60 protein-coding genes and 1 riboswitch (1 of these 61 only partly in view) are annotated in these 56,130 nt (G+C 47.2%); of the genes, 26 read left to right on the top strand and 34 right to left on the bottom strand.

What is annotated here, in order from left to right:
* Window positions 1-124: 124 nt before the first annotated feature.
* Window positions 125-775 (bottom strand): hypothetical protein, encoded by a 651-nt coding sequence (locus tag ACFO5U_RS15965; RefSeq protein WP_377280075.1) that lies wholly within the window; start codon window positions 773-775, stop codon window positions 125-127.
* A gap of 429 nt (window positions 776-1,204) precedes the next feature.
* Between ACFO5U_RS15965 and ACFO5U_RS15960 the strand changes: the two genes are divergently transcribed.
* Window positions 1,205-1,393 (top strand): hypothetical protein, encoded by a 189-nt coding sequence (locus ACFO5U_RS15960; protein WP_377280074.1) that lies wholly within the window; start codon window positions 1,205-1,207, stop codon window positions 1,391-1,393.
* Window positions 1,394-1,687: 294 nt separating this feature from the next.
* Here ACFO5U_RS15960 and ACFO5U_RS15955 read toward each other — a convergent pair whose 3' ends face one another.
* A complete protein-coding gene (locus ACFO5U_RS15955) occupies window positions 1,688-2,110 on the bottom strand; it encodes a hypothetical protein (protein ID WP_377280073.1) in 423 nt (140 codons plus the stop codon).
* A gap of 322 nt (window positions 2,111-2,432) precedes the next feature.
* Here ACFO5U_RS15955 and ACFO5U_RS15950 point away from each other — a divergent pair, with 322 nt between their 5' ends.
* Together ACFO5U_RS15950 and ACFO5U_RS15945 are read left to right on the top strand one after the other, a co-directional pair.
* The gene (locus tag ACFO5U_RS15950) at window positions 2,433-3,290 is read left to right on the top strand and encodes a GNAT family N-acetyltransferase (RefSeq protein ID WP_377280072.1); all 858 of its coding nucleotides are present in this window, start codon (window positions 2,433-2,435) and stop codon (window positions 3,288-3,290) included.
* A gap of 163 nt (window positions 3,291-3,453) precedes the next feature.
* Window positions 3,454-5,268, top strand: a complete 1,815-nt coding sequence (locus tag ACFO5U_RS15945) for an LTA synthase family protein (RefSeq protein ID WP_377280071.1) — start codon at window positions 3,454-3,456, stop codon at window positions 5,266-5,268.
* Between the two features lie 34 nt (window positions 5,269-5,302).
* Here the strand turns inward: ACFO5U_RS15945 and ACFO5U_RS15940 are convergent, their stop codons facing one another.
* Window positions 5,303-6,103: an SDR family NAD(P)-dependent oxidoreductase gene (locus tag ACFO5U_RS15940; protein ID WP_377280070.1), complete on the bottom strand. Its 801-nt coding sequence runs from the start codon at window positions 6,101-6,103 to the stop codon at window positions 5,303-5,305.
* A 208-nt stretch (window positions 6,104-6,311) separates the two neighbouring features.
* Here ACFO5U_RS15940 and ACFO5U_RS15935 point away from each other — a divergent pair, with 208 nt between their 5' ends.
* Both ACFO5U_RS15935 and ACFO5U_RS15930 read left to right on the top strand, forming a co-directional pair.
* Window positions 6,312-6,893: an MEDS domain-containing protein gene (locus ACFO5U_RS15935; protein WP_377280069.1), complete on the top strand. Its 582-nt coding sequence runs from the start codon at window positions 6,312-6,314 to the stop codon at window positions 6,891-6,893.
* 129 nt (window positions 6,894-7,022) lie between these two features.
* Window positions 7,023-8,045 (top strand): STAS domain-containing protein, encoded by a 1,023-nt coding sequence (locus ACFO5U_RS15930; RefSeq protein WP_377280068.1) that lies wholly within the window; start codon window positions 7,023-7,025, stop codon window positions 8,043-8,045.
* A gap of 26 nt (window positions 8,046-8,071) precedes the next feature.
* Here the strand turns inward: ACFO5U_RS15930 and ACFO5U_RS15925 are convergent, their stop codons facing one another.
* A complete protein-coding gene (locus tag ACFO5U_RS15925; RefSeq protein WP_377280067.1) occupies window positions 8,072-8,482 on the bottom strand; it encodes a DUF3784 domain-containing protein in 411 nt (136 codons plus the stop codon).
* Between the two features lie 427 nt (window positions 8,483-8,909).
* Window positions 8,910-9,644, bottom strand: a complete 735-nt coding sequence (locus ACFO5U_RS15920; RefSeq protein WP_377280066.1) for a phosphatase PAP2 family protein — start codon at window positions 9,642-9,644, stop codon at window positions 8,910-8,912.
* A gap of 269 nt (window positions 9,645-9,913) precedes the next feature.
* Between ACFO5U_RS15920 and msrB the strand changes: the two genes are divergently transcribed.
* Complete coding sequence (gene msrB, locus ACFO5U_RS15915) at window positions 9,914-11,014, top strand: peptide-methionine (R)-S-oxide reductase MsrB (protein WP_377280065.1); 1,101 nt, start codon at window positions 9,914-9,916, stop codon at window positions 11,012-11,014.
* 69 nt (window positions 11,015-11,083) lie between these two features.
* Here msrB and ACFO5U_RS15910 read toward each other — a convergent pair whose 3' ends face one another.
* The 4 genes from ACFO5U_RS15910 to ilvA all read right to left on the bottom strand — a co-directional run bounded on the left by ACFO5U_RS15910 (window position 11,084) and on the right by ilvA (window position 13,805).
* Window positions 11,084-11,317: a hypothetical protein gene (locus tag ACFO5U_RS15910; protein WP_377280064.1), complete on the bottom strand. Its 234-nt coding sequence runs from the start codon at window positions 11,315-11,317 to the stop codon at window positions 11,084-11,086.
* Window positions 11,318-11,475: 158 nt separating this feature from the next.
* The gene (locus tag ACFO5U_RS15905) at window positions 11,476-11,688 is read right to left on the bottom strand and encodes a hypothetical protein (RefSeq protein ID WP_377280063.1); all 213 of its coding nucleotides are present in this window, start codon (window positions 11,686-11,688) and stop codon (window positions 11,476-11,478) included.
* 35 nt (window positions 11,689-11,723) lie between these two features.
* Window positions 11,724-11,936, bottom strand: coding sequence for a hypothetical protein (locus tag ACFO5U_RS15900; protein ID WP_377280062.1), 213 nt, complete (start codon window positions 11,934-11,936; stop codon window positions 11,724-11,726).
* Between the two features lie 582 nt (window positions 11,937-12,518).
* A complete protein-coding gene (gene ilvA, locus ACFO5U_RS15895; protein ID WP_377280061.1) occupies window positions 12,519-13,805 on the bottom strand; it encodes a threonine ammonia-lyase IlvA in 1,287 nt (428 codons plus the stop codon).
* A 251-nt stretch (window positions 13,806-14,056) separates the two neighbouring features.
* Here ilvA and ACFO5U_RS15890 point away from each other — a divergent pair, with 251 nt between their 5' ends.
* The 3 genes from ACFO5U_RS15890 (at window position 14,057) to ACFO5U_RS15880 (ending at window position 17,151) form a co-directional block, all read left to right on the top strand.
* On the top strand, window positions 14,057-14,959 hold the full coding sequence (locus ACFO5U_RS15890; protein ID WP_377280154.1) for an oxidoreductase: 903 nt from the start codon (window positions 14,057-14,059) through the stop codon (window positions 14,957-14,959).
* A 111-nt stretch (window positions 14,960-15,070) separates the two neighbouring features.
* On the top strand, window positions 15,071-15,958 hold the full coding sequence (locus ACFO5U_RS15885; protein WP_377280060.1) for a fructose bisphosphate aldolase: 888 nt from the start codon (window positions 15,071-15,073) through the stop codon (window positions 15,956-15,958).
* A 1,022-nt stretch (window positions 15,959-16,980) separates the two neighbouring features.
* Entirely contained in the window at window positions 16,981-17,151 is a 171-nt protein-coding gene (locus ACFO5U_RS15880; RefSeq protein ID WP_377280059.1) for a hypothetical protein, read from the top strand.
* 47 nt (window positions 17,152-17,198) lie between these two features.
* Here ACFO5U_RS15880 and ACFO5U_RS15875 read toward each other — a convergent pair whose 3' ends face one another.
* Together ACFO5U_RS15875 and ACFO5U_RS15870 are read right to left on the bottom strand one after the other, a co-directional pair.
* Entirely contained in the window at window positions 17,199-17,684 is a 486-nt protein-coding gene (locus ACFO5U_RS15875; RefSeq protein ID WP_377280058.1) for a YehS family protein, read from the bottom strand.
* 85 nt (window positions 17,685-17,769) lie between these two features.
* The gene (locus tag ACFO5U_RS15870) at window positions 17,770-19,323 is read right to left on the bottom strand and encodes a class I adenylate-forming enzyme family protein (protein ID WP_377280057.1); all 1,554 of its coding nucleotides are present in this window, start codon (window positions 19,321-19,323) and stop codon (window positions 17,770-17,772) included.
* 497 nt (window positions 19,324-19,820) lie between these two features.
* On the opposite strand from ACFO5U_RS15870, the gene ACFO5U_RS15865 reads away from it, so the two are divergent.
* Window positions 19,821-20,294: a BsuPI-related putative proteinase inhibitor gene (locus tag ACFO5U_RS15865; RefSeq protein ID WP_377280056.1), complete on the top strand. Its 474-nt coding sequence runs from the start codon at window positions 19,821-19,823 to the stop codon at window positions 20,292-20,294.
* A gap of 47 nt (window positions 20,295-20,341) precedes the next feature.
* Here ACFO5U_RS15865 and ACFO5U_RS15860 read toward each other — a convergent pair whose 3' ends face one another.
* Window positions 20,342-20,869 (bottom strand): YcxB family protein, encoded by a 528-nt coding sequence (locus ACFO5U_RS15860; RefSeq protein WP_377280055.1) that lies wholly within the window; start codon window positions 20,867-20,869, stop codon window positions 20,342-20,344.
* A 139-nt stretch (window positions 20,870-21,008) separates the two neighbouring features.
* On the opposite strand from ACFO5U_RS15860, the gene mug reads away from it, so the two are divergent.
* From mug to ACFO5U_RS15845, 3 genes are all read left to right on the top strand, one after another.
* Window positions 21,009-21,515, top strand: coding sequence for a G/U mismatch-specific DNA glycosylase (gene mug, locus ACFO5U_RS15855; RefSeq protein WP_377280153.1), 507 nt, complete (start codon window positions 21,009-21,011; stop codon window positions 21,513-21,515).
* A 33-nt stretch (window positions 21,516-21,548) separates the two neighbouring features.
* Entirely contained in the window at window positions 21,549-21,983 is a 435-nt protein-coding gene (locus ACFO5U_RS15850) for a hypothetical protein (protein WP_377280054.1), read from the top strand.
* Window positions 21,984-22,191: 208 nt separating this feature from the next.
* Entirely contained in the window at window positions 22,192-22,941 is a 750-nt protein-coding gene (locus ACFO5U_RS15845) for an SDR family NAD(P)-dependent oxidoreductase (RefSeq protein WP_377280053.1), read from the top strand.
* 383 nt (window positions 22,942-23,324) lie between these two features.
* On the opposite strand, the gene ACFO5U_RS15840 is transcribed toward ACFO5U_RS15845, so the two are convergent.
* Together ACFO5U_RS15840 and ACFO5U_RS15835 are read right to left on the bottom strand one after the other, a co-directional pair.
* Window positions 23,325-24,089, bottom strand: a complete 765-nt coding sequence (locus ACFO5U_RS15840; protein WP_377280052.1) for an SDR family NAD(P)-dependent oxidoreductase — start codon at window positions 24,087-24,089, stop codon at window positions 23,325-23,327.
* Window positions 24,090-24,117: 28 nt separating this feature from the next.
* Entirely contained in the window at window positions 24,118-25,683 is a 1,566-nt protein-coding gene (locus ACFO5U_RS15835) for an AMP-binding protein (protein WP_377280051.1), read from the bottom strand.
* Between the two features lie 160 nt (window positions 25,684-25,843).
* Here ACFO5U_RS15835 and ACFO5U_RS15830 point away from each other — a divergent pair, with 160 nt between their 5' ends.
* On the top strand, window positions 25,844-26,449 hold the full coding sequence (locus ACFO5U_RS15830; RefSeq protein WP_377280050.1) for a TetR/AcrR family transcriptional regulator: 606 nt from the start codon (window positions 25,844-25,846) through the stop codon (window positions 26,447-26,449).
* Window positions 26,450-26,518: 69 nt separating this feature from the next.
* Here ACFO5U_RS15830 and ACFO5U_RS15825 read toward each other — a convergent pair whose 3' ends face one another.
* From ACFO5U_RS15825 to ACFO5U_RS15800, 6 genes are all read right to left on the bottom strand, one after another.
* Entirely contained in the window at window positions 26,519-27,418 is a 900-nt protein-coding gene (locus ACFO5U_RS15825; protein WP_377280049.1) for an alpha/beta fold hydrolase, read from the bottom strand.
* Window positions 27,419-27,539: 121 nt separating this feature from the next.
* Window positions 27,540-28,520, bottom strand: a complete 981-nt coding sequence (locus ACFO5U_RS15820) for an SPFH domain-containing protein (protein WP_377280152.1) — start codon at window positions 28,518-28,520, stop codon at window positions 27,540-27,542.
* Window positions 28,521-28,545: 25 nt separating this feature from the next.
* Window positions 28,546-29,328 (bottom strand): TPM domain-containing protein, encoded by a 783-nt coding sequence (locus ACFO5U_RS15815; RefSeq protein ID WP_377280048.1) that lies wholly within the window; start codon window positions 29,326-29,328, stop codon window positions 28,546-28,548.
* Window positions 29,322-30,350 carry a TFIIB-type zinc ribbon-containing protein gene (locus ACFO5U_RS15810; protein WP_377280047.1) on the bottom strand — a complete coding sequence of 343 codons (1,029 nt, stop codon included), beginning with the start codon at window positions 30,348-30,350 and terminating at the stop codon, window positions 29,322-29,324. Before ACFO5U_RS15810 ends, ACFO5U_RS15815 begins: the two co-directional genes overlap by 7 nt.
* Window positions 30,351-30,398: 48 nt before the next feature.
* Entirely contained in the window at window positions 30,399-31,115 is a 717-nt protein-coding gene (locus tag ACFO5U_RS15805; RefSeq protein WP_377280046.1) for a PspA/IM30 family protein, read from the bottom strand.
* A gap of 222 nt (window positions 31,116-31,337) precedes the next feature.
* Window positions 31,338-32,756, bottom strand: coding sequence for a YfcC family protein (locus ACFO5U_RS15800; protein ID WP_377280045.1), 1,419 nt, complete (start codon window positions 32,754-32,756; stop codon window positions 31,338-31,340).
* 243 nt (window positions 32,757-32,999) lie between these two features.
* On the opposite strand from ACFO5U_RS15800, the gene ACFO5U_RS15795 reads away from it, so the two are divergent.
* The gene (locus tag ACFO5U_RS15795) at window positions 33,000-33,821 is read left to right on the top strand and encodes an alpha/beta fold hydrolase (protein ID WP_377280044.1); all 822 of its coding nucleotides are present in this window, start codon (window positions 33,000-33,002) and stop codon (window positions 33,819-33,821) included.
* 46 nt (window positions 33,822-33,867) lie between these two features.
* Here the strand turns inward: ACFO5U_RS15795 and ACFO5U_RS15790 are convergent, their stop codons facing one another.
* The gene (locus tag ACFO5U_RS15790; protein WP_377280043.1) at window positions 33,868-34,464 is read right to left on the bottom strand and encodes a TetR/AcrR family transcriptional regulator; all 597 of its coding nucleotides are present in this window, start codon (window positions 34,462-34,464) and stop codon (window positions 33,868-33,870) included.
* Between the two features lie 159 nt (window positions 34,465-34,623).
* On the opposite strand from ACFO5U_RS15790, the gene ACFO5U_RS15785 reads away from it, so the two are divergent.
* On the top strand, window positions 34,624-35,406 hold the full coding sequence (locus tag ACFO5U_RS15785; protein WP_377280042.1) for an SDR family oxidoreductase: 783 nt from the start codon (window positions 34,624-34,626) through the stop codon (window positions 35,404-35,406).
* Window positions 35,407-35,556: 150 nt separating this feature from the next.
* Window positions 35,557-36,276: a 3-ketoacyl-ACP reductase gene (locus tag ACFO5U_RS15780; protein WP_377280041.1), complete on the top strand. Its 720-nt coding sequence runs from the start codon at window positions 35,557-35,559 to the stop codon at window positions 36,274-36,276.
* Window positions 36,277-36,322: 46 nt separating this feature from the next.
* On the opposite strand, the gene ACFO5U_RS15775 is transcribed toward ACFO5U_RS15780, so the two are convergent.
* Both ACFO5U_RS15775 and ACFO5U_RS15770 read right to left on the bottom strand, forming a co-directional pair.
* On the bottom strand, window positions 36,323-36,547 hold the full coding sequence (locus tag ACFO5U_RS15775) for a hypothetical protein (protein ID WP_377280040.1): 225 nt from the start codon (window positions 36,545-36,547) through the stop codon (window positions 36,323-36,325).
* 93 nt (window positions 36,548-36,640) lie between these two features.
* A complete protein-coding gene (locus ACFO5U_RS15770; protein ID WP_377280039.1) occupies window positions 36,641-36,829 on the bottom strand; it encodes a hypothetical protein in 189 nt (62 codons plus the stop codon).
* A gap of 225 nt (window positions 36,830-37,054) precedes the next feature.
* Between ACFO5U_RS15770 and ACFO5U_RS15765 the strand changes: the two genes are divergently transcribed.
* Window positions 37,055-37,339 carry a hypothetical protein gene (locus ACFO5U_RS15765; protein WP_377280038.1) on the top strand — a complete coding sequence of 95 codons (285 nt, stop codon included), beginning with the start codon at window positions 37,055-37,057 and terminating at the stop codon, window positions 37,337-37,339.
* 349 nt (window positions 37,340-37,688) lie between these two features.
* Here the strand turns inward: ACFO5U_RS15765 and ACFO5U_RS15760 are convergent, their stop codons facing one another.
* A complete protein-coding gene (locus ACFO5U_RS15760) occupies window positions 37,689-39,038 on the bottom strand; it encodes a PQQ-dependent sugar dehydrogenase (protein WP_377280037.1) in 1,350 nt (449 codons plus the stop codon).
* A 645-nt stretch (window positions 39,039-39,683) separates the two neighbouring features.
* Between ACFO5U_RS15760 and ACFO5U_RS15755 the strand changes: the two genes are divergently transcribed.
* Both ACFO5U_RS15755 and ACFO5U_RS15750 read left to right on the top strand, forming a co-directional pair.
* Window positions 39,684-40,154, top strand: coding sequence for a hypothetical protein (locus ACFO5U_RS15755; RefSeq protein WP_377280036.1), 471 nt, complete (start codon window positions 39,684-39,686; stop codon window positions 40,152-40,154).
* A gap of 401 nt (window positions 40,155-40,555) precedes the next feature.
* Window positions 40,556-41,317 carry an alpha/beta fold hydrolase gene (locus ACFO5U_RS15750; protein ID WP_377280035.1) on the top strand — a complete coding sequence of 254 codons (762 nt, stop codon included), beginning with the start codon at window positions 40,556-40,558 and terminating at the stop codon, window positions 41,315-41,317.
* 63 nt (window positions 41,318-41,380) lie between these two features.
* On the opposite strand, the gene ACFO5U_RS15745 is transcribed toward ACFO5U_RS15750, so the two are convergent.
* Window positions 41,381-41,878 carry a ferritin gene (locus tag ACFO5U_RS15745; protein ID WP_121300527.1) on the bottom strand — a complete coding sequence of 166 codons (498 nt, stop codon included), beginning with the start codon at window positions 41,876-41,878 and terminating at the stop codon, window positions 41,381-41,383.
* Between the two features lie 355 nt (window positions 41,879-42,233).
* Window positions 42,234-42,413, top strand: a riboswitch (cobalamin riboswitch).
* Between the two features lie 168 nt (window positions 42,414-42,581).
* Between ACFO5U_RS15745 and ACFO5U_RS15740 the strand changes: the two genes are divergently transcribed.
* Both ACFO5U_RS15740 and ACFO5U_RS15735 read left to right on the top strand, forming a co-directional pair.
* Complete coding sequence (locus tag ACFO5U_RS15740; protein WP_377280034.1) at window positions 42,582-43,124, top strand: hypothetical protein; 543 nt, start codon at window positions 42,582-42,584, stop codon at window positions 43,122-43,124.
* A complete protein-coding gene (locus tag ACFO5U_RS15735) occupies window positions 43,121-44,080 on the top strand; it encodes an ABC transporter substrate-binding protein (RefSeq protein ID WP_377280033.1) in 960 nt (319 codons plus the stop codon). Before ACFO5U_RS15740 ends, ACFO5U_RS15735 begins: the two co-directional genes overlap by 4 nt.
* A 105-nt stretch (window positions 44,081-44,185) precedes the next feature.
* On the opposite strand, the gene ACFO5U_RS15730 is transcribed toward ACFO5U_RS15735, so the two are convergent.
* From ACFO5U_RS15730 to ACFO5U_RS15720, 3 genes are read right to left on the bottom strand one after another with little or no spacing between them, the layout of a single operon-like run.
* Window positions 44,186-44,635, bottom strand: coding sequence for a biotin/lipoyl-containing protein (locus ACFO5U_RS15730; RefSeq protein ID WP_377280032.1), 450 nt, complete (start codon window positions 44,633-44,635; stop codon window positions 44,186-44,188).
* A 14-nt stretch (window positions 44,636-44,649) separates the two neighbouring features.
* Window positions 44,650-45,672, bottom strand: coding sequence for an alpha-ketoacid dehydrogenase subunit beta (locus tag ACFO5U_RS15725; protein WP_377280031.1), 1,023 nt, complete (start codon window positions 45,670-45,672; stop codon window positions 44,650-44,652).
* A gap of 23 nt (window positions 45,673-45,695) precedes the next feature.
* Window positions 45,696-46,703: a thiamine pyrophosphate-dependent dehydrogenase E1 component subunit alpha gene (locus ACFO5U_RS15720; RefSeq protein WP_377280151.1), complete on the bottom strand. Its 1,008-nt coding sequence runs from the start codon at window positions 46,701-46,703 to the stop codon at window positions 45,696-45,698.
* 379 nt (window positions 46,704-47,082) lie between these two features.
* On the opposite strand from ACFO5U_RS15720, the gene ACFO5U_RS15715 reads away from it, so the two are divergent.
* The 3 genes from ACFO5U_RS15715 to ACFO5U_RS15705 all read left to right on the top strand — a co-directional run bounded on the left by ACFO5U_RS15715 (window position 47,083) and on the right by ACFO5U_RS15705 (window position 48,291).
* Window positions 47,083-47,562: a DUF2975 domain-containing protein gene (locus ACFO5U_RS15715; protein ID WP_377280030.1), complete on the top strand. Its 480-nt coding sequence runs from the start codon at window positions 47,083-47,085 to the stop codon at window positions 47,560-47,562.
* A gap of 9 nt (window positions 47,563-47,571) precedes the next feature.
* A complete protein-coding gene (locus ACFO5U_RS15710) occupies window positions 47,572-47,781 on the top strand; it encodes a helix-turn-helix domain-containing protein (RefSeq protein ID WP_377280029.1) in 210 nt (69 codons plus the stop codon).
* A gap of 81 nt (window positions 47,782-47,862) precedes the next feature.
* Window positions 47,863-48,291 carry a hypothetical protein gene (locus ACFO5U_RS15705; RefSeq protein WP_377280028.1) on the top strand — a complete coding sequence of 143 codons (429 nt, stop codon included), beginning with the start codon at window positions 47,863-47,865 and terminating at the stop codon, window positions 48,289-48,291.
* 102 nt (window positions 48,292-48,393) lie between these two features.
* On the opposite strand, the gene nhaC is transcribed toward ACFO5U_RS15705, so the two are convergent.
* The 4 genes from nhaC to ACFO5U_RS15685 form a co-directional block, all read right to left on the bottom strand.
* Complete coding sequence (gene nhaC / locus ACFO5U_RS15700; RefSeq protein ID WP_377280027.1) at window positions 48,394-49,779, bottom strand: Na+/H+ antiporter NhaC; 1,386 nt, start codon at window positions 49,777-49,779, stop codon at window positions 48,394-48,396.
* Between the two features lie 333 nt (window positions 49,780-50,112).
* Window positions 50,113-50,634 carry a DinB family protein gene (locus ACFO5U_RS15695; RefSeq protein WP_377280026.1) on the bottom strand — a complete coding sequence of 174 codons (522 nt, stop codon included), beginning with the start codon at window positions 50,632-50,634 and terminating at the stop codon, window positions 50,113-50,115.
* A gap of 60 nt (window positions 50,635-50,694) precedes the next feature.
* Window positions 50,695-51,342 (bottom strand): DUF1643 domain-containing protein, encoded by a 648-nt coding sequence (locus ACFO5U_RS15690; protein WP_377280025.1) that lies wholly within the window; start codon window positions 51,340-51,342, stop codon window positions 50,695-50,697.
* Window positions 51,343-51,455: 113 nt separating this feature from the next.
* Window positions 51,456-52,583: an NADH-dependent flavin oxidoreductase gene (locus tag ACFO5U_RS15685; protein WP_377280024.1), complete on the bottom strand. Its 1,128-nt coding sequence runs from the start codon at window positions 52,581-52,583 to the stop codon at window positions 51,456-51,458.
* Between the two features lie 158 nt (window positions 52,584-52,741).
* Between ACFO5U_RS15685 and ACFO5U_RS15680 the strand changes: the two genes are divergently transcribed.
* A complete protein-coding gene (locus ACFO5U_RS15680; RefSeq protein ID WP_377280023.1) occupies window positions 52,742-53,770 on the top strand; it encodes an NADP-dependent oxidoreductase in 1,029 nt (342 codons plus the stop codon).
* 358 nt (window positions 53,771-54,128) lie between these two features.
* Here ACFO5U_RS15680 and ACFO5U_RS15675 read toward each other — a convergent pair whose 3' ends face one another.
* The gene (locus ACFO5U_RS15675) at window positions 54,129-55,292 is read right to left on the bottom strand and encodes an iron-containing alcohol dehydrogenase (protein WP_377280150.1); all 1,164 of its coding nucleotides are present in this window, start codon (window positions 55,290-55,292) and stop codon (window positions 54,129-54,131) included.
* 46 nt (window positions 55,293-55,338) lie between these two features.
* On the bottom strand, window positions 55,339-56,130 hold the 3' portion of the coding sequence (locus ACFO5U_RS15670; protein ID WP_377280022.1) for an aldehyde dehydrogenase family protein. 630 nt of this gene lie beyond the right edge of the window; the window shows 792 of its 1,422 coding nt (coding positions 631-1,422); its start codon lies beyond the right edge, outside the window — the gene reads right to left on this strand; it ends in the stop codon at window positions 55,339-55,341.

Here is a 56,130-nt window from a genome sequence, read left to right as displayed (position 1 = left end):
GCTTTTAGCTTATTTTTACAGTATTTTCAAACTTGATGATGTTAGTCACAATGGGTTAGTATAGCGTACAACTAAAAAAGCTTTCTCGATTCCCGTTAAGGTTTCAAGAAAGCTTTTGCAGTATTCATTCGTATGCGATGGACCCATCTGCTTTTTGCTCAAAAGTGATGTCTTCCTGCTCCATAAGCGTGATTAAGATTGCCGCTTTATCGTCCGCTTTTTCTTTTTGGCGGTCGAGGATTTCATCGAGTTTGTCATGAGCCTCTTCCATATGGTCTTGCTGAAGGATTTGGGTCATTTCCCGTGCCAGCTCAATTTGGGCAAAGTGGTAAGACTCCAACTGCGCAAGACGCGGATCGTCTGTATCCAATTGCTTTGCAAGCTTCGCTAAATTTGCAAACATTTCTTCAATGTGAACATCTGTCAACGAATTATGGTCGTAGAGACGGATAAGCGAATTGCTCGCTTCGTTCAATGCTTCTTCGCTTTTTTCGCTTTGGAATATATATTGCTGTATCTCATCCTGTTCGGCACTCGCTTTTGAAGATTCTTCACTCCACGGAGCGATATAGCTCGCAAATGAATACACATTCCACAGTAGGAACAACAACAAAACACCGCCTCCGGCTTTCAGCCAGGGCTTCCGGTAATTTCTATTTGGTTTTGGAAATTGAGAATTCGGCGGTTCAGCACCTGTTTCACTGCTTTTTTCCGCCTCGATCCGTTTTGATTCATCCAACGGATTGCCGTTTGAAAACTGATTATAATTAGCCATGTTACCCTCCGGACATCTTTTCGTAACACGATTGTAACAAAAAACGAGGAAAATAACATCATTTTTTTTACTAAACTCGAATATCTCAACAAAATTCGACAAATTCATGGAACATTTCTCTCTCAAAACTCATCATAAAGTCTTCAATGAATGGTGAAAATAGCGTTTAATCAATTCGTTTTAACGGGTAAATAATATATAGCGCATGGCATAAATTCTTTCTCCATATCCCCAATGAATTGTCCGATTGCGCGTCGGAAGAAAGGTGGAGTTCACATGCGCATGTCCTGTATGGGCAGTATCCTCATTTCAATCATTTTATCGATCATACTGACGATTCTTTTGAACTTATTGCTTTTCTAGTCTGGTTCCCATGGATTTCCTGCCTCTTCTCACGGAACATATGGTGCTGAAAAAGGAGGAGTTCGGATGACGAGAAAGTTTGTCATTTTATTGATTGTTACAGCCTTGTTGTTTCTTGGGTTTTATTTTGTTATAACCTTCTACAACAGCTTTGTAGGTGGGCTCGAAACCGAAAGTATCGGAGTGTTTGCGTCTTCAATGATCGCTGATCTTTTACCGGCCATAGGGCATGAAACGAACACACCCCCACTGTAAATCGGTGGGGGTGTGTTCGTTATGATTCACTTTTTCGGTAGTCGAATTGCTACTGTTCGCCGTATTTGTCTTGGACAACACCGCATGCATCGCTCCAATAACTTTCACCGAATTCACGAATCACTTTTCCGCTTTCTGCCAGCTTGCGGAAATCTTCTTTCATCTTTCCCAAATCGCCTCATCGGATGGCGCTGCGGCAATCTCAATTGATGACAATTCGAGGATAGGCTTCTACGCCCATCTTTTTCTTCCAATGCCTATTTTTTTCCGATAGGCACTGAACAAACTATGCGATTATTTCCAAGCAGGCAATTTTTTGATGAACGAATAAACGATCGGTCCAAGAAATACTGCGGCTAAAAAGAGATAAAATGATCCAGAAGCGATGAGTACCGTGAAGATGCCGCTTCCTAATGCTGCGATCAAATACAAAACCAATAACAAGCCGGTCCACACGATGCTTATGCGCAAAGCTGCATTTTTCATCCGGATTCTTCTGATCCATGCCAAACCTAAAGACAACAAAAAAGCCGGTATTGCCATCCATAATAGCGTACGTGCCGCCATCTCGCCTCTCACGTCATCATTTAACAAAAGATTATCCGTATTGCCTCCGAATAGCATCGATACCAAAACTCCGAACAGCGTAATCAATGCATACAGCCCAAGCCCGAATAAAAAATCTTTGACCAGTTCAATCGCCTTCCAATTTTCCACTGTCTTTCCCCCTTTTACTTTATCTGCAAAACGGATAATCCCAGTCTGGCCTCATCAACAAAATCTGCGGGTGTTCCGAATAGTTCGCCGCGCCCTTGCCAATCCCCTGCCGATGACCGCAAATGAATTTCCCGGCTTAAGGCGGTGCTCCATTTTTTGAATGTTCCACCCTTGGCTAGACGCATTTCCACCGCTGCTCCAGCTTCTGTTGTTCAAAGGAGAATGTTCAACTTTAACGGACAGCGTTCTTCAAATTTTGTGCAAATGTATTTCATGCCCTAAAATAAATGACAAGGATGATTTTCAAAGGAGTGACGACTAAATGAAACAAACGATTCGCCAACTTAGCAGCGAGGACCTGCATGCCCTGCAATCCATGCAAACAGGCATTGATGACGATTACGTAATCCGCGTTTTTGACCGGATTTCCAACGGCCATAACCGCTTGTTTGGCTTGTTCCATGACGGCCAGTTGGCCAGCATTGGCGGGTACACGGTTTTTTCGGGCAGCTATGTGATGCTCGGCCGGATGCGCAGCGATCTGCGTTACCGCGGATTGAATTTATCTACACAATTAATGGATCATGTCCGCAACGCGGCGCTTGAACATGACGGCATTCGCTTTATCGGTGCCAACACCGAGGAAATCAACATTCCAGCACAGCGTGTACTAGAAAACATTGGTTTGGCCAAACATTCTTCGCTAGTGGCCGCAACTGCTGCACATGTACAAGGATTGGAATCCGGGGCAGCCCCTTGGCGCAAAATAGAGAGCGTAGAAGAAAAGATGCGGTGGCTGCAAGAGGTATACATTCGTCCTGGCCGGATTTTTCCATTCGAGTGCTATTACCCATTCCCGGCAACGCCCGAATTGTTTTCAGAAAGCCATCTGTCCGGATGGGATTTTTTCGAGAATCCGGCGCAGGACCGTATCGTGATCACTAAACCTGATGTAAAAAAATATGATTACCTCCATACACTTTATCCGTGGGATGACCTTCATGAGCAGCCAGGCTTGTGGGAAACTTTGAGAGCACCTTTAGAAGCGATTCGCGCACAGTCGCAAGAAGGGGCCTTTGTCTGGATTGACTTGACCCATGAACAAGTAAGCCAATTACCGGAAGGCCATCCATTTGAACTATCTTCTCCATGGTTTTTGTATGGTACACAAATCAGTTGAACACATCTTATATATAGATAGCGGAAAGTTTGTATAAAATCAGAACGAAACAAAAGCCTGGGCTTGTTCCGGGCTTTTGTTTCGTTGTCGATGTTTTCCCTCCTCCTTTTACAGGTAGTAAATAGAAAAGGGCTTGCCTGAATGCATAAAAGGAGAATTTACAATGAAAACAATCGACTACTGGGTTTACTTAGCCTTTTCGGCTAGCAAATTATACCTGTTCAGTTTGTACACGGATACGTCATTCAGCTTCAGCTTTTTTATCGTCAGCTTATCAGGGGCGCTCGTATTGTCTAGTTGGACATTACTGATCAGTGCACGCAAACGGCATTGGATCTTACTGGGGCTTTTGGCGCTCCATAGCAGCCTGCTCATTTCAGACGTCTGGTATTATCGGTATTTCGGTAATTTATTGTCGGTGCAATTGGTTCCTTCCATGACACAGATGAATGATGTAGGCGGCGGCTTTATGAGCTTGATCCGTCCAACGGACTTTTTCTTTTTTGCCGACTTCTTGCTGTTTCTGGCATTCGTCCTGTTTCTCCGCAAGCGCCAGCCAAACGCACAGCAGACAAAAAGCCCCAAATTGGCTGCCGTCATTTTCACGGCAGGCTTAATGCTGTTTGCCGCTCCGCTTCTGTCGAGTTTCGTTAAAGGTGACCGTTGGATTTCAGGAGACGCCGTCAACAATATGCGTGAGTATTACGAGCTCGGCTTTTGGGGCTATCACGGCTTTGACCTTGCCAAAGGAGTCGTGTCGATCTTCCGCACTTCCGAACCATCCGCTCAAGACCAAGCGCTAGTGCAAGAAGCAGCCGCTTCCATCGGAGAAACGAACGACGGAGATCAGCCGAACATCATCCTCGTCCAGTTGGAATCGCTTCAAACTTCGGTTATCGGCCAAGAAATCGGCGGCGAAGAAGTTACGCCGTTCCTCAATCAATTACAACAAGAGATGTTTTATTATCCAGCATTCCATCACCAAACCCACGAAGGCCGTACGTCAGATGCAGAATTCACCATCAATACCTCGCTGTATCCACTGCGCACCGGTTCTGTCTATACTCGCTTTCCTGACAGCACGTTCGATCCACTGCCGAACGCCTTGCTAAAAGGCGGATATGACACTGCAGCGATGCACGCTTACGACGCAACGTTCTGGAACCGCAGCACCGTCTATGACAATATTGGATTTTCCCATTTCTTCAGTGAGCAAGACTATCCGGATACCGAGAAAATTGGCATGGCGATCAACGATGAAGATTTCTTCCTGACCTCCATCGAACATATGCAGCAATTGCAAGAACCGTATTATGCTTTCATGATTGCATTAAGCAGCCACATCCCCTATACGATTCCGGAAAACCAAAAGAAATTGGCGCTTCCCGGATATGAAGATGAATTGGTGCGCGGTTATTACCATACCGTCCATTATGTCGATGGCGCTGTTGAGACGTTTGTCGGCGAATTGAAAGCGCAAAATATGTGGGACGATGCACTGGTCATTTTTTATGGTGACCATGACAGCGGATTGACCGAAGCCGGCGGGGAAATGGCGGAACAGCTCGAAGTTCGTTCAACGACCGAACTGTTCGAATTATTCCGGACGGTCCCGTTATGGATCAAGCCCCCAGGTCTTGAACAAGGCCGGGAAATGGCTGTTGCCGGTGGCCAAGTCGACTTGGCACCGACCATTTTAGAACTTGCAGGCATTGACCAAGGATTCATGCTTGGCCGATCCCTGCTGTCTGAAACCGAGAATATTATCGTATTCCGCGATGGCTCATTCCGAAAAGGCGATGTTTATTATGAGCCGGATCTGACGACGGCCACCGGAACCGGAACTTGCTACTCAATCGATAGCGGTGAACAAATCGACAGCGCGTCTTGTGAGCCATACATCACAGAAGCCGTTGACCAACTGCGCATCTCAGACACCGTCATTGAAGAAAATGGCCTCGAGTATATTGAACGATGAAAAAAAGCTTTGGACGCATTGTCCAAAGCTTTTTTTACCTCATGACGCTGCCACCTGAGATTTTCACCGATTCGCCGACGATATTTTGCGCCGCATCTGTCAGCAAATAGGCAATCGTGTTCGCGACTTCCTGTGGCGTCGACAAGCGCTTGGACGGAATGCTTGCTGTCGCTTGTTCCAACGCCTGCCCATAGGAAATCCCTTGATTGTCGGCTTTTCGTCTTATGCTCGCCCGTGCCATTTCGGTATCTACATAACCCGGGCAAACGGCATTGACACGCACGCCGTACTCGATCGCTTCGAGTGCCATCGATTGGGTCCAGCCAACTACCGCAAATTTGCTTGCTGCATAAGCGGTGTTTCCTGCTGTTCCGCGCAGCCCCGACAGCGATGCAAGATTGACGATAGTTCCTTGCCTTTTTTCCCTCATGTCTTGGTAGACCAGTTGTGTCAACAACAATGTCGAGGTGTAATTGATGTTCATCAACCGCTCCACAAATTCCTGATCGAGCTCTTCGACCGGTTTGCCACCAGCTGCACCGGCTGAATTGACCAGGCCGTATATAAAGCCGAGCTTTTGTTGTGCTGATTCAACGAGCATTTCCCGATCCTTTTGCTCAGTTATTTCCGCTGCATGAACATATAAGCGGCTGCTGTCGATTATATCAAGCAACTCGGTTTCCAATTGCTTGAGCTTGGCCAAATTTCGTCCAGTGATGGTGATGCTTGCCCCCATCTGTGCGGTGGTTTTGGCTGCTTCCCAGCCAATTCCGCCTGTTGCACCAGTAATTAGGACGTGTTTGCCAGCCAGGCAATCTGCTGCAAAAATTCCCATATGCCATTCCCCCTTCGTGTGAATCATTCCCGTATTCATAGCACTCCAAAACATTCGAACCCCCGTTCCAAAGAGAGCGCGAAAATCGTTTATAGTATATACTATTTAAAGGATGATTTTTTCCATTATTTCCTACCCAATTTATTGTGCCACCTTATATGATTTCATTGCCATGCGAACTAGATGAACAGCTTCAGGGAGGAAAAAGATGAACCAAGAAACGATCGACTTTACCGAAACCCTTTGCCAAATGGAAGGCGCACACATATTTTACCTCACCGAAAAAACCGAGCTGTATATATCAAATGCAGTTTCCTATATCATAGACGGTGTTCAAAAAGGAGAGCGTGTCCTTTTCGTTGAAAATTCCCGGCTTTATCCAAAAATCGAAAAAAAACTTAAACAGCTCCTTACTGCTGAAGAGATGGAGTTTTTGCTTTATATCAATAACTTCGACTTCTATTGGCGAAAAGGGAATTTCCATCCCGAAGCCATATTGGATTATTTCGAAAAAGTTGTAGGGTCTTTCACTGCAGATGGCCGTCAGTGCCGCACTTGGGGACATATCGAATGGGGCAGCCAAGAAGATATCGAAGAGAAAATCCTCACCTACGAAAAAGAAATAGATCTCCGCGTGCCGCATAAACAAGTCATTTCCGTGTGTGCATATGATGCGCTGCGTGTATCGGACCAATTAAGTGAACGGCTCATGCATTGCCATGGCTATTTCATGAAAGACAATAGCATTGCAGCCTTAACGTTTTCTAAAGATTCAGTAGCCCGGAAGTGATTTCCAGGCTTTTTTTTGTGAAAATGTCTCTTCCATTGCATGCATATTTCTCTGACAGTGAGGGAATACTTAAGCAACTGCCCGTGACTTGCGGAAACCGTTATATAGAAAGAAGTGGAGGACACAGCAATGAAAAAAGAAATCAAAGTCGGCGCCGCCGATTTAAAATGGGATTTGGAAACAGGGCAAGTACTCTTTGATGGAGGCGACGTTGTATTTTTTTGGGTATCCGCTATGGAAACCTTTTTTGATACAATCCGTGAAATCACAGGAACGGAAGCAACGCAATTGGTTCTTGAAACGACCGGCTTCAGGCAAGGCATCGTTGTCGGTGAAGGCTTCCGTGATTTAAAAAACATCGACGCCAGCAATGTCGTCGAATGGTTATCCAATACCTACGCACCCGCGGGCTGGGGCAAGGTTGAAATTGTTCAAATGGATACTGAGCAACATACATTCACAATGCACATCCAGGATGATTGGGAATTCAAGATGAACCAGTTGAACCGTAAAGGCACAGAAGGCATTTTTGTTCCCTCCCATTATGCCGGTGTATTGACAGGGTTGTTTGGCCAAAATTTCTGGTACCGGACGCTGCGCTACCAAAACGACGAACAGCCATACAGCATTGTCGAATATTATCCATCAAATGTGACTGTCCAGCAAAACATCCACGAACTGACAAGACGCCAAGAAGATGAAAAAATTCACCAATTGGAACAAATGGTCGATGAGAAAACAAAGATGTTGCAAACCCTTGTCCGTGAGCTTTCTTCCCCGGTCATCCCAGTACTCGAAGGCATCATTGTCGTGCCGATGATTGGAAGCTATGATGAAGAACGCACGGAAGATCTCATTTCCAATACATTAATGGAATTGCCGAAACACCATGCCGAATTTTTACTGCTTGATTTGACTGGCTTGAACCGCAACATTTCAGAACATACGGCACAATTGATAGATAAACTTGCAGCTGCTGCCCGCTTGCTTGGAACCGAAACGATCCTGGTCGGCGTGTCACCGGAGCTAGCCATTGTCATCACGAGAACGATGCAGGATTTATCGAAGTTTGAAGCTTTACAGAGCCTTCAGCATGGAATTTATTATGCATTGGGACGAAGCGGACGCGTCATCAGCGAAAAAAACAAGTGAAGCGCTATGGGTAATCTCCCATCGCTTCACTTGTTTTTTTGTTTAGTATGTCCCGGTTCCTTGAGAAAACGTCCGCCTGTATTCATGTAAATCAGCGCAAATCCCGAAAAGCCTAAAAACATGGCGACTCCGATATAAAACATCCAGCTTTTCTCCAGAATCATTCCTGCAAACCAAACTAGCATACTGCATGCCAGCGCCATCAGTAATTTACCGACAAAACGCGCCATGGCAGGTCCATCGTATTTCGCTTTTTCATTTTTCGGCATGGTATTATAACCAGCGATCAAAAATGCCCCTTTTCCTTGCATCATATACAGCCCAAGCAACACCAACACCAGCACGGCAGCGCCGATGATAAATATTCCCGCACTTGTCTCCTCCATCCGTTCTTCGCCTCCGCCATCCGATTTCACTGTCTTTTTTCCATTCGGCAAAGACGCAGGAATCCCTTTTTCTGCATAAGAAAATCCCGCATTCGTCTAGCTAATGCAGGATGTTCTTGGAAGACCAATTCTTGCCTTCCATTTAATGTGTCCAATTCTTGAATGAGAATACCATCCCGATGATGACAACAGCGATTCCTCCTAAAACCAGCATTGGTACGAGCCCAACGATGCTGCTCATCTCAAGGGCACCTCCTTTTTCTTTCAGCATACGCCCATATCTCGAAAAACACCAGATAATTGTTTGATTTTTCAATCTTTTTTCTTGCGATTGCTGAAAAACAAAATTAAGATGACAATAAGTGGAGCACTAGTCATGCCGCGTTAACTGAAGTTTTGGCATTCGTTAAATGGGCATGCAGCTGTTCTAGCAATCCAAACAAAAAAGCTAGCCGAAGAAAATCGGCAGCCCTATGTTTTAAAACTTTTTCAGCACAGCGTGGTAAACCGGCGCCAATACTTTGCGCAGTGCTTGTACCGGTGGAACGGGGCTGCGTTGCTGCCACTGGATCCACTCCAGCGCCACTAAACTCAAGACGAGCCAGATTGCCCCAGCGATGTAACCGGCTGCTATGTCACTAGGAAAATGCGCGCCAAGATAAATCCGGCTAATTCCAATAAGCATAATCAATAAACTCAAGCAAAAAACCGATAGCCATTGAATCCATGGTTTTTGTTTCGTGCGGATGACCAGGTAAATCACAAAACCGTAAAAAACGAGTGAACCCATCGCATGGCCACTAGGAAAACTATAACCAACTGCATCGATCGCTTCATTGATGCTTGGGCGGTCGCGATTGAACAGATGCTTCAGCAAAAACGTCAGCAAAGCACCGCCGCCGACTGCGACAAAAAAGAACAATACGCCCCATTTATCGCGCATACGGAAGCTCAAGATCCACAAAACAATAATCGATAAAAATCCGATCACCCATACCGAGCCGAGTTCCGTGAAGATGAACATAACCAAATCCATCGCGTTGCTGCCGACTGTTTCAAGTAAAGCAATAATGACTGCGTCGAAAACGCCCAGTTCCTGCTCAAGCATCTCGTCCGCCAGTTCTGCAAATAACACAATAAATGATGCTGCAAGGCCAAGTCCTATGAGCAATACAATAAAGGCTAAGCCGGAAATTTTCGTTTCTCTATCCATCTGAACGCTCCTATAATTTGTCGATGTTTAAGTTTACCCAGTTTCACTCCTCATTATTCCACCTGTAGAACCAGTTCGCATATCCAAGCGACCATATTCAGGGAATATCTTAAAACAGCTTGCCCTTCGTACGAGATGAACGATTTGAAATGGACGGCTGCCCGAGCGTTTGGATCAGACAGTCTGCTCAAAAAAAAACATAGACCATACACCTAAGTATTAAGTCCCTAAATTGACAAATTCGATTCGCTAGAAAGGCGGAACAACCAATGAAGAATGTTTTTTTTCCACTATTGATGCTACTGCTGCTGACAGGTTGTTCGACAACAGCCATGAATGACTCGCCTTCAAGCTCTTCCACGGAATCACGTTTTCCCGACAACCCGAATGAGGAATTGGCGTTCGATACGGAGAATTTGGAAGACATTTGGTTTGCAGGCGGCTGCTTCTGGGGCGTTGAAGCGTATATGGCACGCATTTATGGCATTTATGATGTAACTTCCGGCTATGCTGGAGGCACAACTGAAAACCCGACCTATGAAGAAGTATTGACGGGTGAAACCGGTTATGCCGAAACGGTTCACTTACGCTACGACCCCGAGCGCGTAAGCTTGGAAGAACTGCTCGATCGTTATTTCCTCATCATCGACCCGACGCTTGTAGATCAACAAGGTAATGACCGTGGAACGCAGTACCGGACTGCCATATTCTACGACAATCCTGCTGACGTGAGCGCTATTGATGAAGTCATCTCAGAAGAACAGAAGAAATACGAAAAGCCGATTGTCACCGAAGTCGAGCCGCTTAAACATTATTATTTGGCGGAAACATATCACCAGGATTATTTGGAAAAAAATCCGGACGGCTATTGCCACGTGGACTTCAGCAGTCTCGAAGGCCAAGAGATTCCTGTGGCGATCGACCCGCTTGACTACCCGAAACCGGATGAAGCCGAAATCCGGGCCATGCTGACCGATGAGCAATACCGCATCACCCAAGAAGATGGCACCGAGCCCGCTTTCGACAACGAGTATGATGCTTTGTATGAACCAGGCATTTATGTCGATGTAGTAACCGGCGAACCCTTGTTTTCTTCCAAAGACAAATACGACTCCAAAACCGGATGGCCAAGTTTCACTAAGCCGATACATCCCGATGTCGTCACCGAACACGAAGACCGTTCCCTGTTCGGAGTGAGGACGGAAATACGGAGTCGTACAGGTAATAGCCATTTAGGGCATGTCTTTACAGATGGGCCGGAAGATGCTGGCGGTTTGCGCTATTGCATGAACAGCGCGGCACTGCGCTTTGTGCCGGTTGACGAGATGGAAGCTCAAGGCTATGGAGACTTGCTTGATGCCGTAAACTAAAAAATGTAAAAAGCCGTTACCATTGTGATTTGAATGGTGACGGCTTTTTTGGGTTTGGATTTTAAAGGCCTATTGGATTTCGACTTTTTTTGTCAGGCGACGCTCGAGTATGCCTTCCACGATCATAAAATTTTCATAGCATTTTGGGCGGTAATGACCTTTAGCGATGCCTTCGATGGTGAGCCGGCTGACGCCGTATTTACCGCCAAGATATCCGGCAGGAAATTCTTCAATATGATAGAAATACAAGATGCTGTAGATGGTTTCATCGCTGAGTTTGCTCAACTCGTGTGCGGTTGCCATAGCGCTCGCCCTCCTTGTCAGCCTGCTGTATTCGGCTGTTTTTATATTCGCGGTAGCCGTTGATATACCGTTCATAGCTTATAGCCAAACTCCCGCTAGGAGTTATCGCCTCTTTATTTTTCTCCATATAGAACACTTCCTTTCAAGATATCTTTTTCTTACCTCGTTTCGACCAAATACTTTTCAATTTGGTTAAAGCCTTTATAGCAGTTTTTGCGCACATGGCCAGCGAGCAAATCATCCAGTGACTTGCGGCTGATACGGAACTCTTGCATCAATTCATTCGGTCTATAGCCCTTGACTTTGCACAAGTACAGGATCATATAAACGTCTTCGTCATCTAATTTGATCAGGTCACTCCGATTGTCCATTTTGAATTACCGCCTTTCACTTGAGTTTCCTCGGGTTAAGCTATTTGCTCGAAACAACCGAGTGCAGCAAATAGTCTCGCCATGAACACTTTCGTTGATTCATGTGAACGGATCTGTATGCAAAAGCCGTTATCCTGCTGAACAGCTGTCTGCAAATAATCCGTCGGCAATGGTATAGGGTATGCAACAAGCGCCTGGATGAACAATGGGAATTGCTCACTCGTCAACCAAATATCCGCTTGGTTCACAGCTCGTCCTTCTCTATCGTATCCAAGACATCGGATGGTTCTGGCTGTTTTTCCTTGTCCTATATTATGATACGGTCCTTCATTTTTTAATTCTGGCCAGAAATTCGCACGTGATGCACTTTCCTTCATGGCGGTCTCTCCCTTTAATTGTGCGTACAAAAAAACACCGAAAAGACTTCCTTACATGAAAAGGAATTCCTCCCGGCGCTGTACACAGCACTATAGTATGTTACATTCAACCAAGTTCAGCTTTTCGGCTTCATTAAAATTTGCGCAATGCAAATTCATTAATCCTCCGGAAAAAGCTCCTCTATTGGAATTTTTTAGTTAAGCTCGAAAGTGCTGAATTTAATAAGCACATTCAATTTGTATAACGTGATTTGATAGTATAAGCCTACAATATTTCACATTTCCTGTAAACCCTAAAAGCCTGAATATTTAAAATAATATTTTTTTATTATTTATATGTTTATTTTTGATAATTATACAGACCCTTTAACATGCCAATATGCGGGTGATTCATCCACTTCCAATAAAAAAATGCCATGCCCACCCGAAAATTTCCGAGCAGACAAAGCAAGTTTAAATCAATAGATTGAACAATAGCGAATCGTTGTTAATGTCTTTATAAGGGAATCCGTTTTGCTCCATCCGCTGGACAAGGGGTTCATAATCAGTTGGATTTTTCAGCTCGATGCCGACAAGGACTGGGCCGTGTTCCCGGTTATTGCGTTTTGTGTATTCGAAATGGGTGATATCGTCCTGTTCGCCGAGCACATCTTCCATAAACTTACGAAGCGCGCCCGCACGTTGAGGGAACGTCACGATGAAATAATGCTTCAACCCTTCGTATATCAAGGATTTCTCTTTGATTTCCTGCATGCGCTCGATGTCGTTGTTACCGCCACTGACGACGCAGACGACATTTTTACCACGGATCTCATCGCGATAAAAATCAAGAGCTGCGACCGACAAAGCACCGGCTGGTTCAGCGACAATGGCGTTTTCATTGTACAGTTCGAGAATCGTCGTACACACTTTGCCTTCAGGAACCGATACAATATCAGACAGTACTTCCTGGCAGATCGCCATGGACAGATCTCCCACTTGTTTGACGGCTGCCCCGTCAACGAACGTATCGATCGTGTCCAGCCGCGTCACTTGCCCTTCTTTTAATGAAGCTTTCATGCTCGCTGCGCCTTGCGGTTCCACACCGATCAATTTTGTCTGCGGGCTGATGCCCTTTAAATAGGTGCCGACGCCAGAAGCTAAACCCCCACCGCCGATTGCACAGAACATATAATCGACAGGTTCCTGCATATCATTCAGCACTTCAACCGCGACCGTCCCTTGGCCTGCGATTACAGCTGCGTTATTAAATGGGTGAACAAAAGTCTTCTCTTCTGCTGAACAAACGTCCATTGCAGCCGCAAACGCATCGTCAAAACTATCACCCACTAAAACGACGTCCACATACTCACCGCCGAAGCGCTTGACTTGCGATACTTTTTGGCTCGGTGTAGTGAGCGGCATAAAGATTTTGCCTTCGATGCCAAGCGCCTGGCAAGAATATGCCACACCTTGTGCGTGATTGCCGGCACTTGCACAGACGACTCCTTTTGAACGCTCTTCATCAGTCATGCTGCGGATGAAATTATAAGCACCGCGCAACTTAAAAGACCGGACGACTTGCTGGTCTTCCCGCTTCAAATAGACGTTGCATCCGTAACGCGCAGATAAAATCGCATTGCGCTGTAAGGGTGTCCGAATGATGACATCCTTCAACGCCTGATTGGCGATCATAATATCTGCAACTGTCACCTCGTTAGCAACTGTTTCTCTTTCCAGCTCTGTGATGTTCTTTGCCATCCCTTTCACCCTCCCGAATTTGATTATTGCACTACTCTAACACAAAGAAATGCTTTGTTGTGTAAAAATTTAGACAATTGCTTGACTGTTTTTTAATATTCCTCATTTTTTTCATATGTATGCGGTTTCATTGAAATAATGGGGTAAACTGGACATAAAGATTCGCTTTAACAAGCGGAAACCCAACAAACCGTTCAAGCGGAATAAACCTTATTAGGGGAGATGATTTTTTGCAGCACGTCCATCATAAAATGGCTATCGTCACCGGGGGCAATAGCGGCATCGGTTGGGAAGCAGCCAATATGCTCGCAGGCCGGGGATTTTCGATTCTCCTCGCCGTCCGCGACGTGGTCAAAGGCGAAACCGCCAAACGGGAAATTCTCGACTTTCATCCGGAGGCGACAGTTGCGGTATTGAAGCTCGACTTGGCCGATCTCGAGAGTGTCCGCCATTTTGCCGACAATTATAAAAAGCACTTCCATTCACTCGACCTGCTCATCAACAATGCCGGAATTATGATGCCTCCTTATGGCAAGACAAAAGATGGCTTTGAGTTGCAGTTCGGAAGCAACTATCTCGGCCATTTCGCGCTCACCGCCCATCTGTTGCCGCTGCTTGCAAACACAGCGCATTCACGCATCATTACACTTGGCAGCCTGGCCCATAACCGGGGGGCGATCGATTTTGATAATTTGGACGGCTCGAAAGGCTATCGCCCGAAGAAATTCTACAACCAAAGCAAACTGGCCAATATGCTGTTTGCGATGGAACTCGACCGGCGTCTAAAGAGACACGGCATCCAGACGATCAGCGTCGCTTGCCACCCTGGCGTATCGGCGACGAATATATTCAAAATCGGAAAATATGATGCCCCTGTCCTGCTTCGGGATTTCGCAAACCGCTTTCTTCAGCCGCCGGACATGGGCGCACTGGCAACGGTCCATGCCGCGACTGAACCCGGACTTACAGGCGGCGAGTATATTGGCCCTGCCGGCAAAGGACGTCGCAAAGGCTACCCGGCACTCGACACCCCTCATCCTTCTGCTGTAGACGAGGCGATTGCCGAGAAACTTTGGAGTGTATCCGAACAATTGACGGGCGTCCGCTTCGACTTTGAAGCAGCAAGAAATCCAGGAGTTTCTACCGGCGAATGATATGCACGATAATTCTGAAATCTTTTTTTGATGAAAAATCCGATTATTGGTACACTTAGCAGGGAACAGCATTAATGAAGTCAAAATTTCTTATTCTAAGGAGCTGAGACGATGAATACCAAACAGTTTGAGGTAGTCAAAAACGGCAAAGGCTTTATCGCTGCACTGGACCAAAGCGGCGGCAGCACGCCGAAAGCATTAAAGCTTTACGGCGTTAACGAAGATGCTTATTCGAATGAAGACGAAATGTACGACTTGATCCACGAAATGAGAACGCGCGTCATGACCGCACCGGCATTTACGTCGGATTATGTCATTGGCGCCATCCTATTTGAACAAACAATGGACCGCCAAGTCGAAGGCAAGTACACGAGTGATTATTTATGGGATGTAAAAGGCGTCGTGCCGTTCCTGAAAATCGACAAAGGCTTGGCTGATGAACAAAACGGCGTCCAATTGATGAAGCCGAACCCGAATTTAGGCGAGTTGTTGAAACGGGCAGTCGAGCGCAATGTATTCGGAACGAAAATGCGTTCACTGATTAAAGAACCGAACGCAGAAGGCATCAAGCAAGTCGTCGACCAGCAATTTGAAGTCGGGAAAGAAATCATTGCAGCCGGCCTCGTGCCGATCATCGAACCGGAAGTGGATATCCATAGCAGCGACAAAGAACGCATCGAGAGCATGCTGAACGACGAAATCCTCAGCCATCTCGATAAGCTTGGAGAAGACGAGCATGTCATGTTGAAGCTGACGATTCCAACACAGGCAAACTTCTACAAAGAATTGATTGACCACCCGAAAGTGGTGCGGGTCGTAGCATTGTCCGGCGGTTATCCGCGCGAAGAAGCGAACCAGAAGTTGGCGGAGAACACAGGCTTGCTTGCAAGTTTCTCACGTGCCTTGTCCGAAGGCTTGAGTGCCGATCAGTCGGAAGAAGAATTCAACACTTCACTCGAAAAGGCAATCAAAGAAATTTACGAAGCTTCCATTACATGATATAAAAAAGCGCTTCCTTTGAGGGGCGCTTTTTTCTTATGGGTTGAGCGAAGACTTTTGATTTTGTGGAAATGTATTTGGTGGAGATTGCGCTCCAAGGGGCACGCTTGCCGAGGGGCGGGTGTTGAGCCAATGTGCTGCAAAGAGCGCAGCAAATTTGTCTCGCCAGCCCGCGCGGTCCCTCAGGCGTCGGCCCCTTTCCGCTCCATCTCTAGTTTTAGAGATGAAATATAATTCATCACATAATGAAATAAGTCTGAATAGTTTTGTTCAGCCTTGTAAATTCAAGTTGAATAGTCGCAAAGTATTTCTGCAATTATCAAGTCCAGCTAAGCGTCACCACCAGCGGATGAACACGAGAAAAAGAGATACTTCATCACTCAAAAAAATCAGCGGAATGTAAAAGCCGAACCGCGCATACAGGCGAGCCGATGCCATAAGACAAGCGTTCTTTTTGGCTTATGGCAAGAGGCCTGCCCCAAGCGGGAGGCGGCTCTTCGCAGATGAAACAAACAAAAGTTTCCACACCTCACTCTCAAGTCTATCTAAGCGTTCCAACCAGCGGATGCTCACGAAAACTAGAGATGCATCATCACTCACAAAATTCAGTGGAATGTAAAAGGCGAACCGCGCTCACGGGCGAGCCGATGCCATAAGACAAGTGCCCTTTTTGGCTTATGGCAAGAGGCCTGCCCCAAGCGGGAGGCGGCTGCTTTGTGATGAACAGTTCGACACACCATCCATCTCACTTACAAGTTTAACTAAGCATTATCCACCAGCGGATGCATACGAGCAAAATAGATACTTCATCACTCATAAAATTCAGCGGAATGTAAAAGCCGAACCGCGCATACGGGCTAGCCGATGCCATAAGACAAGTGCCCTTTTTGGCTTATGGCAAGAGGCCTGCCCCAAGCGGGAGGCGGCTGCTTTGTGTTGAAACAGATCGATAAACCATCCATCTCACTCTCGAGTCCAGCTATCCCAGTTTCCAACATCAAACTAACAAAAGGAGTGTTTACATGTGGTATTTCCTAGTTCCAATCGGTTTTGTAGTAGGGCTTGGGTTAGCGATTGACCGCAAACGACGGGCTTCTATGTACCATGAAAAGCCTACGCATCCGGATGCTAAACCTGGCGACAGCTCGAATTATACGATGGGCGACAACCGCTATACGAGCGGCGGCGAGTAAAACGCAAAAGCCGCAGCACCCTTGAGTCGGGATGCTGCGGCTTTTCGTTATGGACGGTAATTGAGCGTGATGCCTTTTAACAGGTTGCGCATCAGCTGATCGCCCAGCTCTTTGTAGTTTTTATGGCCTTCTTTACGGAGAAATGCCCCAAGTTCGCCTTTAGACACATTAATGCCGGCTTTTTTCCATAAGTCGAGCAAGTCATCACTTGTCAGTTCGAGTGCGATGCGCAATTTTTTCAACACCAAATTGTTGATGTGTTCGCCTGTAACTTCCGGCGGGCCGGAAACACCCGGCTTTGGTCCGCGGTTAAACGTGATCAAACCATTCAAAAAACGCTCTAATTGGTCATTCCTCAGCGGAATGTTTGGCTCATGCGGTTCTTCAGCGTCAGCGTCTGGTGTTTTCGTCAAGATCAACGGCACGTCGACCGCTTTCACCTGCTCCCCGCCGAGTGTGAAGATTTCTTTTACGTCGCTATTTTTCAAGTCCAGTGCGTAGCGCAACCGGATTAAAATATCGTTATTGTCCATGTCAAATCCTCCTGGGGTGTTCAATTCGGGTTCTGTTCCATCATAACACAGGAAAATGGCGCCCCGCAGGTGGGGACGCCATTTTTCAGCGTTCGGTGAATGTATAGCGGAACCACGTGTATTCGCTAATGTGCAGCTCTCGAAGCTGGTACTTTAAAATCTTGCCGGAAGCATTACGCGGCAATTCGTCCGCAAACCTGAACTTTTTCGGCGCTTTGTGCTGAGGCAAATGCTCCATCAAGTATTCAGACAGTGCGGCTTCATCAATCGGCGTCCCTTCTTTCGGCACGATGACCACTCCGACGATTTCCCCCCACTCTTCTTCAGGTATGCCGACTGTTGCCACTTCCTGGACTTGCGGGTGGCGGTTCAATACTTGTTCGATTTCAATGGAATAAATATTATTGCCTGCTGAAATGATGCGATCGGATTTCCGGTCGACGAGCGTAATATAACCGTCCTCATCGACCGTCGCCAAGTCTCCGGTTAATAGCCAGCCATCGCGGAACGCTTCTGCGGTTTCGTCCGGCATATTGTAATACGATTTCATAATCGTCTCGCCGCGCATGACAAATTCTCCAACTTGCCCCGGTGCAACGTCGTTCATTGCCTCATCCACGACACGGACATGGGTCATGTACATTGACTTTCCGCCGGAGCCTTCCTTGTCGGCATGTTCGCTTGGCAGTAAATAGACTCCGCCCGGGCCGCCTTCCGTCAGAAAGCATAGATTGTAAAATTGACCGTGACCAAAAAACTCCATTGCCCTTGCCGTGAGCCCGGGAGGCATCGGTTCTGTGCCATACATGCATTTGCGAATAGAACCGAGTTCATGGCTTCCGCTGTCCGGTGCTTCAAGAAGCGCGTGGTACATATCCGGCATTCCAAAAAACACGGTGCAGCCGTCGCGTTCGATTGCTTCGAGCACTTGTGTCGTGCTGAATTCGCGCAAAATCGTTTGCGGCACGCCGAGCATGACGCCTGTCACGAGAAATAAATTAAGTTGGGATGGATGGAAAAACGGTGCAGCATGAAGCAAAAGGTCATCATGGTTAACACCGGTTCCAAGAATAAACGATGTGCTGACATTGACGATGCGTTCATGGTCAAACAAAGCTCCTTTAGGCGGGCCGGTCGTTCCTGACGTATAGAGGATTTCTGCATCATCTGTCGGTGAGATTTCCACTTCAGGCTCTGAATGATTGTCTTCAAGCATTTCACTCCAATGAAGATGAGCCTCTTCGGTTGCCTGTGGGTAAACGATCACTTGATGAAGCAAATCGTCCAATTCTTTTGCTTGTGATACGAGTGTTTCGAATTCACTGTCGCAAAATACATAGACCGCATCCGATTGGCCGAACAGGTATCCCGCTTCTTCGGCATTCAACCGGTAATTGATCGGCACGACCACCCCACCCGCTTTTAATACCGCAAAAAAGGCGATGACGTAAGCGTCCGAATTTTTCATGAACAAGGCGACTTTCTGTCCTTTTGCAAGCCCTTCCCTCACCAAGCCATTCGCTAACCGGTTAACTTCTGTGTTCAATTCCCGGTACGTGTAAGAGCTTCCTTCGAATACTAGTGCCGGCAGATCTGGCTGGCGTGTCGCATTCATTGTCAAAGACGTCGTAATATTCATCTGTAATCCCTCCTTAAATTGCTCATGAATCTCCCCTTCTAGCTGGCGGTAGTCATTTGATTTTATAATATTCTGAAAATATAGTCAATATACCAGTAAATGGAAAAATAAAAATCGTTAGTGATGGGGAATAATTGAGTCTTTTCAAAAACTCTTTAAACTAGAAATGTTATACATTTTTATCAATAAAAAAAGACCCTTTTCAGAGCCTATGTCTTCTTTCTTAATTTACGATTAAATAGATGATATATAACGGAATCAGCACCATCGCCATATATTTGGCCAAAATAAGCGAACTGGTTCCGAGGCATCTCAATTTCGACGTTAGCGCTTCTCGAAATTCACTTGAGAATCCTTGCATTACAACGTCCTCCTTCAGGGTATAGTGCTAGTATAGGGCAGCAAGACGGAAGGATAACAGCAGAAAGCACTCTATTCTGTAACTTTTTTCCGCCTCTTGCGGTCTACTGTATAGAAGAACAAAGGGGGAGATTCGGATGATGAAAAAGACGGCGCTTGGCTGGCTGCTTTTATTACTGGCTGCACTGGTGCTCGCCGGATGCGGCACAAGCAGCGATGACTTGCCGGAAGATCCCGATAACGACAACGATTCTGGGGGTGAGCAAATCGAAGGTGAAATCACATCTACATTAGAAGATATCGGCGACGGCACATATCGTTATGTCGTGAAAAACGATACCGATGAAGCCGTCACATTCAATTTCACGAGTGGACAGCGCTATGATTTTACATTGACTGATGAACAAGGGAATGAATCGTTCCGCATGTCATCAGTCAGCATGTATACGCAAGCGCTCGGTGAAGAAACCATTCGCCAAGGCGAAGAGCTTCAATACGATTTTCAAATTCCTGAAGCAAACCTCAGTGCCGGTACCTATACGCTCGAAGTTTGGCTAACGCCGACACAAGGAGAAAACTACCCTGCACAAACCGAGCATACGATCGAATAGCAACACCCGAACCGGCAAAGCTGGTTCGGGTGTTTTTCCTATGGCTATCAATTCATCCGATTTACCGGCACCTTTTCCGCCAGCAAGCTGATCAGCGCCTCCAAGTCTGTTACTGCATGCTTCGGCACGATCAACGCCGACATCGCGCCATTGTATAGATAGACATTGCGCTCGTCCTGTTCGCACTTTTCGATGCCCGACCAGCGGACATGGGCTTCCCCGTTTTGCGTCACTTCCCGTACCCCTTCCGCATCAATGAAGAGCTCACGCGGCCCAAGCAAACCTTCATTTCTGCCTTCATTGACCATCTTGCGGCTCATCCGCTTAATGTTCCAATAGAAATAAGCCGGGAATGCTAGTATCCATAGCACTGCGAAAAGCACAAACGGAATCATCAATGCCCACCACGACAAATCAAAAATAGGTGCCATAATGAACGGCAACACCAAATAAACAATTGGCACAACAAAACGTTGGTTGATGAGCGAACGCTGAACGGCTGTCGAATGCTTGGCGTGGTAAAGATTGAAATCGACAAACTGCTGCTCGGTCAATTCGTATGAAAACTTCTGCATGGCACAGCTCCTTTGGCATGAGGACATAATCATTGCCATTTTCTTCTATTATAGCGATAGTGCGTTACGGAATATATTATATTTTTTTGATACGATAGCATTAGCTAAGCAGCAAGTTGAAAGGAGCGTTCTCTTGGAACTGACACCGATTCCCGATCATTTAAAACCGAATCTCGACATCCTCTTCGTCGGCTTTAATCCGAGCATTCGCTCAAGCGAAACCGGCTATCATTACGCTAACCCGAACAACCGCTTCTGGAAAATCCTTTTCGAAGCTGGATTGACTCCGAGAAAGTATGTGCCTGAGGAAAACCATGAATTACTTGAACTCGGCTATGGCTTAACGAACATCGTCGCCCGCCCGACAAAAGCCGCGGCCGATATTGCAAAAGACGAGTATAAAGAAGGCGCCGCACTGTTAAAACAAAAAATCGAGCAGTACCAGCCAAAAGCCGTATGCTTTGTCGGAAAAGGCGTGTATTTGCAGTTCAGCGGCAAAAAATCCACCCATTGGGGCAAACAGCCGGATTCGGTAATTCCCGGCGTCATCGAATTTGTCGCCCCTTCTTCGAGCGGGCTCGTGCGCATGAAGCAAGCCGAAATCGTGGAAATTTACGAAGGGCTTCACCACTTGCTCCACGAATAATACTTTATCATTTGCCTTGTGAGGGGAATTAATATGTTCTGGAAATGCAATCGCAACAAACGCACGGACTCCGACACTGCATATCTCGCTGTGCACGGATACGAAAAAACTGAAGAGTTGAAACAAACAATTACCCAATTGGAAAAGCTTGCCGAAACAAACGGTGCACTATTATGCAAGAAATACCAAAAAACTTTTGAATCACAAGGAAAATCCAATCTTCAGATATGGGTCGCACGAGACATCGATGGTACTGAATCTGCTCAGTTAACCTCCAGCGACTCTTTTGAGGATGAATACCGCTCACAGTTGGCTATTGACTTTGAAGGGGAAAAATTTGATGATGATTTTTATGCCTATTCCATCACACTTTGGTATTCCTCACGAGGAACGGGCACTTTGTATGATATATCCACGAACGATTTATCTGCGGATATCGAAAAAGCTTTACTGAGAAATCTTTATTGACGCGCTGCACTTGCAGATAGCTTCAGTTTAATCCATTGCTCAATGCTCATCCAACCGCTCGCGCGCCATGCGATGGTTAAATTCCACGAATCTAAAGACCGCAAAGCGGCAATCGCGCAATAACTCCCTCCCCTGTTCACACCGATTATCCGAGCCGATTGCGGGTAAACAAAGTGTAGCAACAATGATCATAAGGAGGAGATTGGAAATGGCAAAAACAGCAATCATTACAGGAGGCGGCAGCGGGCTCGGTCAGTCAGCGGCACTGCGTCTGGCACAAGAAGGCATCAACATCGCCGTCGTGGATATTAGTGAAAAAGGCGGCAACGATACGGTCGAGAAAGTAAAAGAACTGGGGCCCGACGCCATCTTCATCAAAGCAGACGTTTCCAATGCAGATGAAGTGAAAAACTACGTCGATAAAACGGTCGAACATTTCGGATCGATCGATTATTTCTTCAACAACGCCGGCATTTCCGGAAGCGGCAAACAGTTCCTTGACACGGATATAGAGGAAATCGAGCAGATTGTCGGCATCAATATGCTCGGTGCATTGTACGGTCTTCGCTACGTCGCCGAAGTGATGGTGAAAAACGGCGGTGGTTCGATTGTTAATACGGCATCAAGTGCAGGCGTCATCGGCCAGGAAACGGTCGTCACCTATTCTGCGACCAAGCACAGCATCGTCGGCATGACGAAATCACTCGTCGCCGAATACGCCAAAGACGGCTTGCGCGTCAACGCTGTCGCGCCAGGACCAACAGAAACACCGATGGTCAAAGCCTATTTTGACGCCAATCCGAAAATGAAACAAAGTGCAGAAGAAGGCATTCCGCAAAAACGCCTCGGTACAGCTGACGAAGTCGCAGAACTCGTAGCGTTCCTGCTGACGTCAAAAGCACAATACATCAATGGAGATGTCATACGCATCGACGGCGGATTTACCAGCACGAAGTAATAGAAAAAGGTTCCAGGGATATGCTCCCTGGAACCTTTTCTTATCGAGAACGGTAAGAAGTCGTATTTTCCGAAGCTTATCGCACGACTCCGTGGGCTCGCGCCCAAGCCTCCTCATCCGCTATCGAAAACCCGCTTGCTCCCACATCTGCCAGCAGATGCGTGGCAAATGAATGCGCTCAGCGAAGCTTCGCACATTCATTGCTTGCGGTGTCTCGGTCGTCTCGCTGATCCACTGGAGTCGAGCAAACGCTTCTCCAAATACTTAGAAAGAACTTTGATTTTTGAATATAGAATTAAGTAACCATTCTATCAATTCATTCCGAATAACAAACTTCTTCAACACCCTAAGGTTCCAAGGGAGAACTGCCCCGGAACCTTTTCTTATGCGCCGATTCCTGCACCGCCGCACACTTTCAATACTTCACCTGTGACATAGCTTGCTGCGGGTGATGCCAAGTAAGCGACCGCTTCGCCAATATCTTCCGGCTGGCCCGGGCGTTTGATCGATTGAAGCTCAAGCGGATAGTTGACGCCTTTCGTGATGGCAGTCTCCACCGGACCTGGAGCGACGCTATTGACCGTGATGCCGAACTCCCCGACTTCTTTTGCCACCCATTTCGTGAAGGCGATGATGCCGCCTTTTGACGCAGCATAGGCAGGACCCGAGCGTCCTTGGCGTTCGCCGTCTTCCCCGAAGGAAATGGCACCGCCCATCATGCCGGAAATCGAGCTGATGTTGATGATGCGCCCGCTCCCTTGGTTGACCATATGCGGATAGATAGCCGCTTGCGTGAACAGGAAGGTGCCGCGCAAGTTCGTCTCGAGGTCGCGGCTCCAATCGTCATCGGTCATATCTTTCAGGCTCAGGCGCGACACCGTGCCGGCATTATTGACCACAATGTCGATGCGCCCGAATTCCTCTACCGTTTTGCTGATGGCTTGTTCGACTTGCTGGCGGTCGCGCACATCGACCTGCAGCGCCAATACGCGGATGCCTGGAAACTCAGTTTCGAGCTCATGCTTCGCCTCGCTGCAATCCAAAATATCCGTCAAAACGATCGAAGCCCCCCGTTTCGCGAGTGACTTCGCGCAGGCAAAGCCAATGCCGCGTGCGCTTCCTGTAATGAGTGCTACTTGATTTTTCAATGCATCCTCCATTAATCCTTCTCCCCTTCTATTCGTGCAGTTTCTTCAATTCGATTTCCTTTAATTTATGCTTTTGGATTTTGCCGACAGACGTGCGTGGGAAATCTTCTACAAATTCAACGGCAGACGGCACTTTGAACTTCGCCAGCTGGCTTTTGCAGTAGTCGATCACTTCCTGTTCTGTCGCCGTTTGCCCTTGCTTCAGGATGACGAATGCTTTCAATGCTTCGTCATGCATCGCATCCGGGATCCCGATGACGATTGCTTCATAGACGGCCGGATGCTCCATGATGACATTTTCCACTTCGCTCGCCGCGACATTCTCGCCGGCGCGTTTAATCATATCCTTTTGGCGGTCGACGAAATAATAGAACCCGTCCTCCGATTTGCGTGCTTTATCTCCTGTGTGAAGCCAGCCGTTTTGTAATGTCTGATTGGTCGCTTCCGGATTATTGAAATAGCCCTTCATGATCGTCTTCCCGGGAATGCCTTCAAGCAAGATCTCCCCCGGTTCCCCTTCAGGCACTTCGTTGCCTTCTTCATCGATCAGCTTGATGTTCGAGTCTCCAATCGGTTTGCCGACGCTCGTATTGTCCTTGTCGCCTTCGAACGGGTTCATGAGCGGCGGTGCAATCGTTTCGGTCATGCCATAGATTTGGTAAAGTGATGTGCTGTAACGTTGTTCAAAGGTTTTCAATTCCTCAGGCGTTACCGATTGGGCGAAAATAACAGCGCGCAGCTTATTATTGCGCTCAGCTTCATCGTATTTCTGTGCCAAAATCATGCGGATAGGAGCCGCAAACAGCGAACCGATCGTGGCACCCAAACGCTGCACTTGCCGACCGTATTGGCTCGCGCTGAAACGTTCGGTGATGGCGACGCTGCTGCCGGCGATCAAACTCGGCATGATCAAATAATATTGGCCGTTGCCGTGGAACATCGGCAGCACGACGAGTGCTCGGTCTTGTTCTGTTAAGCCCATATGTTTAGCTACAGCTTGCCCGGTATACAGATAATTGGCATTCGTAATGAGACAGCCTTTCGGTTTGGACGTCGTGCCGGATGTATACAATATTGCAGCAATGTCTTCGGCTTCAACTTTCACATTCGGTACATCGCCTGAGAACCGTTCGATCAAATTGGTAACGCTTTCAAATTCACCCGCATCGCTTGTCCGCGTCAATAAAATGTCCTTCAGCTTCGGCAAATTACTGCGTATGGCTTTGAACTTCTCGGTATACTCCGTTTCCGTGATGAGCATGACCGATTCGGAATGGCCGATCAAATACTCCATCTCGGCCCCGGTCGACAAAATATTCGTCGGCACCATAATCGCTCCGAGCTTAGCGAGCGCAAACCAGCAGACGACAAATTCCGCTGAATTCGGCAAATGCAGCGTCACCTTATCGCCTTTGCCGATGCCTCGTTCAGCTAATACACCGCTGAAACGTTCTACACGATCTAAAAATTCACCATAGCTGTATTCAGTCACTTGCTTGTCGTTATCTTCAAAAATGAGAAACGGCTTGTTGCTGCTCTGTTGGCAACGTTGTTCAAGTACGTCCAGCAACGTTGTAGTGTCGGTAACTTTCATAACCATCCTCCTTAGCTCTAGCATTTTCATAGACCGCAGTCTATAATCTATAGACTAAAGTCTAGTCAATCCTTTATCACTTTGTCAATTGTTTTCAAATAATTCAGTCGAATTCTAATCACTCCCAGATGGCTTGTCAGCTAAAGAAAGGAAGGTCTTTATGGAGATTCAGACTCCAAGGCAACAAAAAGCACTTGAAACGAAACAACGAATTCTCCGGACAGCTTTGGCCTTGTTCAGCGCCAAAGGCTTCGACGATGTATCGGTCGACGAAATCGTCCGAAAAAGCGAGACGTCAAAAGGAGCGTTTTATGGGCATTTCTCTTCCAAATACGATATCTTTCTTGAAAAATTTAAGGAGATCGACCAATTCTACAGCGATTTCCAACAAAGCTTGCCCGCTGAATTGTCCGCTGAAGACAAAATACGCAAGCTCGCGATCGCCCAAATGGAATATTTGAGCGACGAAATGGGACGCGATGGCATCCGCTCGCTCTATGCGTATGCACTGACCCCTTCTGTCGACAATTACTTGTCTGATACCGAACGCCCGCTTTATGCCATTCTCGAAAAACTGATTTTCGAAGGGCAGCAAAAGGGTGAATTGGCCTCATCGACTGCACCCGGCCGTCTCGCGATGTTCATCTCCAGAAGCATGCGCGGCACGCTTTACGACTGGGCGATATTCGATGGCAACTTTGACTTAACGAGTGAAATCGATCGCTTGCTAGAACTGCTATTCACCGGTCTGCGGATCACAAAATAAAAAGCGGTCCCTCCCCAGGCATGACTTACAGATAGAAAGTCTTCTGTCGGGGGCGGAATCGCTAGTTCTTCATGAGTGTTTGGTTATGAATTTCTTTATCGCAGCGGTGCCTTCGGTTTGATGGCCACTCAACAGATGGCCGCCGGTGTCGAAAATGACGGTTTCGGCATGCGTTCGGGTAAGGAATTTTTCGATGCTGCCGAACTTGGCCATTGGGTCATCTTTCGCATGGATGACGAGAATCGGGACATCGATTTCTTCAATCGGATATTTTTCGTAATGGACATCCATATCGAGATTTGTAAGCTCAGCATCCGTTTCAATGCCTTTTCGGCGCGGTTTGATGGGCAACATGGTCTGTAAAAATTCCTTATCGACTTTTGAACCGAACGTCAAGCCTAAAATGGGGCCCAAGAATTTTGTAGACAACCATATTGGGAATTCATAGAGCAATGCATGCGGCGGTCCTGCCGACTTCGCTTGTTCAGCCGCTATTTTAGCGGAAGGGACGCCTGATGAAACAAGAATCAGCCCTTTCGCCCGCTCGGGGTAGCGAAGTCCAAACGAGAGTGCTGCAGCTCCCCCTGCTGAAGTGGCCAGGATGAAAGCTTTTTCGATATTCAAGTGATCGAGTAATTCGGCAAAGACACTTGCTTGATGCTGAGGCGTCGGCATTGGCGGAAGCTCGGAACCGGGGTAACCGAAACGGGACAATGCGATTTTTCGGTAATCATCTCCGACTATCCCTTTGAGTGAAACCATGCCTTGATCATAGCCGCCAAAAATCCCGTGGCTGATGAGAATCGTTTCGCCAAAACCTTCATCAACATAAGCCATCGTGCCAGACGCTGTTTTAAAGCTGTCTGTTTCGTATTGTTCGAGACGCTTGTAGGCACGGCGCATATCCGCAACATAGAGTGGAAGCGCGACAGCAGTTGCAGCTGCCGCAATCTGCAGGAATTTGTTCATGTAGGCACACTCCTTTTTTCAAATTTTTCCGCTACTTCCTTTAAGACACAATCGACCTCACCATGTACATATACGCTTTTCCATAATAAAAACCTTCACATGATGTGAAGGTTTTTGTCTATCATTCAACCAGCTTTTGACCACAGTTCGGACAGAATTTGGCACCGGTCGTTTTCTCGCCGCAATTCGGGCAGAAATTCGGCCCCTTTTTTTCTCCACCGCCTTCTGCTGGGTGTCCTCCGGTCTGGCTGCTTGCACCCGATGATTCTTTTTGGCCATCCATCATTTCTTTTGCTATATTCATCCCCATCATCATGCCTGCCATGTCGGAGGCGGTATTCGATCCCGAGGATTTGCCCATCGCATCCGCAACGGACATCTGCTGGTATCTCGAGACATCGCCGACCATGCCGTGAGAGGCGTTTTTATTGATCATGTCCTGGATTTCTTTCGGATAATTAAAGCTCATCACTTGGAATCCGGTCACTTTCATGCCATCGTCCATGATTTCCATATTCAAATCATCCTGGATGCCGCGGCCGATTTCGTGTGAATTCGACTGCAAATTGAACATGTCCTTGCCCTCGCGCGTGATCCATTTCATCAGCAATTGATCGAGTCTAGCCGTGATGCGCAGCTGCACATCTTCAACGAGATAGCGATCGCGCACGCCGGCCACTTTGTCGATCAAATTGATGTAATCATCTACTTTAAACTGGAACGTGCCGTTCGCACGGATCGGCATGCCCCCGGGAAGCTGGGGCGCAGGAATATTGATCGGGCTTTTCGTGCCCCATTTGACGGTGAATTCTTTCGTGTTGACGAATAATACCTCAACCCGCATGCCGCTGTTGAAGCCGAAACGGAAGCCTTTTAAAGTCGATAGAAACGGGACGATTTCAGAGACGATATCGTACTCGCCTTCTTTTTCGAAAATCCCTTCCACTTTTCCGTTGTTGAGGAAAATTGCGTCCTGGCCTGGCCGGATGATCAAACGGCTGCCTTTTTTCACTTCCTTGTTCGTCCATTTCCAAAAAATCATATCATCGCGGAATTCTTCCCACTCCACAACATCTGAAAATTGATTGCCGAAAAATGCCATGTTCTTCATTCCTTCCTTCGAATGCTTAGAAGCTACGACCCCCGCCGCTGAACGATCTTCCGCCGCCGGTCATTCCACCGCCGCCGAATCCGCCGCCACCGCCGCCTTTATTTTGCGGCACTTTGCTGCGTGTCACGGTTTTATTGCGGAAACGGTCTTGTTCGCTGCGTACGCGCGTGTGGTCGCGGTCGATATAGGTGCCTGGTGTCGTGGTCACTCGTCCACCGACATTATAAAGCATTGAACCGACAATTCCCCCTGCTAGCAGTAAAGCGATTGTTAAGTGAAACCAGGTTTTCAGGAAAATGCTTTCCGGATTGACGCCCGGCCGGTATTCCATATAACGGCTCGATGTGACGACCGTGTCACGGAACGCCCCGCCGTAATCAGCCGATCGCATTTCCGGCATGATGCGGTCGAGCACTAAATCGATGCGCTTCGCATCCAGCGTCCGCTCGGCTGTGCCGAACCCTGCGAGATATACTTCACGTGAACCGATGTCAATCGTCAGCAATACAGCGTCTTCTTGTCCCGTATTATCTGCGCGATCGTCAAAGAAATCACCCATATAGCCTTCAATCGATTGACCTTCTGTACTGTTGGTCGTCAAAAACAGAAACTTGACGTTTTGCTGTTCGCCGTAATTTTCTGCAAGCGCTCTAAGCTCCTCGGCCTCCGCTTGTGTCAGCAATCCCGCCTCGTCGTAAATCAATTGATCGGTCTGCGCAGAAGCCGTAAATCCGCCCATCATCAGCACTAGGAAAAACAAGGATACGATCAATATGTTTTTCGCTACAGTTCTCACCATAATACACCCCCGACCGCAAAGGAGATGGCTTTCATGACCGCAAAGCTAGAAGCGGCGATGCCGGTGAACCATAACGCGACTTTGCCTTTACTGATCGGCGGCTTGCCGACCACTTTGCCGGTTTGGCCGTTCATCGCGAAGGTATGCTCTTTGTTTTCAAAATCGTAATAAACCATCCATACCGGAAACAATGTGTAATACACTTTCTTTTTGCGCGCATCAATTTGCTTGTTCGTGTAGTTGACCGAGGCATAGCCGGAAATGGTCGTCGAAATATACGAATCGATATACGGCACGATTTTCGACTCGACGCGCGAAAACAACTGCTCGTCATCGTAATCGTATTTCTCCGCCAAATAGCCCGCCAAATACGGCATGCGAAAATCTTTCATATCGCCGTAATCATATGGTTCGAGCTTATCCATCAGTTCGTCGTCCATTTTCTCGGATGCATCGGCCGGCACTTTCAAATAGCTCAAATCGATTTCACGGGACACATCGTAAAAATCGGTTTCCGTATAGATCGTATCCCCGCGCTGGTACGTATGGACGCGCGTGCCGATCGCCTTGATATGCGCTTCGCCTTCAATGTCATAGAGCCAGAATGGCACATACATGCCGGTCATCTTCTTGATGCGGTCGCCGCTCATAAATCCGCGTGGCGTCAAGCGTCCGCCGCGTGTCCATTTGCGGAACGCAGCGACCGCTTCGTCTTTTGTTATGGTGAACGGAATGACTTTGGCGGGTGCGAGGTCTCCTGTCAGCCGGTCGGACAAGACCACTGCGGCTCCGCAAAAGCTGCAATGTGTAGCAGTCGTTTCTGCCTCAGTCAAAATGACCGCCCCGCAGTTTTCGCAATGGTATTCTTTCGCTTCGCCTTCATCGAATTTACGCTCGATGTTCTCTTCGGGAAACGTCTCGATGTTTTCCTCATGCCCGCAGCTTGGACACGACAAATGGCCAGAGTCTGCATCAAACGACATGTCTGCCCCACAGTTCGTGCATTTATAATGGATGACCAAACGAGCTCCCTCCCCTCATACGGCAGGATTGTTTCAGCAGTCCGGCCATTATTCGCCTTTATTCACTTGGCTTTTCAATGCTTCGAGCTCATCATCCACATTGACGCCATTCTTCAAGGAGTTCAGCTCGTCTTCCACATTCGCTCCGCCATCGTATTTTTTAGCGAGGTCCTGAATGCTCGTGTCCGAACTTTTATTCAGCTCAGCCATCGCCGCTGATTCATCCAGCTGCTGGTTGATTTTCTTTTCCATCGCATCGAATGCCGAGATGCGTTCGCCCGCTCCGCCGACGCTGGATGCGAAATCGTTCATGCGCTGCTGCGTCTTCGCGACGGCGGCTTTGCCTTTAAGTTCCTGGCGGCGCGATTCGAGTTCACTGATGTCGCTTTCGAGCTTGTCGTGCATTTGGCGCATTTGCTGTGTATTCGTCGCCGCAAGTTCGACTGCTGTCTGTTTGTCGTTTTGTTTGTCCGTCAACTCCGCTTTGCGCTGCAGGAATTTCCGCGCATCGTCTTCATTGCCGGCTTCTAGCGCTTTTACCGCATAGCGCTGCATATCATCCATCTCTTTTTTCAACTCGTCAAGCTCACGGCGCTCGCGTTTTTCCGCTGCCATGATTGCCGCTGTTTCGGATTTCACTTTGCCGAGGTCGCTATTCAAATCGCGTAAGTACTGATCGATCATTTTCTCCGGGTCTTCCGCCTTGTCCAGCATGGCGTGGATATTGCTTGTCATAATGTCTCTAAAGCGTTTTAGGATTTCCATGATCATTCTCCTCTTCCGTAATTTATTAGGCTGTCGCGCAAACCTTCTTACCTGTCAGATTACCCTGTGAGCTGAGCACTTAACCCTTCCGGCCATGTTGGGTCGGAATAGTATGAATACGAAGCGGAGAGCGGATTGGTTTCAATTGATTTTGACTGTACAAGAAAACCGCCTCCTTGCGCTTTTTCACAAGCGCAAGGAGGCGGTTGGCTTAAAAACGGGTTACATTGGGCCGTATTCGATCAGCTGCGCGATGATGAGCGCCACTACGGCCACGGAATACCAAATGATCAATAAAGGAAAAATGAACTTCAGCCATTTTTCCCAGCGAATGCCGCCGACAGCAAGCGTCGCCATAAAGTATCCGGATGTCGGATAGAAAATATTCGTGAAACCATCACCGAGAAGGAATGCCAAGACGGCCGTCTGGCGGGTGACACCGCTGATGTCCGATAAGCCAGTCATGATCGGCATCGTTACCATCGCCTGCCCGCTCCCTGACGGAATAAGGAAGTTGAGTGCCGCCTGGACGATGAGCATGAACACCGCTGTCAGAGAGTCTGGCATGACGTTGACGAATTCACCGAGCGCGTAAATGATTGTATCCATGATATCCCCGGCATCGAGAACGACTGCAATGCCGCGTGCAATCCCGACGACGATGGCACCAAGTAAGATTTTCTTGAAGCCTTCATTGAACGCATCAGCAATTTCAGAAGGTTTCAGCCCTGCGACTAGTCCCGCCGTGATGCCAATCAATGCGTAAAGCCCGGTCAATTCACGGAAATACCAACCGTAATTCAATAAGCCGAACAGCAAGACACCGAATGCGGCAAGTAAGGTGAATGCCGTCCATATTTGGCGCTTTGTTGCTTTCGCCGGGGCCATTTCTTCAACTTCCAGCTGTTCTTGGTTTTCCTCAAAGACAATGCTCAATTCCGGATTCTTGTGGACTTTTTTAGCATAGCGCCACACATAACCCATACCTGCCAGCAACACTATGGACAGTATAATGATCCGGAAGCCGATTCCGGAATACAGCGGCAGCTCGGCAATTTCTTGAGCAACCCCAAGGTTTGCCGGAATGGCGAGTGCGACAGAGAATCCGGCAATTGTCGAGACAAGTACAATGGCCGCTGCAGTGATGCGGTCAAAACCGAGTTTCAACACAAGCGGCAAAATCGCCGGCAAATAAATAAGCGACATTTCCACTTGCCCGGTGAAGGTCGTGAACAGCGCAAACGGCAGCATCAATGTCGGAATGATCCATAAGCCTTTATCCGAAAACTTGCTGGCGAGTTTATTGACGCCAAGCGCGATGACCCCGGTCCGTTCAATGACCGCGAACATCCCACCGATCATGATGATCCCAAAAATGATCTCGGCCGTTTCGATGAAGCCATCCGGTATCGCAAACATGAACTCCAAAAACGTTACGGGAGAAGATTCCATGTATTCGAATGTCCCCGGCACAATGACCTCCGCACCGCTGTCATTCGCCTGCCGTTCAAATTGTCCCGCGGGGATTACGTAGCTAGCGAGAGAAGCGAGCGCAATCATGATGAAGAGAATGACGAAAATATGCGGCACTTTCACTTTGCTTTTTTTCTTTGGTTCAGTCGTTTCTGTGTTCTGCACCATTTAATCCCTCCTCTATTGTTTATCGCATGTATAACTTCAGTCTAAACTATCTTTTAAAAGGAAATGCACTGAATCCCAAAATATGGAATTCGTCCTATAATATAAAAAAATATAGACTAATTAATTTCGAGGTAGTACCAAATCCATTATCCTTTGAATAATTATTTCCATTTTCAAGTTTACAAAAACTCTCAAAAAGGAAATAGGAGGGAGTAATTAAATTGCAATTTAGGAGGAAACCATGTGGGACATTTCATTGAAGTAGAAAACAATGTAAACATTTACGTAGAAGACATCGGTTCTGGACAGCCGGTCGTATTCTTGCACGGCTGGCCATTGAATAACAAAGCATTTGAATACCAGACGAGCTTGCTGGCTAAAAACGGTTTCCGCTTTATCGGCATTGACTTGCGCGGCTACGGAAAATCCGATAAGCCATGGAACGGCTATGACTACGATACCGCAGCACAAGACATTAATGCAGTGGTCGAACAGCTTAGTTTAGACCGGTTTGTGCTTGCCGGCTTTTCGATGGGCGGCCCGATTGCGATCCGCTATCTGTCCAAGTTCGGTCAAGGCAAAGTCGATAAACTCTTATTGATGGGTGCAGCTGCACCGCTGTTCACACAACGCGACGATTTTTCGATCGGCATGAAACCCGAAGAAGTGGATGACATCATCAGCCAAATCGAAAAAGACCGCCCGGCGTTTCTTGCTGAATTTGCGGATTTGTTTTTTGAACAAAAACACTCGCCGCAATTCCTGGATTGGTTCCAATCGCTCGGTTTAGAGGCAGGCGCACATGCCACACTCAATTCTGCGGCTGCATTGCGCGATGAGGACCTACGCGGCGAGCTGTCTTCCATTACCGTCCCGACTGCTATTTTCCACGGCAAGAAAGACCAAATCTGCCCGTATGAACTGGCGGAAGTTTTAGACAAAGAAATTCCGAATTCGGTGCTGGTGCCGTTCAAAGACAGTGGACACGGCATCAATGCCGATGAACCCGAACGCTTTAACAATGAGTTGTTGAGCTTCCTGAAAAGTTCAGACGTTAAATCATAATTTTAAAAACCAGCCTTCCTAAATTAAAGGAAGGCTGGTTTTTCGTTCAGCTTACGCGGAATCCCGCAGCGAACGAGCGCAAAATACCGATCAAAGTGCCAGTCATTTCTTTCGGGGATTTTTCATAGCCGGTCTTTGCCCAATCCAAGATGAGGCCCGCTGTGCCGTGTGCCATATATAGCTTGAACGGTGCTGCATTGATGTCATGATCGCCTAAGGGAGTAAAAGTGAATCGTTCTTCGAGCATCTCGTATATAGCTTGCGGCAATTCCCCGTGAAGACCTGGGATCGTATCCGCCAATAAATACAAATTGAAGAAGGCACGATGATCGTAAACGAAACTGACCAATTCAAACGAATTGGCATCCATCGCGGACGTCGGGATATCCGCTCCCGGATCATAGCGTTCCATGCTGGTGCGCTTGATCTGCTGGAACATTTCTGCTCTTAGCTCTTCCGCTAGATGAGGCTTGTCGAGGTAATATAAATAAAAGGTCGCCCGGTTATACTGCGCTCGCTGCACGATATCGGTCACGGACACATGACTGAATCCTTTTTCGTTGATCAATTCGATGAATGCTTCTTTAATATGGCGTTTTGTGCGTTCAGCTTGTGGAGACAATTTATCTTTTTTGTCTTTCATCGCCCATTCCCCCTATAAAAATCGACACTTTTCTCTTAACTGTCTATTGAGTCGACACATCCGGAAATTTTACTGATTGAGCTCGTTTCTGCAAAGGCTTACAGTAACAGAGTAGCCTATTTTCAGTTTAGCATACCCATTAAAAGGAGAGATGTTTCCATGATCAATTACACTGACAAAGTCGTCCTCATCACAGGAGGCGGTTCGGGGCTTGGCCTTGCGGCTGCGCAATCGATTGCCGCACTAGGGGGCAAGCTTGTTCTCGTCGATATGAACAAAGAATCTCTCGAAAACAGCAAAGCGCAAATTCTGGCACAGTCACCAGAAGCATCCATTAAAGTTGTCGAAGCAAACGTCACGGATGAACAACAAGTCAAAAACTTCGTTCAGCTGACAGTTGACACATTCGGCAAAATCGATGGCTTCTTCAATAACGCAGGCATCGAAGGCAAACAGAATTTGACGGAAGATTACGGTTCCGATGAATTTGAAAAAGTCATCAACGTCAATTTGAACGGTGTATTTTACGGGATGAAACACGTCCTGAAAGTCATGAAAGAACAAGGCCATGGTTCTATTGTCAATACCGCTTCTGTCGGCGGCATCCGCGGCGTCGGCAATCAGTCCGGTTATGCCGCGAGCAAACACGGCGTCGTCGGTTTGACGCGCAACTCCGGCATTGAATACGGACAATACGGCATAAGCATCAACGCCATCGCGCCAGGCGCCATTATGACGCCGATGGTCGAAGGTTCTTTGAAGCAAATGGCGGGCGATGACTGGGAAGCTGCCGGCAAAGAATTCGTCAGCGTCAACCCGATGAAGCGCTTCGGCAAACCTGAAGAAGTCGGCAACCTGGTCGCTTTCCTGTTATCCGATGCAGCGAAATTCATCAATGCCTCGGTCATCCCGATCGACGGCGGACAATCGTATAAATACTGATCTCTTTAACAGCCTAGCTTAGCGCCGGGCTGTTTTTTATTGTGCCTTCAAGTCGCGAAGCATGCATTTACACTATGAATCGCCGATAATGGGAAAGGTATTTATAGAGAGGGCGGCTTTTGCGTCCCAAACTGAAGGAGTGTGGAATAGATGCAATCAATTAACGGAAAGACAGCCATCATCACCGGAGCCGGGCGCGGCATTGGCCGTGCAACAGCCATCGCTCTCGCAAACGAAGGCGTCAATGTCGGTTTAATCGGCTTGAACCAGGAAAACCTGGATAAAGTATCTGTAGAACTGCAAGACGCAGGCGTCAAAGTGGCGACCGCATCGGCAGACGTTTCGGATCTTGCAGCAGTCGAGCAAGCAACCGCAAAACTCAAAAACGAACTCGGCGCCATCGATATCCTCATCAACAATGCGGGCATCGGAACATTCGGCGGCTTTTTGGACTTGTCTCCGGAAGAATGGAAAAACATCGTCGACGTCAACTTGATGGGTGTCTATAACGCGACACGCGCCGTGCTTCCGGGCATGGTCGAGCAAAGCTCAGGCGACATCATCAATATCTCGTCCACTGCCGGGCAAAAAGGCGCACCGGTCACAAGCGCCTACAGTGCTTCGAAATTCGCTGTCATGGGACTCACCGAATCATTGGCACTTGAAGTGCGCAAGCACAATATCCGTGTGACGGCTTTGACGCCAAGCACCGTCGTCACCGACCTCGCGCAAGATTCCAACCTGATCACCGGCGATGCCGAACGCGTTATGCATCCCGAAGATTTAGCCGACTTAATCATCGCCAGCTTAAAACTGCACCCACGCGTCTTCGTCAAAAGCGCAGGCCTATGGTCAACCAACCCATCCTAAACACATAAAAAAGGAGCTCGAGGAAAAATCCTCGGGCTCCCTTTTTTCATTTCGGATCGTTTGGCACGTCGCGTTTGTCTTCTTGTGATACATGCTTTGAGTACTCTTTTGCATCTTCTTGCTGATCTCTGCCTTTTTCTTCTTCGTAATCCGTTTCATGGTTATCTCTATCAAGTGCTTCTTTTGTTTTGTTGACGAGTTTATCGATTCCGGACTCGCGCGCGCCGACTTGCTTTTCAGGCGTACGTCCCGCTGTACCTTTTCTGGCCATTCCGATTCTCCTCCTTGATGTGCAGTTTGTATACTGTACCCGCTCTTCGAGAACTTACACCTGATTGGAAGAAAACCTGAACCGCTCATTCAGTTAAAACATCCCGCTTTCATGGTTATTACGCCCTGTTTGTCGCAGGGCATCTGCTTTAGCTGAATCTTGGTTTAATGTATTTTCTTTTCTGTCTAAGCTGTATTTCTTTTTGGTCAATCTGTCCACAATATAACCGCCGATAAACAATACCCCAAAGAACCCCCAGAAGATCCACATCATCCAATGCATACCATTCTCCCCTTTCATTTTGACCTTAACTCGATATCCGTTTGAACTGTAATACGTTTCCAATTCCACAAAGTTTCAAAAATCTGTATTTTCAGTTTATAAAACCAATCAAGTACATTCAGATTTTAAGGTGGAAGTCTTCATAACTACTTTTTTGGATGAAACCAATTACTATCCCATAGTGTCTTAATGAATAACAATTCCTGACAAATTGGAGGTAAACCGATGTGGTTCCTATTTGGTCTAATGGCATTAACAGCTACTTGCCTAAATCTTTGTCTTTACGCAAGCGGCAAAGATTATAAGTTCGCGATGACAATGGGACTATCATTTACAGCCTTGACCGTTGTGGCGGATTACAGTATGGTATCCGATCGGGTACAGGCAGAAGATTGGTCAGCGCTAATGGATGTCGTACCGGTTATGGAGACAGCGTTATGGGTGTTGACGATCATCTCGATTTTATTGAATATCAGCCCTCTACTATTGGAGCTAAAGAACAAAAAATAATTATCTATTGGGCAGCGTCTATTTCTTCACTTTAGACCCCGTTTGCTAAGCTTTTCATTGCCGCGCTAGAAGTTGCCCGTCACTTGAGTACCGTCCGATTTTTCGTCAATCGGACAGCAAAAGGCTGCTCATCCAGCCTATTCCGTTTATCTACTTCATCCATGATTCCACACTCCTTTTCATCCACCTATTTTATCGTGTTGCTGCTTTCTTTTTCCTTAACCCATTGGAAATATCTTTAACACTGCTGGTATTTGGCTCTTATTATTTAGCATACCCCCAAAAAAGAAGCCGGTATTCATGGATTTCCATGAATACCGGCTTCTTCTATGCCTTCAAATGCGTCACCTTAATTTGCCGCAGCTACCTTATAAACCGCCCCGCCATCAGTGATGGCAATAAGCGCGCCATCCTCAGTTACAAGAATATCACGGAAACGTTCGCCTTCATCAGACAATAGACGTTCTTCCCCAACGACGATGTCATTTTCTATAACGACACGTGCAATATAGCTCGACACTAAACCACCGATGAACAAATTGTTCTCCCATTCAGGAATTGCGTCGTTATCATAGAACGACATACCACTCGGTGCACTCGTTGGATCCCAATAATATACTGGTTCAACAAAGCCTTGCGCTTCGTGTTCTGAAACACCACCATTGATTAATTCACCAGTGTACTCGATGCCATAAGAAACAATTGGCCATCCATAATTATTAGCTGGTTCAATAATATTCAACTCATCCCCAGCTTGCGGGCCGAATTCAACAATCCATAAGTCTCCTGTTTCAGGGTTGAAGTCCATACCTTGAATATTACGGTGACCGTAGCTGTAAATACCATCTAGAGCGTCTTCATCTTCGATAAATGGATTTGTGTCTACTGGTTCCCCGTCTTGTGTAATGTGAATGACTTTACCTAAGTATGCATCCAAGTCTTGTGCGCGTTCGCGAATCGGATCATCTGAACGCTCACCCGTTGTTAAGAATAGGTTGTCATTGTCATCAAAGATAATGCGTCCGCCATAGTGCAAGTCACCATCGTATGCGGGTGTTGCCTGGAAGATGACTTCGAAATCTTCAAGTGAAGCCTCATCTTCTGATAAAACACCTTTCCCGACAGCAGTTACAGTGCCGCCTTCAATGTCTTCGGAAAAAGTCATGAACACTAATCTTGATTCGTCAAAATCAGGCGCAACAGTTACATCAAGCAACCCGCCTTGACCTGAGTTATTTACTTCTGGTGTACCTTCGATTGGATCTGAAACAGAGCCATCTTCAAGGTTTACAATAAGAAGTTCCGCTTCATCTCTTTGCGTCACAAGTATGCGGTTTGGTTCAAACTCTTCCATCCCCCAAGATACGCCAAGACCCTCAACCACAACTTCCACATCAAGTTCTGTTTCCGTCTCTACTGCAGGTGCTCGTGTTTGTTCTGGAAATGCCGGTTCAAACTCTGTAACTTTTGGTTGAGATTCTGCAGATCCATCTGCACTTTCCCCAGCGCCCTCTTCAGCACCTTCTTCCGTTTCAGTGCCTTCGTCAGTACCTTCTTCCGTTGCAGCACTTTCTTCTGTTGCGGCATCCGAGTCAGCAGGTGTTTCTTCTGACGTATCATCATTTCCACATGCTGCCAATACCAAAACAAAGACCAGCATGGTAAAGAACAATAGCCTTGACCACGAAACTTTTGTCATCCTCTTTCCTCCCCTTTTCTAAAATATTTAACTGGATAAATTCTAAATTTCATTACCCTGAAATTCAGCACCGAAAATTGTTAAGAATTTCATATTATAACTAAAAATATGAAGCTCCTGTGGAAACAACGTTATCATAATTATAGGATATTAAAAAATAATTTGATTTTTTCATAGATGGAGTCCACTTCAGTAACAGCAATATGGAGTACACAAATGCATTTCCACACTAAGCGTTCGCAAATGTTCTTTTTAAGAAACACTAACAAAGGGAGAGAAGATGTGCCTTATCGGCTTCTTCTCTCCCTTCTATTTTGTAGCTTCCGATAAGTCGGGATATGTAAACTAATTTTTTTCTTTACTACTCTCTGCTAATTAAGGTTGGATAAGCGTTTTCACGAGGTTGCAAAGAAACATCTTGATAATTTTCCGCATATTTCTAAGTGTTGGTAAGTATTCGTTTTCAATTAAATGAAGTCACAATTAATGAGACGATAATTAAAGGGAATTTAATCCAAATTATTGAAACATATAATAAGCTTAGGTTTTCCGAGTTTACGAAATAATCATAAATATTTTTCATCTAACGGAGCAAGTTGGTCCGATAAAATGCAGTTAGGTACCATAGTTTTAGGAGGTGTAATAATGGAATTTGCAGAACAATGTTCTTTTGAGTTGGAAAAGTTGGGTAGAGGACATGTCTGGTTTAACGATGTTTATTTTCCACTGGAAGAAATAAAAAAGTTACCTGCTATTATTCAGCGACTTAACTATATTGATAATTTGGTGCTTTTCACGTTTCATATTAATGATGAGGGAATGATGGAGGCTTATTGGTATAACCTTTCTATTCAGGTCGTCGATACTGTTCAGGATAAAAATAGCGTCCTTCTAAGTGATACAGGTAGAAATACATTGGAAGAGCTTGGCGATTATTCCATTGAATTATGGAATAACACTTATTATCAAGTTCGAAAAGGTGATATAAAAGGATTTATTGAAAGTATAAATCAGTATGTATCTTTTATGGAAAAAAATGAAGGCTCTCTTAGGGAAGAATACGATCTACCTAATAAAGAAAAACAAGGAATCTATTATCAAGTTTTATTTATCTAACGGATGCTTTAGTTCAAGAAACCACTAAAAACAACTTAAAGGACTTCTATTAATCTTTAGAAGTTTTTAATCATAGTAAAATAAAATTAAACTTTAACAAAGCCATTCGATTAACTATTTAAATCTTGTATGATTTTAATTGTTAATAGTTCTTCAATTACTTATAACCTCCATTGAAAATTGTTGATTTTACAATTGTTTAAAAACCGTTTGTAAAAGTACACTTTTGCGAACACTTTTAAAAAGCTGAAAATGACCGAAAAAAGCGTTCGGAAACGTGTCAATTTAATACAGCTCAAACTAATATTTTCAAAAAATCCAGAAAGGAAAATTATTTATAATTTATTTAGTGGATTGGCTATATCTTTCTACTTGATTGGATTAGGAATAATACGGTACTCATGATGAAAAAAATTCTGAACAAAAAAACCTTGCTCATCTCACTTTTCACACTAGCTTTAGTCGTACTTCTGAGCTTCACTATCTTTTTTATATGGGCTCAAGATACATTTGAAGCGGTAGATGCGGATCAAATAGAGATAGAGGAAGTTATAGAACCCGTAGACGGGTGGTATATGTATAGAGCAGAAAATGCAGAAAAAGGGTTAATCCTCTATCCTGGCGCAAAAGTCGAACCTGAAGCATATGCCTATTTAGCACAAGAATTATCCAAGCAAAACATTACAGTTGCTATCCCTTCAGTCCGATTAAATTTATCAATTTTAGATGTGTCAAAAGCGGATGAAATAATAGAAAGCGACGACAGCATCGAGTGGTATGTTTCGGGCCATTCCATGGGAGGCGCAGCGGCAGCTATGTATGCCGATCAACATTTAGATCGCGTAAACGGGCTCATATTGCTTGGGGCATACGCAGCAAGCAATGACTATTTAAGTGAATCCACCTTACCCGTTTTATCCATCGGCGGTTCAGAGGATGGATTAAGTACGCCTGAAAAAATTAAGGAAAACAGCTCGAACCTCCCAGAAACAACAGAGTTGATTGAAATTCCAGGCGGAAACCACGCTTATTTTGGCGTATATGGTAGTCAGTCCGGCGACAATGAGGCACAGATCACCGTTAGTGAACAACAAGAAATCATTGTCGATTTGATTGTTGATTGGTTAGAAAATGATCACTCCTTAAGTCAGAGTGAGTCATGAAAACTTTACAATCCACATAAAAACACCACACGACAAATCGTGTGCTGTTTGTTTTCCACCCTATTATTCTTCCAATTTCCTTGCAGCAAATTCGTCGTCCATTTTCAGGAAGTACTCGCCGCCTTCTTCAATGCCTTTTATGCGAATGATCATGTCGCGAAACATCTTTTCTTCTTCCATTTGTTCTTCAATGAACCAATCCAAAAATGACAGCGTAGCATGTTCCTGCAGTTCATCCGCCAAGCTTACCAATTTATATATGTTTGCCGTAACTGACTTTTCCTGCGCAAGTGACGCTTCCACAACATCCAAAGCATTTGCATATTCGTTTCTTGGTTCTGTCAACGCCTGGAGTACAGGTTGTTCATCCATTGTCACCAAGTAATGATAGAATTTCATCGCGTGCACATGTTCTTCTCGTGATTGGATTAAATAGAAGTTGGCAAATCCGTGATACCCTTTTCCTGAAAAGTACGACGCCATCGCTGTGTAGGCATGTGCCGCCTGAAGTTCGTTATTGAATTGAGCGTTTAACGCTTCTGTCAAATTTGTTGGTAGCATCTTGAATTCCTCCTCTATTCTATTTAACGTTAGTATAACACGTATGTTGATTAACCCATTTTATAGAAAGCTATGGAAAGTTAATAATGGATCTGCTCCGCTCTCATCCTGCCTTCCACTCCATTACACACAATGGAATCTAAATGTATCATCCTTTTCACAATGAACGATCCCAGCGACGCCGCGCACAAGGGCTAGGCGAAGCACTGAGACGGACGCCCTACCCGGCTCATTGCGAAAGCCATGCCCAAAGCGGCCGGCGCGGTGAACCACCGCATTCCATTATTCAACCAAATAACATTTCCACAATCCCCTCCTAAATCCACATCAAAAGTGCTACACTAAAACTAAGTAAATAATCATGCAGGGAAAAGGTGCTGATTCGTCAGCGTAACAGGGAATCCGGTGAAAATCCGGAGCTGTTTCCGCAACTGTAAGTGCGTATGAAATAAGAGATGCCACTGGGGAGACTCGGGAAGGCCTTAGAGTAAAGCGATGCACAAGCCAGGAGACCTACCTTTTTCTGAACGTATTTTTGCTCTTCGGAAGATAAGAGGATCTACGGCAACTTTTTCCTATGGACAGCTTTGTGCTGGATATTCGCAATCGTGCCACTCTCTTCGTTGAGAGTGGCTTTTTTTGTCTCTTTTTTGAAAGCGATGCGTGCGCTGATATTTACGGACACTATTTTGGAGGTGAAACAATGAAAAAAGACATGCGCTTTTTGTGCTACCCATTCATGCGGGAAAACGCACCGACTGTCGATTTTGAAATTCGCACCGACTCCCTGACGACAAGGATCGGCGAAGCGATATCCGTCACCGACATCCCGGAAGTGATGGAAGACTTGTGCTATTTGCAGCCGATGGTCTATCACTTGAACGGCTCCGTGCGCGGGAAACTCGCCATTACTGAACAAGACCTTGCCGAGCTCAGCGATATGTATGACCGCTACGTAGCTGAAGTGAAAGAGCAAATCGACCAGTTCGTCCTACCCCAAGGAACGCACGCGGCTTGCATTCTTCACGTGTGCCGCAGTGAAGCGAAAAAATCGGTGCGTGCGCTTCATCACGTGATGCTTGAGCGCGCAGTGCCGGAACATTTAATGGACTACGCCAACCTGCTCGCCAATGTCTTTTTTGTGATGGCCGTCTACGTGAACAAGCAGCACGGCGTCGATGAAATACCGTTCGTCAGCAAATCCTATCCAACAAAACGCAAAAAGAAAGAGGAGACTCACACGTGAAAATCAAATCATTTCTCTTACTCAGCATTCCGCTTGCCCTGACACTCGGTGCTTGCCAAGACAACGCCGCCGAAGCACCGGCAACAGAAGAAACAACCGAACAAACATCCACTGAGACTTCAAGCGACGCACCGTATACTGTCATTGACGACCGCGGTGAAGAACTTGAATTCGAACAAGCGCCTGAAACGATCGTGTCGCTTATCCCGAGCAACACTGAGATCGTCTTTGCACTCGATGCCGGAGATCAATTAGTCGGCGTAACTGACTATGACAACTACCCGGAAGCGGCACAGAATATCGAGCGCGTCAGTGATTCCGTGGAATTCAATGCCGAGAAAATCATCCAGCTCGACCCGGATGTCGTTTTAGCTTATTCAACCGGCGAAGCACCGCCTGCACTCGCGCAGCTTGAAGATGCCGATATTCCGGTATTTGTTATCGAATCGGCCACTTCATTTGACGAAGTATACGGCGATATCGAACAAATCGCAGCTGTGCTTGCAAAAGAAGAAAAAGGCGCTGAAGTGATCGAAAGCATCCAAACGCAAATCGAGGATGTCCAAGAACGCCTGGCAGCGGTCGAAGAGCAAAAAGAAGTGTATGTGGAAATCAGCCCATCCCCTGAGATTTACACAACCGGTAAATCGACGTTCCAGCAGGAGATCCTGAACCACGCTCAAGTGACCAATGTCTTCGAGGACCTGGAAGGCTGGCCGAATATCTCTGAAGAAGAAGTCATCACGCGCGATCCGGAAGTCATCTTGACGACCGTGTCTTACGTGGAAGATGCAGTCGGCGATATCGAAGCGCGCGACAGCTGGTCCGATGTGGAAGCGATCGAGAACGGTGAAGTGCATTTCATCGACTCCGACATCACTTCCCGCCCTGGGCCGCGCATTGGTGAAGCGGTGCAGTTAGTTGCGGAAACGGTATATCCGGAATTGATGGAATAATTTTATTCATCCCAAGCATTTTGTCGTTTTATAGAAATGGAATGAATAAATTATTCAAAACAAAAAAAGGCGCTGCCGTCTTACATGGCTGCGCCTTTTTGCTATTCACAATCCCGCTTCGTCGCGGATATCCTGTTCGGTGATGGCCCCACCTTTTCCAGTTCCTTTGACGTCTTCAAGTTTGACGCCAAGCTCTTTCGCCAAATGACGCATCCTCGGCGACACGCGCGTAAAGCTCGCCGCCTGTTGTGAGCTATCGTTTTCTGCTGCTTGTTCAAGATGGACTTGTTCAGGAGTTTCCGATCTTACCGGCGCCTGCTCTTTCGTGTCAATGACTGCAAGTAAAGTGCCCGCTTTGGCGGAATCTCCGCGCTTCACGTGAATTTTCTTCACCGTTCCGCTCGTTTCTGCACGGATTTCCGATACGGCTTTTTCGGTTTGCACTTCACATAGTACCGCGTCTTTATCCACGTAATCGCCTTCGTCGACAAACCATAGGACAATCAAGCTTTCGTCTGTATCTTCCGACAGCCTCGGCAATATTACATCATGCATCGAACCGCCTCCATTCACGCTTCATCCATCATCTGTTTGACCGCCTCGACGATTTTATCCGGTCCTGGCAAGACAAAGTCTTCGAGTACATGGCTATATGGAATCGGCACGTCCGGAATCGCGAGTCGTTTGATCGGCGCTTCAAGTTCGTAGAGCGCTTCTTCCGAAACGATCGCTGCCACTTCTGCGGTCATGCCATACGAGCGGTAATCTTCATCGACGACGACCAGGCGATGCGTTTTCTTCACGGAATTAATAATGGTGTCTTTATCGATCGGTGCCAAGGAACGCAGATCGATGACTTCCGCTTCGATGCCGTCTTGTGCTAATCGCTTGGCCGCTTCCATCGCGAAATGCGTCATCATCTGGATGCCGACGATCGTTACGTCTTTCCCTTCGCGCATGACATTGGCTTTATCAAGCGGTACCGTATACGATTCTTCCGGCACATGGCCGACCGCATAATCGAGCTGGTCCATCCAGCCGAGCCCTTGCAAGGATTTATGGAACATGAAGACGACCGGATTGTCGTCGCGGATCGCGGATGTCATCATGCCTTTTAAATCATACGGCGTGCTCGGTGCGACCACTTTCATCCCTGGCATATGGGCGAACGTCGCATACAAAGTCTGGGAATGCTGCGCGGCGTCGCTATAGCCGCCGCCGACTGCGGTCATGAGCACCATCGGCAAGCGCACATTGCCGCCGGACATATACGGGATCTTCGCCATATGGTTGTAGATCTGGTCCATACAGACCCCGAAGAAATCGACGAACATCAATTCCGCGACCGGCCGCATGCCTTCTGCTGCGGCACCGATCGCCGCTCCGATGAACGCTGTTTCGGAAATCGGCGTATCGAGCACACGCTCCGGGCCGAACTTTTCCATCAAGCCTTGCGTCGAACCGAAAATCCCGCCGTACTTTCCGATATCTTCACCGAGCACAAATACGTTTTTGTCGTTCTCCATCTCCTGGGCAATCGCTTCCGCCATCGCTTTATTGCCAGTCAGCATTCTTTTTTTCGCTGTTTCCATTTCGGACAAGCTCCTCTCTGGATTTAAGATGTAAAGACGTCATCAAGCGCTGCTTCAGGTTTGGGATAATCGCTGTCACGTGCAAACCGGTAGGCTTCATCCACTTCTTGTTTGGCGCGTGTTTCGATTTCTTCCAATTCGGGTTCATTTACTTGTTCGGCGTCCAATAGCTGTTGGCGCAGTTTCATGATCGGGTCGCGTGCACGAAGGCCCGGCACTTCCTCTTTGTCCCGATACAATTCCGGGTCGCCTTGGAAATGGCCGAGGAACCGGTAAGTCTGGATTTCGATGATTGTCGGGCCTTGTCCGTTGCGCGCCCGGTTGACTGCTTCTTCCGACGCTTTATACATCGCAATTGGATCATTGTCTTTTACATAAGCTCCCGCGATGCCGTATGCGGATGCACGCAAGTCGTTCGACTCGACCGATGTCGATGCCGTTTTCGGTACCGAAATGCCGTACGAATTGTCTTCGACGACGATGATGAGCGGCAAATTCCATAGCGCCGCCAAATTGAGCGATTCATGAAACGCACCGGCATTTGCGGCGCCTTCTCCGATGAACGCCACGGCGACCCAGTCTTTCCCTTTCATCTTGCTCGCCATCGCCGCACCGACCGCATGCGGGATGCCGGCTGCGACAATGCCACCACAAGAAAACTTCACTTCCGGATCGAACAAATGCATATGCCCTCCCTTGCCTTTGCCGAGTCCGGATTGCTTGCCGAATATCTCCGCTGTCATCTTCTTCAGATCGACGCCTTTGGCAATCGCGTGATGATGCGGACGGTGTGGCGCGGTTACTGTATCCTCTTTCGTCAAGTGCACCATCATGCCGGCTGCTGCTGGTTCCTGTCCCGTTGCGAGGTGCATCTCACCCGGCACCGGCCCTTCGCCGATATTGAATACCGGCGACTTGCCTTCCGTATAAGCCTCCACCATTTGGTCTTCGTAATAGCGGATCTTGACCATTTGCTCGTACATCCACATCAGCTTGTCGACAGACACTGCAGGTTGCTTTTCTTCGAACATAGTCACTGCTACTCCTCCTTTTTGACTCGATCAATTCAAAGGCATGCGACAAATTCCATAGGCCTAAACACTCTCAGTGTACTCTTTCCGATTAAATATTTCAATATTCTGATAATAAAAGACTAGATAATTTACATTTACCATTTATTCATTATCGATATTCCGTGAAATCGCTGGATGCTAAGGTACAGAGAATCTCCGTAACTTTATCAAATTATGTTAGGTGCTCTCCTTTTCAACAATTCATCTACAAGCATGTTCCCTCTTTCTCTTACTACAGTCTTTCAAAATTGTAATATCGCTAAACAGCAATTATTTATTGATAAACAATAAATCAAGTACTATAATTTAGCTATCAACAAGTGAAGAGGTGTGTTTTATGAAACGGGAGACTTTGTTTTTGAAAGTGGTGCTGTTTCTCATGGCATTGCCGGTCATCGCGCTTTGCATCTTCGTGGTGTTGCCGCTTTCGAGCATCATCCAGGATGGGCCGGAGCAGCTGGCGTTTTTGCAATATGTCTTTATCGTCATGCTCTACGCAACGGCGATCGCTTATTTCCTGGCGCTGTATCAGACGTTCAAACTTTTGAGTTTCATCGATGACAACACCGCCTTCTCTGTGCGCTCAGTGAATGCGATCAAGAACATCAAGCTGTGTGCACTCGCGATCACCGGCATCTATTTTCTGGCCATGCCGCTGTTTTACATGATCGCTGAAATCGATGACGCGCCGGGGCTCATCTTGATGGGCGCAGGCATCGGGTTTGCAGCATTCGTCATCGCCGTTTTTGCAGCGGTTTTGCAGAAGCTGCTGACGCACGCCATCGACATCAAATCAGAAAATGATCTTACAGTCTGAGGTGATCTAATGCCAATCATCATAAATCTCGACGTCATGCTCGCCAAGCGCAAAATGAGCATGACCGAGCTATCCGAAAAAGTCGGCGTCACCATGCCCAATTTGTCCATTCTGAAAAACGGCAAAGCGAAAGCGATCCGCTTCTCGACGCTCGAAGCCATCTGCAAAGTGCTCGACTGCCAGCCTGGGGACATCCTGGAATACCGGGAAGAACAATAGTCGACTCAGTGAATAAGTGAATACCCATCATAGTTAAACGCTCGATGCGCTAATCTTTGAGCATAAAAGGAGGAAGACATTTTGCTGATAAAACTCGTATCTACTTTCCATTTAGCATTGTCGGTAGGCGCATTTTTCGCGGGAATATCCATGCTGCCGGGCATGGGGATTTTCGTAGAGTTTCCACCCGAGTGGGTCGGCATCATGCCCTTCAGCAGTTGGACAGCTTTAGCTGTATTCGGGATGATGGTCTTCGGAGTTGGCAACGCCATCGCTGCCCTTTATGGATTCACGAAGAAAAATCCAAAACTATTCCTATTTACCATCAGCTTAGGAATACTGCTATTTTGCAGCGCTGCTATGCCAATTGTTCTGCTCGGTGATTGGTATTTGCCACTCGTATACTTTTTCGCCTTAAGCTTCATGCAAATTTCTTTTGGCTTGTTCGGCATGTTTTACAAGCACAAAGCCAAAGCCGCTTCTTCCCGTTCTCAGAAGCTTACTCATTAAAACTTCAAGCATTAATCATGCTAATTAAAAAAGGAGGTCCCACAGTCAGCTTCCTGACTGTGGGACCTCCTTTTCGTGTTGTGCTATTTCTCATTTCCCTGCTTATGGCTTTTCACTATAGGTCAGAGTTTTTCCGCTCACTCCGAGCAATACCGTCAATAAAGGCGATACCAAACAAAAGAACGCAAACGGCAAATATTCCAATGTCGATACGCCAAGAACCGAGGCGATGAAAATTCCACATACGCTCCAAGGCACGAGCGGATTGACAACCGTACCGGCGTCTTCCATGACGCGGCTCAAGTTCTTGCCGGCAAGCCCGACTTTGTCGTAGGACTCACGGAATGCCTGCCCCGTCAGCAAAATCGATAAATACTGTTCGCCGACGAGTATATTCGTGCCGATCGCCGTTAGTGCAGACGCGACGATAACAGATGAAACTTTCTTCAATAAACTTTCGATTTTTGCGAGCAGGCTTTGGATGATGCCCAATTTGAATAATAAGCCGCCCATGCTCAGTGCCAGGAGCACCAAGGCGATGGTGAAAAACATGCTTTCCATGCCGCCTCTAGATAGCAAGGCATCGATTTCTTTAATGCCAGTGGATGATTTAAATCCGCCGAACAGGATGCCGAGCGTTTCTGCCACTTGCGGCTTTTGATGAAGCGCAGAAATGGCAATCGCCGCCACAGAACTTGCAGCGAGCGTCATCACGGCAGGCATTTTAAACACGGTCAACACTATGAGCACGAGCAGGGGAACTACGGCGTACCAGTGAATCAAGCCGGTCTCCAGCAAGCCTTCTTTAAAAAGAGCAATATCTTCGGTGTGATCCAATGTGACAGATGGCGACAAGAGACCGAAGAACACCAGCGTCAACACAAACGCAGGAATGGTCGTCCAGCCCATATTGCGGATGTGTTCAAATAAATCCACCCCGACAATCGAAGCCGCCAGATTGGTTGTATCCGATAGCGGCGACATCTTATCGCCGAAAAACGCGCCAGAAACGATGGCTCCTGCCGTGATGGCGAGCGATAAATCGAGCGCACCTGCAATGCCGATCAACGCCACCCCCACCGTCGCCACTGTCGTCAGTGAACTTCCGATGGACAAACCGATGATCGCCGTGACGACAAAGACGACCGCAAAAAAGAAGACAGGCGTCACTAAACTAAATCCTGCATAGATCAATGTCGGGATCGTCCCGCTCATCATCCAGCTGCTGATCAAAATGCCGATGAAGAAAAACAAGAACACTGCGCCCATCCCTGCCCCGGCCCCTTCGATCAGTCCCCGTTCGAGTTCACGGTACGAAAGCTTTTTCAGTAAGCCGTAACACATCAACAATAAAATCGATAACAAAATCGGCACATGCGGAGCCGCCTCAAATTGAATAATGCCGATGCTAATAATCGCGACGACCATGGCGACAAGCACTGCCGCTTCTTTCGTGCTCGGTGTTAAAATGGCTTTAATATGAAACATATCCCGTTCCTCCTGTAGTCCGAAAATTTAAAAACAAAAAGAAAACCTATCATCCCCAAAAAAAGGGACGAAGGTTTTCTCCGCGTTACCACCCTATTTGATATTCCGCTTAGACAACCGGAACATCCACTCATTCAAACGTCGAAACTACAGATGGCGTAATTCAACCCACTTGCTGCCTGGACTTGCACCGAATACCCAGTCTCTTGTTGCTGCCGGCAAATGGCCTACTTGTTCATCATTCAACTTGTGTTTGTTTGCTTTTGCAATTGCTTTAAATCTTAGAACATCTATGCCAACCAAGTCAAGCAAGTGCTCGCAAACAGGCTACTTTTAATTTTTTCGGTTGTCTAGCATCCGCTTGAGCATCCGAATTTGACCCCGGTGGCTCGTTTCATCTTCCACTACATGAAACCACAGGTAATATTTATTGTAAGTGACGCCGTTATAATACTGGTCTTCCTCGTATAACCAGTCATCTTCGACATCCCTCATAAGCGCTAATGTCTTCTCCCTGACCTCCGCCAACTCATCTAAATAATACTCGAGCGGCTGATTGTGAATTGCGCTTCTTGCGTTGTCGCCCAACTCGAATGGCAAGAGCCACCTTTTAAGTTCTTGTTCTGTCAGGTCACGGTTTTCGAAAGCAATGATTTGGTGTATGGATTCAACAGCTGCCATATGCAGCAGCAAGGCACCGATGGAATTCGAACTGCCATCAGCGAGAAAATCAAGTTTTTCAGTCGATAACCCTCTTACATCCTCCAAAGTCACTGCCCGTGTGTATTCGAGCATGGAGACGAGTTCGCCGATTTTCGGGCTGAAGCCTACCGTTTCTTTGATTTGGAATTTCATCTTTTAGCCTCTCTTTTAAAAAAATGATATCGATAAACAAACCCTAAAAAAGTGCTGTGCTTACTTAAGCAAAGCTTCCATCTTCTCTAACCATATTACCCGATCCGCAACAGTCGCGGGTTTCGGATGGCGTGGGAATCCGGTTTCCGGCGCCACCAAAGCTTTAGCATGTCCATAAGACTGTTCTGGCCTGCCGTTTTGGAACAAACCGAACTCTGAAGCCAGTCTCTTGGCGACATTCGTCGACCCCCAGGCAAAAATGAGATGGCCTGAAGATCCCAGCAAGTCCGCGCGCTCTTGTGCGTTTTCTTCTTGGAACAAAGAATGAGGGACTACTGCTTCCTTGAACTTATTTTCAATGCTTTTGAAATTCCTCATATTCCCTTCGCAAATATCCGACAAATTGATGAGCGTGACCTGGTTCCACCCTTGCCGCTCCATCAAGTTCATCAGCTGGTATTGCGTCGGATTCGGTTTGGTGGGGATCCACTCCGCTTCTTCAGCACTCTTTACTGTTTCGCCAGCTTGCGCACAATTGGACGGATTGATCATGACGATGACCGCATCCGTCTGAGTGCAGAAGCTCCCCTTGCGTTTGATACGCGCTTCCCTGCGCATGAGAAACTGTTCATTCTCTATTTTGGCATGATAAAACTTCGCCTCAACCGAAAAGATTTGTTTCAAGTGCTCAGCTGGAATGAGCGACACAAAATCACTCCTTGCGTTTTATTGTTTATTCAAGTTTATCAAATATGACAGATCCACGTGTGCTGTTGAAAAAAAGCTCCCAGGCCATATGCGGCCTAGGAGCTTGCTGTTGTTTATACTTTCGCGTCAACTTTCACCATGCCGTAAGAGGTGATGGCGTTCCACATCGTTTCCGGGATGTCGAGCTTGCCGACCAGTTCTGGCGGGATTGTTTCGTTGATCTCCGCTTCTTTTCCTTGCTTTACTTTCTCGGTCCATTCCGGATCGACAAGTGCTTGGCGGCCCATGACGACGATGTCCGCTCCTTCTTCAAGCGCGGCTACTGCGTGTTCAGGCTGCGTGACGCCACCGACTACAACAAATGCGACGCGGCCGTCGATTTGCTTCGACATGATTTCGACGATGCTGTCTCCGTCTTCCATGCCGCGCGGTGCCTTTTTAAAGTCCATGAGCGATACGTGGATATAATGGATGCCGCCTTCGATCAACAGTTCGACCAATTGTTTCGTTTCTTCGATCGTATAGCCAACCGAGTCTGCATTGTTTTCTTCTGGTGACAAACGATAGCCGATGATAAAGCTATCATCTGCATGTTTCGCAGCGACTTGTTTCACTTCATCCAATACGGCGACGCCGAATTTCAAACGGTTTTCCAAGCTGCCGCCCCACTCGTCTTCGCGCTGGTTGAATGTGGCCGAGACGAATTGCTGGATCAAGTACGTGTTGGCGCCGTGGATTTCCACGCCGTCAAATCCAGCTTCAATCGCGCGGCGCGTCGTTTCGCCGAAGTCACGGATGATGGCTGTGATTTCTTCTCCGGTCAACGCACGCGGTGTCGGCTTGTCCGCAGATTCTGCGATGGCACTCGGTGCGACCGTTTCACGGGCTTGAATCAAATCCGGCTGCCCTTGGCGTCCACCATGCTGCATTTGCAGGATGGCTTTGCTGCCTTGTGATTTCATTTCAGTCGCGAGTTGCTTCAAGCGCGGCATGACGTCATCTTTGAATGCGACGAATTGGTTCGGAAAGGCGATGCCGTTTTCCGAAACCGCGGTGCAGGCAGAGACGAACAGGCTGCCGAGACCGGCGCGGCGCTGGTAATATTCCAGTTCGGCATCCGATACGGTGCCGTCCGGATTTCCTGAGTATGTAGTCATCGGGGCGACGCCTAAACGGTCGGACAGAACGACGCCGTTCGGCAACGTGATTTCTTCGAATAATGGTTTGTATTGCGGGTTCATGGAATGGCCTCTTTTCTTTAAGTTAAAGTTAGTTATATCAAAATATCATAGGATTAGGGCAACTACAAGAATACAAGCTCGGCAAGCCGGAACTTTTGTTTCCTTTCTTTGGAAGTGGTACGATTTTCTGTGCACATATCTTCCAAGGAGGAATCTATATGACACCAAACACAACCAAAGAAATCCAATTGGCGAACCGCCCTGAAGGCACGCCGACTGACAAGGACTTTAATTTTGTCGAAAAAGAGATTCCGGCAATCGGAACGGATGAATTATTGCTGAAAACTTTATACCTTTCCGTCGACCCGTATATGCGCGGCCGCATGAAAGACCAGAAATCCTATGTGGCGCCGTTCGAATTGAACAAAGCGATTACCGGCGGCGTCCTCGCGGAAGTCATCGAGTCGAAATCCGATAAGTTCAAGCAAGGCGATATCGTCAACGGCACCCTCGACTGGGCACAGTACAATGTTGCAGCTGCGAAATCGGTACAGAAAGTGGACCCATCTATTGCACCAATTACTACACGCCTCGGCATTCTCGGACTGACTGGCCTAACGGCTTATTTCGGCCTGCTCGATATCGGCAAGCCGCAACAAGGTGAAACGGTCGTCGTCTCCGGCGCAGCAGGAGCTGTCGGTTCGGTCGTCGGGCAGATCGCCAAACTGAAAGGCGCACACGTCGTCGGCATCGCAGGTTCGCAGGATAAAATCGATTACTTGATCAATGAACTCGGATTCGACGCAGCCGTCAATTACAAAGACGATAACTTCAAAGAAGCGTTCAAAAAAGCCATCCCGAACGGCGTTGACGTCTATTTCGACAATGTCGGCGGCGAGGTATCGGACGCGGTCATTTTTGAAATCAACCGCAACGCACGCGTCGTCTTGTGCGGCGCCATTTCGGCTTACAACAACCCGCAGGCGGACATCGGCCCGCGCATCCAGTGGAAATTCATCACGACCAGCTCGATGATGAAAGGCTTCACGCTCGGCGATTACGCACATGATTTCAAAACCGGCGCACAAGAGCTTGGCAAATGGCTACAAGAAGGCAAGCTGAAATACGAAGAAACAATCGTAGAAGGCTTCGAGAAAACACCGGAAGCATTCCTCGGCCTATTCGAAGGCAGCAACCTAGGCAAGCAATTGGTGAAAGTGGCAGATCCAGAATTCGCTAAACTGTAAATCTCACTTTCTTCTATAGAAACACAAAAGCTGAAGCGGGAACCTGAATGGGTTCCCGCTTCAGCTTTTTAGAGTATATAAAAAAGGAGGCTTTATGCACAACAAAACTAATCAATTATGAGAGCAATTTTTTGAAGAATCTGCACTCACCAGTGTAGTGGAAGCCGGCGACTCCAGCGGGAGCAGTGACGCAGTGACGCAGCGAAGCGAAGGAGCGACACGAGCCGAAGACCCTGCAGGAGCGATAGCGACGAAGCGGCTGAGGCCGTGCCCGCGGAAAGCGTCCGGCTGGAACGAAACGTAAAAAAGTTGAAACTAGAAAACCTTTAAAAATTTTCTGCTTCAGCTTTTTTTCATATCACACCGTTTTCTTTTCAGCAACTTCTCCTGAATAGGCGGCATGGTAAATTGCATAAATATCTTCTCTCTCAAGCGGCATCGGGCTTCTCGCGAGAATCCTTGTTTGCTTGATGCCATCGTCCGCCAAGCTGTCCAAGGCGTCTTCCCCAATATCGAAGCCCTTCAGCGACACCGGAATATTCACGTCGGCGACGAGTTTTTTCAACTCTTCGACGCATGTATAGGAAGCTTGTTGTTCATCCAATTCCGTGACGTTGACGCCCATCGCTTCGACGATGTCCTTCATTCTTTTCTCACAGCTCGGGCGTATATAGCCCATAACATACGGAAGCAAGACGGCATTGGATTCACCGTGCGAAATATGGAACTGGCCGCCAAGCGGATACGCCAAAGCATGCACACCAGCAACGCCGGCATTGAAGAACGCCAATCCGGCCAAATAACTTCCGTAGCTCATATTCGTCCGCGCTTCCTTGTTTTCGCCGTCGTTGACTGCCGTGCGGATTGACCCGCTGATCAAACGGATCGCCTGCAGTGCCAAGCCGTCCGTCACCGGGTTGGCGTTTTTCGATACGTAAGCTTCCACTGCATGTGTCAATGCATCGATCCCTGTCGCTGCCGTCACTTTCGGCGGCAAGGAGACCGTCAATTCCGGGTCGACGATCGCCACATCCGGCAATAAATAATCATGCGTCACAACATCTTTCGTGGATTCCAATGACAATACGGCGATATTGGTCACTTCAGAACCGGTCCCAGAAGTCGTCGGAATCAAGATTTTTGGGATGCCTTTATCAACAAGCTCACGTTCACCCGTCAGATTCAGATAGTCGGCCACTTTTCCTTCATGTGTCGCGAGGACGCCTGCTAATTTCGCCAGGTCCAGCGCACTGCCTCCGCCAAGGCCAATAACCAAGTCGAACCTATTCTCCTTCGTGTACGCTACCAGTTTTTCGCCGATTTCCAAAGGCGGTTCCGGCACGACTTCTGTGTAGATGCTCGTCTGCCAACCTTTCGCTTCCAGCGGCTCAACGATTTTGTCCGTCATGCCCAACTCCACCAAAAACGGGTCGGTGACAATGAGGATATTGCTAGCGTTCAGGCGTTCCGCTTCACTCGTCAACTGCTCCAATGCGCCCCAGCCGGTATAGCTGATTGGCATGAATGTAAGTTTACTCGACACATCATCCACTCCTTTTTATAGTTCATTACGATTGATTCCAGATAACCAACTTCATTTCAGTCATTTCTTCAATTGCGTATTTAAGTCCTTCTTTCCCGTTGCCGCTTTCTTTCACACCGCCATAAGGCATCTGGTCGACACGAAATGTCGGAATATCGTTGATTAGCACACCGCCGACCTGCAGCTTTTTCGATGCGTGGAAGGCTGTCTTGATATCATTTGTGAAAATTCCGGCTTGCAGGCCGAAATCCGAGTTATTGATTTCGTTGATGCCTTGCTCAATCGATTGGATAGCGTTGACGATGACGACAGGCGCAAATACTTCCTGGCACGACACTTTTGAATCTGTTGCTACATTCGACAGGATGGTCGGTTGGAACACGTCATCTTCGACTGTGCCTCCCGCGATTAGCGAGGCCCCTTCATCAATTGATTCCTTCACCCACTGCACAGCCCGTTCTTGTTCTTGTTTGGAGATCATCACTGAAAGATCGGTCTTCGCATCCATTGGGTCTCCGATTGTCAGTTTACCTACCGCCGTTTTAAAGCGTGAGAGGAAATCGTCCATCAAGCTGTCCATAATGTAAATCCGCTGCAAGGAGATGCACACTTGCCCTTGATTCGAAAAGGCACCGGCAATCGCCTTCTCCACAACCACGTCCAGATCGACTCCTTCATCAACGATCATTCCTGCATTTGATCCCAGTTCCAAGGCGACTTTCTTCAGTCCTGCCTTGTCCCGTATGCCTTTGCCGACAGCCGGGCTTCCTGTAAAGGTCACCATTTTCACTTTGTCGCTTTCGACCAATACATCTCC

Origin of the sequence: Planococcus dechangensis, assembly GCF_042654465.1 — a bacterium.
Lineage (GTDB): Bacteria > Bacillota > Bacilli > Bacillales_A > Planococcaceae > Planococcus > Planococcus dechangensis.
The sequence above is the reverse complement of the archived record's forward strand: the minus strand, read 5'-3'. Positions and strand labels throughout refer to the sequence as shown.

Coding starts and splice junctions, on each gene's coding strand:
- ACFO5U_RS15965 (WP_377280075.1), bottom strand. CDS start 775: ATGGCTAATTATAATCAGTTTTCAAACGGCAATCCGTTGGATGAATCA.
- ACFO5U_RS15960 (WP_377280074.1), top strand. CDS start 1,205: ATGACGAGAAAGTTTGTCATTTTATTGATTGTTACAGCCTTGTTGTTT.
- ACFO5U_RS15950 (WP_377280072.1), top strand. CDS start 2,433: ATGAAACAAACGATTCGCCAACTTAGCAGCGAGGACCTGCATGCCCTG.
- ACFO5U_RS15945 (WP_377280071.1), top strand. CDS start 3,454: ATGAAAACAATCGACTACTGGGTTTACTTAGCCTTTTCGGCTAGCAAA.
- ACFO5U_RS15940 (WP_377280070.1), bottom strand. CDS start 6,103: ATGGGAATTTTTGCAGCAGATTGCCTGGCTGGCAAACACGTCCTAATT.
- ACFO5U_RS15935 (WP_377280069.1), top strand. CDS start 6,312: ATGAACCAAGAAACGATCGACTTTACCGAAACCCTTTGCCAAATGGAA.
- ACFO5U_RS15930 (WP_377280068.1), top strand. CDS start 7,023: ATGAAAAAAGAAATCAAAGTCGGCGCCGCCGATTTAAAATGGGATTTG.
- ACFO5U_RS15920 (WP_377280066.1), bottom strand. CDS start 9,644: ATGGATAGAGAAACGAAAATTTCCGGCTTAGCCTTTATTGTATTGCTC.
- msrB (WP_377280065.1), top strand. CDS start 9,914: ATGAAGAATGTTTTTTTTCCACTATTGATGCTACTGCTGCTGACAGGT.
- ACFO5U_RS15910 (WP_377280064.1), bottom strand. CDS start 11,317: ATGGCAACCGCACACGAGTTGAGCAAACTCAGCGATGAAACCATCTAC.
- ACFO5U_RS15905 (WP_377280063.1), bottom strand. CDS start 11,688: ATGGACAATCGGAGTGACCTGATCAAATTAGATGACGAAGACGTTTAT.
- ilvA (WP_377280061.1), bottom strand. CDS start 13,805: ATGGCAAAGAACATCACAGAGCTGGAAAGAGAAACAGTTGCTAACGAG.
- ACFO5U_RS15890 (WP_377280154.1), top strand. CDS start 14,057: ATGGCTATCGTCACCGGGGGCAATAGCGGCATCGGTTGGGAAGCAGCC.
- ACFO5U_RS15885 (WP_377280060.1), top strand. CDS start 15,071: ATGAATACCAAACAGTTTGAGGTAGTCAAAAACGGCAAAGGCTTTATC.
- ACFO5U_RS15880 (WP_377280059.1), top strand. CDS start 16,981: ATGTGGTATTTCCTAGTTCCAATCGGTTTTGTAGTAGGGCTTGGGTTA.
- ACFO5U_RS15875 (WP_377280058.1), bottom strand. CDS start 17,684: ATGGACAATAACGATATTTTAATCCGGTTGCGCTACGCACTGGACTTG.
- ACFO5U_RS15870 (WP_377280057.1), bottom strand. CDS start 19,323: ATGAATATTACGACGTCTTTGACAATGAATGCGACACGCCAGCCAGAT.
- ACFO5U_RS15865 (WP_377280056.1), top strand. CDS start 19,821: ATGATGAAAAAGACGGCGCTTGGCTGGCTGCTTTTATTACTGGCTGCA.
- ACFO5U_RS15860 (WP_377280055.1), bottom strand. CDS start 20,869: ATGCAGAAGTTTTCATACGAATTGACCGAGCAGCAGTTTGTCGATTTC.
- ACFO5U_RS15850 (WP_377280054.1), top strand. CDS start 21,549: ATGTTCTGGAAATGCAATCGCAACAAACGCACGGACTCCGACACTGCA.
- ACFO5U_RS15845 (WP_377280053.1), top strand. CDS start 22,192: ATGGCAAAAACAGCAATCATTACAGGAGGCGGCAGCGGGCTCGGTCAG.
- ACFO5U_RS15835 (WP_377280051.1), bottom strand. CDS start 25,683: ATGAAAGTTACCGACACTACAACGTTGCTGGACGTACTTGAACAACGT.
- ACFO5U_RS15830 (WP_377280050.1), top strand. CDS start 25,844: ATGGAGATTCAGACTCCAAGGCAACAAAAAGCACTTGAAACGAAACAA.
- ACFO5U_RS15825 (WP_377280049.1), bottom strand. CDS start 27,418: ATGAACAAATTCCTGCAGATTGCGGCAGCTGCAACTGCTGTCGCGCTT.
- ACFO5U_RS15820 (WP_377280152.1), bottom strand. CDS start 28,520: ATGGCATTTTTCGGCAATCAATTTTCAGATGTTGTGGAGTGGGAAGAA.
- ACFO5U_RS15815 (WP_377280048.1), bottom strand. CDS start 29,328: ATGGTGAGAACTGTAGCGAAAAACATATTGATCGTATCCTTGTTTTTC.
- ACFO5U_RS15805 (WP_377280046.1), bottom strand. CDS start 31,115: ATGGAAATCCTAAAACGCTTTAGAGACATTATGACAAGCAATATCCAC.
- ACFO5U_RS15800 (WP_377280045.1), bottom strand. CDS start 32,756: ATGGTGCAGAACACAGAAACGACTGAACCAAAGAAAAAAAGCAAAGTG.
- ACFO5U_RS15790 (WP_377280043.1), bottom strand. CDS start 34,464: ATGAAAGACAAAAAAGATAAATTGTCTCCACAAGCTGAACGCACAAAA.
- ACFO5U_RS15785 (WP_377280042.1), top strand. CDS start 34,624: ATGATCAATTACACTGACAAAGTCGTCCTCATCACAGGAGGCGGTTCG.
- ACFO5U_RS15780 (WP_377280041.1), top strand. CDS start 35,557: ATGCAATCAATTAACGGAAAGACAGCCATCATCACCGGAGCCGGGCGC.
- ACFO5U_RS15775 (WP_377280040.1), bottom strand. CDS start 36,547: ATGGCCAGAAAAGGTACAGCGGGACGTACGCCTGAAAAGCAAGTCGGC.
- ACFO5U_RS15770 (WP_377280039.1), bottom strand. CDS start 36,829: ATGCATTGGATGATGTGGATCTTCTGGGGGTTCTTTGGGGTATTGTTT.
- ACFO5U_RS15765 (WP_377280038.1), top strand. CDS start 37,055: ATGTGGTTCCTATTTGGTCTAATGGCATTAACAGCTACTTGCCTAAAT.
- ACFO5U_RS15760 (WP_377280037.1), bottom strand. CDS start 39,038: ATGACAAAAGTTTCGTGGTCAAGGCTATTGTTCTTTACCATGCTGGTC.
- ACFO5U_RS15755 (WP_377280036.1), top strand. CDS start 39,684: ATGGAATTTGCAGAACAATGTTCTTTTGAGTTGGAAAAGTTGGGTAGA.
- ACFO5U_RS15750 (WP_377280035.1), top strand. CDS start 40,556: ATGATGAAAAAAATTCTGAACAAAAAAACCTTGCTCATCTCACTTTTC.
- ACFO5U_RS15745 (WP_121300527.1), bottom strand. CDS start 41,878: ATGCTACCAACAAATTTGACAGAAGCGTTAAACGCTCAATTCAATAAC.
- ACFO5U_RS15740 (WP_377280034.1), top strand. CDS start 42,582: ATGAAAAAAGACATGCGCTTTTTGTGCTACCCATTCATGCGGGAAAAC.
- ACFO5U_RS15730 (WP_377280032.1), bottom strand. CDS start 44,635: ATGCATGATGTAATATTGCCGAGGCTGTCGGAAGATACAGACGAAAGC.
- ACFO5U_RS15725 (WP_377280031.1), bottom strand. CDS start 45,672: ATGGAAACAGCGAAAAAAAGAATGCTGACTGGCAATAAAGCGATGGCG.
- ACFO5U_RS15720 (WP_377280151.1), bottom strand. CDS start 46,703: ATGTTCGAAGAAAAGCAACCTGCAGTGTCTGTCGACAAGCTGATGTGG.
- ACFO5U_RS15715 (WP_377280030.1), top strand. CDS start 47,083: ATGAAACGGGAGACTTTGTTTTTGAAAGTGGTGCTGTTTCTCATGGCA.
- ACFO5U_RS15710 (WP_377280029.1), top strand. CDS start 47,572: ATGCCAATCATCATAAATCTCGACGTCATGCTCGCCAAGCGCAAAATG.
- nhaC (WP_377280027.1), bottom strand. CDS start 49,779: ATGTTTCATATTAAAGCCATTTTAACACCGAGCACGAAAGAAGCGGCA.
- ACFO5U_RS15695 (WP_377280026.1), bottom strand. CDS start 50,634: ATGAAATTCCAAATCAAAGAAACGGTAGGCTTCAGCCCGAAAATCGGC.
- ACFO5U_RS15685 (WP_377280024.1), bottom strand. CDS start 52,583: ATGAACCCGCAATACAAACCATTATTCGAAGAAATCACGTTGCCGAAC.
- ACFO5U_RS15680 (WP_377280023.1), top strand. CDS start 52,742: ATGACACCAAACACAACCAAAGAAATCCAATTGGCGAACCGCCCTGAA.
- ACFO5U_RS15675 (WP_377280150.1), bottom strand. CDS start 55,292: ATGCCAATCAGCTATACCGGCTGGGGCGCATTGGAGCAGTTGACGAGT.